Here is a 56,241-nt window from a genome sequence, read left to right on the forward strand (position 1 = left end):
ACGCCGGCATTTCCAGCTTCGTGGGCCAGGAACTGGCAAAAAGCGAACGCCCCGAACTGACCAGCGCCAAAGTGATCGTTTCGGGCGGCCGCGCGCTGAAGGATGCCGAAACGTTCGAGGAATACATCATGCCGCTGGCCGACAAGCTCGGCGCAGGCGTGGGCGCAAGCCGCGCGGCAGTCGATGCCGGCTATGTCCCCAACGATTACCAGGTGGGGCAGACAGGCAAAATCGTGGCGCCCGAAGTCTATATCGCCATCGGCATCTCGGGCGCGATCCAGCACCTCGCCGGGATGAAGGATTCCAAAACGATCATCGCGATCAACAAGGACGAGGACGCCCCGATCTTCCAGGTCGCCGACGTCGGCCTGGTGGCTGATCTGTTCAAGGCGGTGCCGGAACTGACCGAGAAACTTTGAAGATTGCATGACAACGGGCGGTGCCGCCTTCTGATTGGCGCCGCCCGTGTTATACGTGCGCCTACCGTCGCCGTGTCTATCGGGGGGAACGCACGATGAAGTCAGTATCCGTCCTGGCCGCCAGCGCCGCCGCGTTTGCGGCAATTTTTGCGGGCCATCCGGCATCGGCCGACGAGCCAGTGCACCTGACCCCATCCTCACCGTGGCAGCTTCGTTACGACAAGGAAGCCTGCCGCCTCTCGCGCACGTTCGGCGAGGGTGAGCAGGCGGTTCTGCTGACGCTGGCGAAGTATCGGCCCGATACCGAGATCGAGTTCCTGATCGCCGGCGCTCCGCTGCTTCCCGATGGCAAACGGCTGGCCTACCGGCTCGAACCGGTTGAGGAGGCGGAGAGTAAGCTCCACGCCATGTTCGGGACGGCAGACGACGGCCAGACGGTCTGGCAATTTGTTGGCCAACTGATTCCCGAGTCCGTTCTCGCCCATGTTGACGGCGACAGCGCACCCCAGAACCTGAAACGGATCGAGGCAGAGTTCGCCGAGCGCGCAGAAGCCTTCACCATCGCATCGGGGGTAGAACAGCCCGTGTCCCTGCGCACCGGCAGCCTGACGAAGGCCATGGCGGCAATGGATACCTGCCTGCTCGATCTCGTCAGAAGCTGGGGCTATGATCCCGAAGTGCAGGCCGCGCTCCAGGCGATGCCTCAGCCCCGTTCGAATTATCGCATGTGGGTACGGCCGACAGACTATCCCACAACTGCCATGCGCGACAGTTTGCCCGGGGCGGTTCGGTTCCGCCTCGCAGTGGACGAGAACGGCGACGTTGCCGATTGCATCGTACAGGCGGCCTATTCGGACCCCGCGTTTCGCGAGGCCACCTGCAAGGCCCTGCGGCACCGCGCACGGTTCACCCCCGCCCGGAACGCGAACGGGCAACCGGTCGCGTCATATTGGACCAGCAGTGTCGTCTTCAAGATCGGCCGGTTCCTATAAGCACGCGTCACAGCGCGCTGCTCACCGCATGAATGGTCACGCCGACCAGCCCGCCCACCAGCGTGCCGTTGATGCGAATGAATTGAAGATCCCGCCCGACGGCGCTTTCCAGGCGGTCGGTGATCGTGCGGGCATCCCAGCGGCGGACGGTTTCGGACACCAGCTGCACGATCTGCCCGCCATAGCGGGTGGCGATGCCGACAGCGGTGCGGCGGGCAAACCGGTTGACCTGCATCTGCAGGCGCGCATCCTGGCGTAACGCACCACCGATCTCGCCCAGCGTCGAACCAAGCCACCCGTCGAGCGCCGAATCGGGTTCGCGCGCCATTGTCACCAGCCGGGTCCGCAAGCGTTCCCATACCCCCTGCCACCAGTCGGCGACGGCCGGATTGTCGAGCAACTCGCGCTTCATCCGCTCCACTTTCTCCCGCGTGGCGGGATCGTGCACGAGATCGCGGGCCGCCTGTTCCAGCCCCTCTTCAATCTTGTGTCGCAGCGGATGTTCGGGATCGACGAGGACTTCGGCCAGAAGGCGATAAAGACCGTCGAGAACCGAATTCGCCAGCCGTTCGTCGAGCCCGGTCCAGCGCAACAGGGCATTGGCGCGCTTGTGAATCATCGACCGCACCATTTCCTCGTTGTCTTCCAGCGTCAGGCCCGCCCAGCGGATAATCGCATCGATCAGCGGCAGGTGCCGCTTGTCTGCAATCGCCGCCTCCAGCATCTGGCCCAGCAGCGGGGCGACCTCGAACCGCTCAAGCTGCTGCTTCAGCCCACTGCGCACCTGACCGCCGAGCCGATCAGGATCGAGCGATTCGAGCACGCCGGCAAACAGCTCGGCAGCGCCTGCGCCGATCCGCGTCTGCGTTCCCTCGGGCGCGCGAACGAGGAAATCCCCGATGGCGCGGGCCATGTTCATCGCGTGCATCCGCCGGGCGACGACGGCGGGGGTCAGGAAGTTTTCGCGCAGGAACTGCGCCATCGTGTCGGCGATCCGGTCCTTGTTCTCCGGGATGATCGCCGTATGCGGGATGGGCAGGCCGAGCGGGTGGCGGAACAGCGCCGTTACCGCGAACCAGTCTGCCAGCCCGCCGACCATTGCCGCTTCGGCAAATGCGTGGACATAGCCCCAGGCCGGATGGGCATCGAGCAGGCGATGCGTGGCAAGGAAGATCCCGGCCATGAGGATCAGCATGGCCGTGGCCGTCAGGCGCATGCGGCGCGCACGATCGGGCGGGAGTGGAGCGCGCCTCATAACCTCTGAACGCGCCGAAGGCGGCTGGGTTTCGCCGCTCACTCTGCTGGCTGCGGTCCCGGCGGCGAACGCGGCGTGGCGGGCACCGGAACTTCGCCGCTGTCGCTCGGCGGCGGCGGGCCTTCATCCTCGCCCGGGCGGTACGTCAGCAGGCGACTGCGCAGCCAGGGGCCAAGCCGCTTTTCCAGCCCATCCGCCAGGCTGAATCCGGCCGGCACGATCAGCAGGGTGAGCAATGTCGACATGATCAGGCCGCCGATAACGACAGTGCCCATCGGCGCGCGCCATGCTCCGTCTCCCGATAGAGAGAGCGAAACGGGGACCATGCCCGCAGTCATCGCGACCGTCGTCATCACGATCGGCTGCGCGCGCTTGTGCCCGGCGTCAAGAATGGCGTCGAGCTTGCGCGTGCCCTTGTCCATCTCTTCCAGCGCGAAGTCGATCAGCAGGATCGAGTTCTTCGACACGATGCCGAGCAGCAGCAGGATACCGATATAGACCGGCATCGACTGCGGCTGGCCGACGAGCCAGACGAGCAGAATGCCGCCAAGCGGCGCCAGGGCGAGCGAGGTCATGTTGACCAGCGGGCTCATCAGCCGCTTGTAAAGCAGCACCAGCACGGCGAAGACCAGCAGGATCCCGGAAAGAATGGCGATCATCAGGCTGCCGAGCATTTCCTGCTGCCATTCGTCTTCACCGACGAGATCGCGGATCACGCCCTGCGGCAGGTCCTGCAGGATAGGCAGCTCGTTGATCTGCGCATCGGCCTCGCCCTTCACGACGCCCTGCGCCAGATCGGCGCCCACCAGAACGCGCCGGTTCTGATTGTAGCGCTGGATCGAGGTCGGGCCGGATCCGAAGCTGACATCGGCCACTCGCGACAGCGGCACCGTGCCGCCCGTGCGCGTGGGGACCGGCAGATTCTCGATCGTCGTCAGGCTTTCGCGGGACTGTTCGGGCAGTTTCACGCGAATCGGGATCTGCCGGTCGGACAGCGAGAATTTCGCCGCGTTCTGTTCGATCTCGCCCAGGGTGGCGATGCGGATCGTCTGGCTGAGCGCGGCCGTCGTCACGCCGAGCTCCGCCGCCAGGTCGGCGCGCGGTTCGATGATAATTTCGGGCCGATTGATATCGGCGCTGATGCGGGGCGCGACGAGGGTGTCGAGCCCCTTCATCTGCTCGACCAGGGTCGCCGCGGTTTCCTCCAGCAGGTCAGGGTCCGACCCGGCGAGCATGACGGTCAGATCGCGGCCGCTGCCAAATCCGCCCGACTGTGACTGGAACCGGACGCGGGCATCGGGAATCTGCGCCAGTTCCGGGGCCAGTGCGCGCTCGAACTCGATCGAAGTGCGTTCACGGTCGGGCTTCAGCGTGATGTAGATCGAGGCATTGCCCACCCGTACACGCTCCAGCGCGCGCAGAACTTCCGGTTCGCGATAGAGGATCTGGGCAACTTCGTCGGCCACCCGCTCGGTGGTTTCCAGGGTCGTGCCCGGGACCATCTCGATTTCGACCCGGCTGTTGTCGCTGTTGATCTGCGGCTGGAACTGCGGCGGGACATTCATGAACAGCAGAACGGTGAGGATCAGCGCGAAATAGCCGGTCATCATCATCCACACGCGGTGATCGTAGAAGCGGGCTTCCAGCCACTTCCAGCTGTCCCGCATACGCCCGCTCCAGGGCAGGCCGAGAACCTTGAGCAGGATCCAGCCCGCCAGGAAGCCGGCCACGACGGCCAATCCCAGTTCGACGATTTCCAGCGGTTTGAGGATCAGCCAGTGCACGAAACTTTCGATGTCGGCGGTAACCGCGCCGGCGACCAGTTCGGGCAGGCCGATGCCCTGCATGACACCATATGCCATGAAGACCACGGCACACGGCACGACAATGAGCGCCAGGACCATCGCGGAAAAGGCCAGTCCGTAAAGAACGCGGTTGCGCGGCGGTTCGAGCCCCGCGCGCCGGGCATGCATCTTGCCCCGATCGAGCGACCACGACAGGACGCGCATATAGCGGTCCATCATCGGCCCTTCGCCGTGCGATGCGTGCCCCTTGGCCTTGAGGAAATAGGCGGCGAGCATCGGCGTGATCATGCGCGCCACGGCGAGCGACATCAGCACCGCGATCACCACCGTGATGCCGAAGTTCTTGAAAAACTGCCCCGAAATGCCGGGCATCAACCCGACCGGCAGGAACACCGCGACAATGCAAAAGCTCGTCGCAACGACCGGCAGCCCGATTTCGTCCGCCGCATCGATGGAAGCCTGATAGGCCGATTTGCCCATTCGCATGTGGCGAACGATATTCTCGATCTCGACAATGGCATCGTCCACCAGAACGCCGGCAACCAGGCCGAGCGCGAGCAGCGACAGCGAGTTCAGATTGAACCCGAGCAGATCCATGAACCAGAAAGTCGGAATGGCCGAGAGCGGAATCGCGATCGCGGAGATAACGGTCGCGCGCCAGTCGCGCAGGAAGAAGAAGACCACCACGACCGCCAGGATCGCGCCTTCGATCATTGCGGCCATCGAGCTTTCGTACTGCTCTTCGGTATATTTGACCGAGTTGAACAGCGGGATGAAGCGCACGCCGGGGTTTTCGGCCTCGATCGCGGCAATCTCTTCCTTTGCAGCCTCGAACACCGTGACGTCGGACGCGCCCTTGGCGCGCGACATGGCGAAGTTCACCACTTCCTTGTCGCGCACTTTGCTGATTGAGGTCCGCTCGCTGTAACCATCGCGCACCGTTGCGACATCGGCCAGCTTGACCGTACGTCCGTCACCAAGCTGGATCTGCCGCTGCGAAAGTTCGAACGCGGTTTCCGTGCTGCCCAGGACACGGACCGATTGCCGGGTGCCGCCAACTTCGGTGTTGCCGCCCGCGGCATCGATATTGGTCTGGCGCAGGACAGTGTTGATCTGGCTGGCGGTGACGCCGAAGGCCTGCATCCGCTCCAGGTCGATGATCACCTCGATCTCGCGATCGACGCCGGCAAACCGGTTGACCTCCGCCATGCCTTCGACCGACAGCAGCCGTTTGGCGACGATATCGTCGATGAACCAGCTGAGCTGCTCGATCGTCATGTCGTCGGCTTCGACCGCAAAGATGCCGAGGAAGCCGCCCGCGATTTCTTCCTTGGTCACGCGCGGCTCGATGATACCGTCGGGCAGGCTGCCGCGTATCTGGTCGATCGCGTTCTTCACCTCCGACACCGCATCGTTGGGATCGATGCCGATCTCGAACTCGATGAAAGTGCTGGAATTGCCTTCGCTGGCGGTCGAATTGATCGACTTCACGCCGTTGATCGAACGCACCGCCGATTCAACGCGCTGGGTGATCTGGTTTTCGATCTCTGTCGGTGCCGCGCCAGGTTGCGAGATGGAAACGTTGACCGCGGGGAATTCGATGTCGGGATTGTTGACCACGTCCATCCGCGCGAACGACAGCAGGCCGGCCAGCAGCAGCGCCGTGAACATGACGAGCGGAATGACCGGGTTTCGGATCGACCAGGCAGAAATGTTGCGGAAGTTCATGCCTCAGTTTCCGTCCGCATCGACCTTGCGCGGGGAAACCGTTTCACCCGCGGTGAGGAAGCCGCCGGCACGCAGGACGACCTGCTCGTTGCCCGACAACCCTTCGGCAATTGCGATCCCGCCGGCCGATACCAGCCCCAGCCGGACCGAGCGCCGCTGCGCCTTGTTCTCGCCGTCGATCACATAGACGTAGCTGCCCTCGTCGTCCGAGAGGACCGCGGATTCGGGCAGCATCGGCGCGACGACCGTACCGCTGTTGATGGTCGCGCTGGCGAAACCGCCGGGGCGCAGTTCGGGGGAATAGGACAGGGCGATCCGCGCAGTACCCTGCCGGTTCCCCGCCTCGATCGTGGGCGACAGCTGCCAGATCTGGCCGGTGAAGTCCGTGCCCGCGCCGACCGGCCTGACACTGGCCTCCGTCCCCACGGACAGCCGCGCCAGGTCCCCTTCGCTGACTTTCGCCAGCATTTCCATTTCGCCGCCCTTGGCAATGGTGAACAGGGCCGCGCTGCCGGCACCGACGGTCTGCCCCGGTTCGACATTGCGTTCGAGCAGAAGGCCGGAGGCCGGCGCATAGATATTGAGCCGCGCGGTCCGCGCGCGCAGCTCACCCAATTGCGCACGCGCAACCTGCACGCGCGCCCTGGCGGCATCGCGCGTGGCGGTGAGCCGATCGACATCGGCCTTGGAAATGAACCCGCGATCGACCAGTTGCAGCGCGCGGTCGAGATTGGCCTGGGCAAGGTCCGCATCGGCCTGCGCCACATCGACATTGGCGTTGGCGCTGGCGATCTGCTGCACCTGTACGGCCCGGTCGATCACCGCGAGTACCTGTCCCTGGCTTACCCAGTCGCCGGCGTCGACCGGAACCGAAAGGACGCGCCCGCCTTCCCCGACCGATCCCACCGGCAGGGGGCGACGCGCGGCGAGTGTGCCCGATGCCTCGATCTTGCCCTGGATCGTCGCCTTGCCGGGCGTGATCACGGAAATTACCGGCAATTGCGACTCATCGTCGCCCGCCCCGGCTGCGCCGCTTTCGCCCCCGCGGGTGAGCAAAAATGCGATCCCGCCCAGCACGATCAGCGCCAGAATGCCGATGATGACCCACCGCCGCCGCTGCCGGCTACGCGCTTCGTTCTCATCGACGAGGTCGGCAGGATAGGCCTCGGCCGTTTCCGCAGTCACGGGACTCTCGTAATTCATCGCGCTCTCGGTCTTATGGATCGCGGAGTGTGTTATAGCGATAACTCACTCCTGACAATAGTGCAGATTTCCTTAGGCCGACCCGGTCGGCCCGGCAATGCGCCGTTCGACGGGGGGCATATCTGCCCGACGAATGACCGCGCAAAAAAGGCGGGCGCGGAAGTGTTCCGCGCCCGCCCCGATATTCTGCACTTCGGTGCGTGGGTTAACGCACGCGCCCGCGCTGCACGAGATTGACGATCGCGAGCAATACGACAGCGCCGACGAAGGCGATGACGAGGCCGGTAACCGAAAATTCCTGCACGGAACCGGCCCAGCCGAACTGGTTGGCGATGACGTTGCCGATCACCGACCCGACACAGCCGACGACCACGTTCCAGAAGATGCCCATCGAAGCGTCGCGGTTCATAACGAGGCTCGCAAGCCAGCCGGCGATGCCGCCAACGACGATTGCAATAATCCAACCCATTACCAATTCCTCCTGTTTCAAGCGCTGCCCGGCTCAAACGTCAGACGGCGCAGTGCGGTTCCCCGGCATTCTTTTCGAGCCGTGAAGGCAGGATACGCGAAATGGGATAGCGCCGCTAGGCCTCCCCCCGGAAAGGGTGGGCCAGGGCGATGAATCAGTACTTCAGCTGGCGTTCGTAAAGGTCACGGTAGTGCTGGATCCGCGTGACGCGCAGCCCCTGCATCCCCGAGCGGTCGACCGCACGCTGCCACGAAGCGAACTCCTCCAGCGTCAGGTTGTAGCGATCGAGAACTTCGTCGATCGTCAGCAATCCGCCATTGACGGCCGCGACCACTTCGGCCTTGCGGCGCACGACCCATCGCTTGGTATTGCGGGGCGGCAGATCGGCAAGCGTAAGCGGCTCACCGAGCGGGCCGATGACCTGGTCTGGGCGGATTTTCTGGTTCTCGATCATTGCATCTCTCGGTCGCCGGTGCGCACATTGTTTGCGGTAGGGGGAACAATGCCGCCTGCGCCTTTGCCATGAGCTAAATCATCAGGGTTAACGATCGGTTCGCGGGTCCCGGCCACGCCGTCTTCGCGATTGCCGAAGCATTCGAAGTTGCCCGTGCGATGGAGGCTCTGGCGCGACACCGCCCGCCGCAACTCGTTCGCTGCGGCCAGGCGCGCGACGAGGTCGGCCCATCCCGGAATGGTGAGAGAACCGCCGTCGGCCGCCGAGTCGACGACTGCGGGAACGATCTTGCCTTCGAACATGACAGCGTCATAGCCGCCACATCGTCAATATCGGGTAAACCCCGGCACGACCTTGCGAAATTTCACTCCCGGCGCGGGGTCACGCACCGCTTTATGACCAGCGACCGAACGTGTATGGGCGCGCCCATGAACGCCCCTGCACAGATTGCCGGCACGTCCGATCCCGCTGCCCTGTTCGACTTGCCGCGTCCGGCCGACAAGTGCCGGATCGTCGTCGCCATGTCGGGCGGTGTCGACAGCTCGGTCGTCGCAGCGCTCGCCGCAGAAACGGGTGCGGAAACGATCGGTGTGACCCTGCAGTTGTACGATTACGGCGCGGCCACGGGGCGGAAGGGCGCGTGCTGCGCGGGCGACGACATTGCCGATGCGCGCGCCGTTGCGGACCGGCTCGGCATCGCGCACTACGTATTCGATCACGAGAGCGCCTTTCGCGAGGAAGTGGTCGAAACCTTCGCCGACGATTATCTCGCCGGGCGAACGCCTGTCCCCTGCATCCGCTGCAACATGGGGCCCAAGTTTACCGACCTGTTGCGCATGGCGCGCGAACTGGGCGCAGACTGCCTCGCCACCGGGCACTACGTGCGCCGTATCGAAGGTGCCGGCTGGCCGGAACTGCACCGTGCGCTCGATCCTGCGCGCGACCAGTCCTATTTTCTCTATGCGACGACGGAAAGCCAACTCGACTTCATCCGCTTTCCCCTCGGCGGCCTGCCCAAGAGCGAAGTGCGCCGGCTGGCCGAAGCGGCGGGCCTGCGCAACGCGGCCAAGCCCGACAGCCAGGATATCTGCTTCGTGCCCGACGGCGATTACGCCGCGATCGTCCGCAAGATGCGGCCCGAAGGGGGCACGCCGGGGCCGATCGTTCATGCCGGATCGGGCGAAATTCTGGGGCGGCACAAGGGCATCGTCCACTTCACCGTGGGCCAGCGCAAGGGGCTGGACATCGGGGGACAGCCCGAACCCCTCTATGTCGTCGGGATCGATGCCGATGCCTGCGCGGTGCATGTCGGCCCGCGCCGAATGCTGGCGGTGGGCGCCGCCCGGATCGTCGAAACCAACCGTATCGGCCCATTGCCCGATGCGCCGCTGACGGCAAAGGTGCGCAGCCTCGCCAAACCGGTCCCGGTCGTGCTGGATGGGCCGCTGGGCAATGGCACAACCGCCACCCTTCGCTTCGCCCAGCCCGAATACGGCGTCGCGCCGGGGCAGGCAGCCGTCATCTATGCCGGGGAGCGGGTCGTCGGCGGCGGCTGGATCGATTCGACGGAAGCAGGCGACGAAGCCTAGCCCTCCCACGGCTCCATCACGCAGCCGTATCCATCGCGCAAGGTGGCGGTTTCGGTGGCGAGGAAGGGGAAGCGGGCAGTGACGCTTTTCGTTTCTGCATCCTCGGTCAGGGTGACCAGTTCCATCCCTGCCAGCTTGTCCTTGCCGCAATCGTCGAGGCTGCGGCCCGCGACGAAGCGACACGAGCAGGCGACGCGCGCTGAATAGGCAGCGGCAATGCCTGAATATCCGGTGATCGGGGCGCGATAGTACCAGCCGAGCGCCGCCAACGCAGCGGCGATGAGGGCCAGCCAGAGCGGCCAGCGGCGGCGCCTTGCCGGGCCTGTTCGTCGTACTGAACGGCGGGAAGTATTAGCCATTGCCAAGCCCGGTCTGCTGCGCGAGGGAAAGCCGCATGTGCCCGCGGCCCGTCTCCCTTATCGCCTGCCTGGCTCTGCTGCCAGCCCTGGTTTCGTGCAGCGACACGCCGGCTCCGCCCCCTCCGCTGAGCGAGGCGGCCCTGGCGGCCGTTACGGAAGACGCCGGCGCGCCGGCGCGCCAGCTTGCGCGGCAGGTCGACGATCTCTTCGTGAACGAGGAGGCGGGGGAAACCCGCGCACTGATCGTCATGCACGGCGGAATGATCGCCGCCGAACGCTACGCCCCCGGTTACGACCGGAACACCCGTTTCGTCAGTTGGTCGATGGCCAAGACGGTAACCGCGGTGATGATCGGAATGCTGGTCGCCGATGGGCGGCTGGCGCTGGACGATTCGCCGCCGGTGCCGCGCTGGCGGCGCCCCGGCGATCCGCGCGGCGAGATCACTTTGCGCCAGCTGCTCCAGATGCGCAGCGGCCTGCGCCACACCGAGGCCGGCGATCCGCCTTACGATTCGTCCGAAGTGCGGATGCTGTTCCTCGACGGGCGCGACGACATGGCCGACTGGGCCGAGAGCCAGCCGCTGGAGGCGGAACCGGGCAGCAGTTTCGAGTATTCCTCTGCCACCAGCGTGATCCTGGCCGACATTGCCGCCCGCGTGCTCTCCCGCCGCGACGATCCGGAGGCGCGGCGCGAAGCGGTGGCCGGTTATCTCCACACCCGATTGTTCGGGCCGCTGGCAATGGAATCGATGGTGCCGGAATTCGACGCCAACGGCACCTTGATCGGGGGCAGCCTGATCCACGGCAACGCGCGCGACTGGGGCCGGTTCGGCGATTTCCTGCGTCACAAGGGCTCCTATCGCGGCAGCCAGCTCGTCCCCCGCAAATGGGTCGAGGCGATGACCGCGCCCAGCCCGCGGCGCGAGAATTACGGCTTTCAGACCTGGCTCAACCGCCAGGTGCCGGGAGAAAGCGAGAATCCCCTGTTCCCCGGCCGCGCGCCGCAATCGATGTTTGCGGCGATCGGGCACATGGGCCAGTACATTCTGGTTTCGCCGGAACAGAAGCTGACCGTGGTACGCCTGGGCCATTCCGATGCGGAGGAGCGCGCCGTCCTGCTGCAGGAGCTGGCCGATATCATGGAGCTTTACCCCGCCGAATGACGGCGCACGGCGGGGCAGGCACGACATCAAGGCAAGCGGAACGTTCCTTCCACCACGGTCACGCAGGCACCGCCGAGCCAGGCCTGATCGCCTTCCAGCCGACAGACGAGATCGCCGCCCCTGCGCGAGGCCTGGTGCGCGGTGAAGCTGTCGCGCCCCAGCCGCGCGGCCCAGAACGGCGTGAGCGCGGCGTGGGCGGAACCGGTCACGCTGTCTTCGTCCACCCCGCCGCCGGGCACGAACACCCGGCTGACCACATCGGTATCGCCCCCCGGCGCGGTGCAGATGAACTGGTCGTCGCCCAGAGCACCGAGCGCACGCAGATCGGGGTCGAGCGCGCGCACGTCGTCCTCGCTGGCGAACAGGTAGATCCCGTAGCCATCGGGGTTGCGCCACACTTCGAGCGGCTGCGCGCCAAGCAGACCGACAGCTTCCGGCCACTCGGAAGGCTCGGTCGGGATTGCGGGCAGCGCAAGCTCGTACCCGGCGCCGCTGCGCCGCACCTCCAGCAGGCCCGCCTTGCGCGTGCGAAAGCGCACCCGGTCGCCCCCGTCACGGCCCAGCAGGACGTGACCGGCGGCGAGCGTCGCATGGCCGCAGAGGCGAATCTCGCAAGCCGGGGTGAACCAGCGCAGTTCCCAGTCCGCATCGCCGCCAGCGTCCTTCACCACGAAAGCGGTTTCGGCGAAGTTGTTCTCCTCCCCAATGGCCTGAAGCACATCGTCGGGCAGCCAGGTTTCCAGCGGCATCACGGCGGCCTGATTTCCTGCGAAGGGCCGGTCGGCAAATGCATCGACATGCCAGTAGGGAAGCTTCATTCCGGGTCCTTCTCCAGCTTTTCGAACTCGTCGGCTTCCACCAGCGGATTGCCGGGTTCGTCGACGTGTCCCTGTGGGTCAATGTGGATCAGCAGTTCCATCTGCGGGAAATGGCGGCAGAGATCGGCCTCCACCCGCTCGATGATATCGTGCGCCGCAGCCACCGTGGTCTTGCCCGGCAGATCGACGTGAAACTGCACGAAATCGCGCGTGCCGCTGGATCGGGTGCGCAAGTCATGCAGGTTGGAAAGCTCGGGATGACGTGCGGCGAGCGCCACGAAGCGCTGCCGCCTCTCCTCCGGCCATTCGCGGTCCATGATCTGGTCCACCGCATCGCTGCCGGCCCGCCACGCGCCCCACAGCAGCCAGGCGGCGATCGCGAGCCCGAACAGCGGATCGGCCTGCGAAAGGCCCATAAACTGGTCGAGCACCAGGGCCGCGATCACGGCGGCGTTCAGCAGCAGATCCGACTGGTAATGCACGCTGTCGGTCCTGATCGCGAGGCTGCCGGTCCGGCGCACCACGTGGCGCTGCCAGGCGATCAGGGCGAAAGTCGCCACAATCGCGGCAAGCGATACCGCGATCCCTTCTTCCGCCGCCGAAGTCTGTCCGCCTTCCACGAGATGCAGGACGGCGCGGAAGGCGATGCCCGCGGCGGACAGCGCGATCAGCGTGACCTGGAAGATCGCGGCCAGCGCCTCCGCCTTGCCGTGGCCGAAGCGGTGATCTTCGTCCGCAGGCATCGCGGCGATCCACACCCCGGCCAGAGTCGCCAGACTGGCGACGAGATCGAGCGCGGTATCGGCAAGGCTGCCGAGCATGGCGGTCGAACCGGTGCGCCAGGTCGCCCAGCTCTTGATGACAGCAAGGAACAGCGCCACCGCGATCGACGCCAGGGCTGCACTGCGCGCCAGCGCGGCGCGGTGCGCGGCGCCCTGGTCCATCATGGGTAAAGCAGCGTGCTCGCCCACTCGCCCCCGGTCCGTGTGAACAGGCGGCGATCGTGCAGGCGGTTGGGCCGGTCGAGCCAGAACTCGATCCGCTCGGGCGTCAGCGTGAAGCCGGTCCAGTGCGGCGGGCGCGGTACGCGGCCCTGCGCCTGGCACGCGGCGCCCAGTTGCTCCACCCGGGCGACATAGTCGGCGCGATCGCCCAGCGGACGCGACTGGTCGCTGGCAGCGGAACCGACCTGGCTGACGAAGGCGCGCGAATGGAAGTAGGCATCGGCGGCTTCCGCCGAAACCTCGTGCAAAGGCCCTTCGATCCGCACCTGCCGGCGCAGGCTCTTCCAGTGGAACAGCAGCGCGGCATGGGGATTGGCGCGAATGTCGCCGCCCTTGCGGCTTTCGGCATTGGTGAAGAAGGTGAACCCGTCTTCCCCGTGCCCCTTCAGCAGGACCATCCGCACCGAAGGCAGGCCCGATGGCGTTGCGGTGGCGAGCGCCATCGCGTTCGGATCGTTCGGCTCCGCCTCCCGCGCTTCGGCAAGCCAGGTGTCGAACAGCGCCAGCGGGCCTGATTCGGGCAACTGCGAACGCTCCTCGTTCATCGTCCACCTGCGAGACATGGACCGCATGTTACACTGTCCTGGACCAAGAAAATTGCGCGCTGGAACGGCGGCCCGACGCGGCGGAATGCGGTTGGGAAATGCAATGGCAGGGCGATCATGCCTGCCGCCCTAACGCCCGGAAGGCATGTAGGAAAGCCTCTCCGCTTGCACCCGCCCACTGTTACACCTAGCTAACACGCCATGGCCGATCCTTACGCAATGCTGGGCATCTCGCGCAACGCGACCGAGAAGGACATCAAAAGTGCCTATCGCAAGCTCGCGAAAGAGCTGCATCCCGACCGCAACAAGGATAACCCCAAGGCGGCCGAACGCTTCAGCCAGGTCACCCAGGCGTACGATCTGCTGGCCGACAAGGACAAGCGGGCGCGCTTCGATCGCGGGGAGATCGACGCAGACGGCAACCCCGCCAACCCCTTCGCCGGAATGGGTGGGGCCGGAATGGGCGGGGGCGGAATGGGCGGCCGGTCCGGCGGTTTTGGCGCGGGCGGGCAACGCGGTTTTCGGGCCGAGGATTTCCAGGGGTTCGATCAGGATGGCGTCGACCTTGGCGATATTTTCGAAGGGCTTTTCGGCGGTGGCCAGGGTGGTTTCGCCCGTGGCGGCCCGCGCGGCCCGGCAGGCTTCGGGCAGCAGCGGCGCCCGCCCCCGAAGGGCGGCGACATTGCCTACCGGCTTCGCGTGCCGTTCGTCGATGCGGCCACGCGCAAGGACCAGCGGATAACCCTGGCAGACGGCAAGACGATCGATCTCAAGATCCCGGCCGGGGTCGAAGACGGCACGCAGATGCGGCTGAAGGGCAAGGGCGAGCGTGGCCCGGGCGGCAATGGTGACGGGATCGTCACCATTACCGTCGAACGGCACAAGGCCTTCCGCCGCGATGGCGACGACGTGCGGCTCGACCTCCCGATCACGCTGACGGAGGCAGTCGCCGGTGCCAAGGTGCGCTGCCCCACCGTCGATGGCACCGTCATGCTGACGATCCGCGCCGGAACCAGCGGGGGGACGACGATGCGGCTGAAAGGTAAAGGCTTTTCGACCAAGGCCGGTGGCCGCGGGGATCAGCTGGTCACGCTCCAGATCACATTGCCCGGCGACACTGCCGAACTGGCCGGCAGGCTCGACGGATGGCAGGATGATTCAAACCCTCGCGCGGAACTGGGGGTATAGCCGGCGGGGCAAGTGCCGCGCCGGACAAACAGCCGATGAGCGAAAACGATCTTCCCGATCCTGAAGAACGCCGGGTGCACACGCTGTCCCCGGAAGAGCGGCGCAAGGAAGCGATCGAGCAGAAACTGGGGCTGCGCGCGCAAATGGCCCGCAGGGTCGGGCCCGGCACACGCGCGTTCGACGTGGGCAAGCGCGTGTTCGTGGGGGCTTACAACGACGGCTTCATCCATGCCGGCAATCTGGCCTACATGTCGATGCTCGCGATTTTCCCGTTTTTCATTCTCGGGGCGGCGATCTTTTCGATCCTCGGCGAAAACAGCGAACGCGCCGCGACGATAGAGGCGGTGCTCTACGCCCTGCCCCCGATGGTCGGGAACGTGATCGAACCGGTCGCCCGCAACGTGGTCGAATCGCGCAGCGGCTGGCTGCTCTGGGCCGGCGGCCTAGTCGCGCTGTGGACCGTATCCAGCCTGATCGAAACGATCCGGGACATTCTGCGCCGCGCCTATGGCACGGCAGCAACGGAAGCGTTCTGGAAATACCGCCTGCTGTCGGCCGGGGTCATCGTGGCCGCCGTGATCCTGTTAATGCTGTCGCTGATCGCGCAGGTCATCATCGGCGCGGCGCAGGAACTGATCGATGCCTATCTGCCGTGGCTGTCGCATGTGATTGCAGAGCTGCAGATTTCGCGCCTGATCCCCGCCTTCGGGCTGTTCGGGTCGCTTTACCTGCTCTATTTCACCCTCGCGCCCAAGGCATACCGCGTGCGGCGCTATCCCAAATGGCCCGGCGCGCTGGCGACGACGGCGTGGTGGGTGGCAGTCACCATTGCCCTGCCCCCCGCGATCCGCCAGTTCTTCAGCTATGACGCGACATACGGCAGCCTGGCCGGTATCATGATCGCGCTTTTCTTTTTCTACCTCGTCGGCCTAGGGGTGGTGATCGGCGCCGAACTCAACGCCGCACTGGCCGAAACGCCCGAGGAAGAAGAAAACCGGATCGGCCAGGCGGACGACCGGCGGCGGGCAGCGGCCCGGCGCGCGGCGCAGCAGGAACAGGAAACGAAAGAGGACACGGCATGAGCGGGTTGATGGCTGGAAAACGCGGGCTGATCATGGGCCTTGCCAACGACAAGTCGCTGGCGTGGGGCATCGCGAAGAAATTGCGCGAACACGGCGCGGAACTGGCGTTTTCCTATCAGGGCGAAGCGCTGGCCAAACGGGTGCGGCCGCTGGCCGAACAGCTCGACAGCGATTTCGTGTTCGAATGCGACGTATCGGATATGGATGCGCTCGACGATGCCTTCGCTCGCCTGCAGGAACGGTGGGAAACGCTCGATTTCGTCGTTCACGCGATCGGGTTTTCCGACAAGAACGAACTGCGCGGCAAGTATCTCGATACCAGCCTCGACAACTTCCTGATGACGATGAACATTTCCGCCTACAGCCTCGTCGCCGTGGCCAGGCGGGCAGCGGCGATGATGCCCGAAGGCGGCAATATCCTGACGCTAACCTATTACGGCGCGGAAAAGGTCATCCCGCATTACAACGTCATGGGGGTGGCCAAGGCGGCGCTGGAAACCAGCGTGCAATATCTCGCCAACGATCTCGGCCCCGACAACATTCGCATCAACGCGCTCAGTGCCGGGCCGATCAAGACCCTGGCGGCCAGCGGGATCGGCGATTTCCGCTATATCCTCAAGTGGAACGAACTGAATTCGCCCCTGCGCCGCAACGTGACGATCGACGATGTCGGCGGCTCGGGCCTCTACCTGCTGTCCGACCTCTCATCCGGCGTCACGGGCGAGGTGCACCATGTCGACGCCGGTTACCACGTGGTCGGCATGAAACAGGAAGACGCCCCCGATATCGCGCTGGACAAGTAGGGGGCGCGCTATACGTCGGTCGCGGTCGCCGCAAGCGGGCTGGCTTCCCCGTTGAGCCGGGGAAAACAGCGGGCGAGGATTAGCAGGGCCGTGGGCAGGGCCATCGTGAACGCGATGTCCCACGCGGTTTCGACAGCGAGCGCTTTCCCGGTGGTGCCGTAGGCCAGCGCACGCGACCAATCGAGCAGTTCATTGCCGCATTCCAGCAGCAGAACGAGCAGCCAGGGCCACACGCTCGCCAACCCGCGCCGGGCAACGGCGGCAAACAGGATCTGCGCCAGAAGACCCAGATAGGCGTGCAGCACGGGATGGCTCAACGCCGTCCAGTCGGACAGCCACATCTTCCACCCGATCCACTCGGCGGCAATACCAACGATCCACGGATCCGCCTGCGCAACCAGCGTCATTATCGGAGAACGGATGTCCATCGCGGGGGAAATAGGGTGCGGGGCGCCAGCGGCAAGGCTTCGTCGGCCCAGCGCCCCCCTTGTTTACCTCAACCTGCCGCGGCCTGCCGGATAACGGCGGCGCTGACCTCGGCGGCCTTGCGCATCTGTTCTTCGGTGAGCGTGGGATGGACGAGCCACATGAGGCTCGTCTCCCCCAACTCGCGCGCCACCGGCAATCGCTCGGGCGGACGCAGGCCGGTGCCCTCGAACGCGGCCTCCAGATAGACTTCCGAACAGCTTCCCTGGAAACAGGGGACGCCGGCCGAACCGATCTCCGCCACGATGCGATCACGATCCCAGCCAGCGGCCAGAGCATCCGGGCGGACATAAGCGTAGAACTTGTACAGTCCATGCACACTGCCGTCGTCTGTTGGCTGTGGGAGCCGCAGACAACCACCGGTTCCGCTATGCGGCGCCAATGCTTCGTGCAGTTGCCGGGCGTTGTGCGTGCGCGCTTCGGTCCACGCCGCCATCCGTTCCAGCTGGATCCGCCCTATGGCCGCCTGCATTTCAAGCATCCGCCAGTTGGTGCCGAAGCTTTCATGCAGCCAGCGGTATCCTGGAGGGTGTGAACGCTCGTAAACCGCGTCCCAGCTCTTCCCATGATCTTTGAAGGCCCACATGCGCGACCACAGATCGCGATCATCGGTCGTCACCATGCCGCCTTCACCGCCCGTGGTCATGATCTTGTCCTGGCAGAAGGACCAGGCGCCGACATGGCCAATCGAACCTACGCTGCGCCCCTTGTAGCGGGCACCGTGAGCCTGCGCGCAGTCTTCGATCACCTTGATGCTCTGCGGTTCGGCCAGTTCCATGATCGGGTCCATGTCGGCAGGCCAGCCAGCGAGATGGACCACGATTATCGCCCGCGTCCGTTCTGTCAGATGGGGCGCGATCGTCGCTGCCGAGAGATTGCCGCTGTCACGCTCGACATCGGCGAATACCGGAACCGCGCCGGCGTTGACCACGCAGCTGACCGAAGCGAGAAAAGTTCGCGGGGTTACGATCACCTCGTCGGTGGCGCTACCGCCGTTGACCGCCCCGATGCCCAGTCCGTGCAATGCAAGATCGAGCGCCACCGTGCCATTGGTCACCGCGATGGCGTGCGAGCAATCCGACCAGTCTGCGAACTCGCGTTCGAAATGGCGGCATTCCTCTCCGGTCCAGTAACTGACCCGATTGGAACGCAGCACGGCGGAAACCGCGTCCACTTCTTCCTCGGAATAACTGGGCCAGGGGGCAAAGGCGGTGTTCAGCATCTTATCTCTTTTCCATAACTCTCGCAGGATTGCCGACCACAGTCGCACCCGGCGGCACATCCCTGGTCACCACAGCGCCCATCCCCACGGTCGCCCCGGCGCCTATCGAAACACCCTGACGGATCGCGGCGCCAGACCCGATATAGGCGTGATCGCCAATCGTGACACTGCCATTGCATTTCACGCCCGGTGCGAAAGTCACATAGTCACCAATTATGCAATCGTGCTCTACATACGAATAGAGATTGCAATGAAAGCAGCGACCTATTGCGATGTTGGATGTGAGAGTCACGAATGGGGATAGCAAGGCACCCGGTCCGATCTCTACATCATCCATAACCACGACGTTGTCGGCCGAGGCACCGGCAATCTCTACACCCGCGTCGCGGCAGCGCCGGTCAAGGAGTTCACGAACCGAAGACTTCGCAATCGCAAGAACGGCGTAGCGCGCGGTAGCCGGCTCATTCAGAAAACGTTCGAATGTCCAGATTTCGTGCCCATTGACGGCATCGGCGGTCGGCTGATCGTCGACGAAGACAAGAGCAGCCGGTCTATGGCGCAGTTGGGCGCGAACGAGCGGCAAGATGCCCCTACCGCATCCGCTCGCCCCATATACACCATACAGGATGCTCATGGCCTGTGCGTGCCCTGGAATTTAGGCATTGTCGCCTCCCCATCGGCGCTGATGCCGTCGCGCCGCACCACTTTCAGAACCGTCAGCCCGATTATCCGCAGGTCCAGCATTATGCTGCGATTGTCCACGTACCAGACGTCGAGGGCGAACTTCTCCTCCCAGCTCAAGGCATTTCGCCCGTTGACTTGCGCCCAGCCCGTCAGGCCTGGGCGCACTTCATGCCGTCGTGCCTGTTCGGCGTTGTAGCGCGGAAGGTATTCCATCAACAGCGGTCGCGGGCCGACCAGACTCATATCGCCTTTCAGGACGTTCCACAGCCCCGGAAGTTCGTCGAGACTGGTCGAACGAAGAAAGCCGCCAAATGCCGTCAACCGCTCGGCATCGGACAAGGGCACACCATCGCTTCCGACCGCATTGCGCATCGTACGAAATTTGATCAGTTCGAATGGTGCGGCATTCAGGCCCGGACGCGCTTGCCGGAACATGACCGGCGCCCCCATCTTCAACCGAACGATCAGCCCAATGATGAAAAGCAGTGGCAGAAGAGCCAGCAACGCGCTCGCAGACAACAGAATATCGAAGAGACGCTTCATGCCTGTCGCTCGCCAGTGACCCAGCTTACCCATCGATCGGCAAGTGCCTGCCTTTGAAAGTCCCGCTCCGCCAACACCGCTGCGCGCGAAGCCATCATCTGCAATTCCGTGCGATCGTCCGCCGCTTTCTCCAGCGCATCCGCGAAAGCTGGTGCATCTTCCGGTGGGACCACGATCCCACAGCTTTCCCGATCGATCATTTCAGCCAGCCATCCCGGATAATTGTTCAGCACGGGAAGACCGGCGGCGATATAATCGAAGAATTTGTTCGGCGAGGTTCCATAATAGAACGCCGGCACATTGGCCAGAACCTGCATACCCAGATCTGCCCCCGCCATCAGCCCGGCCAGACGCCGCTTGTCGACCGGGGGGTGGAAGATGACGTTGCGTAGCCCTTCTTGCTGCGCGCGCTCCATCAGCCTGCCTTTCAGCCTGCCATCGCCGACCAGCGCCAGCTTGATATCGTCGCGCCCTCGGTCAATCAGCACCCGCGCGGCATCCAGGACGGCATCGAGTCCGTTGGCCATCCCGTGCGTGCCGGTAAAAATCGCCAGAAGGTCGCTCTGATTCACGCCTTCGGGCCGCCACGGAGAGACATCAGTGCGAAAAATGTCGATGTCGCAACCATTGGGGATAGTCGCGATCGCCCCTTCGGACACCCCGCGACGTGCGATCCCCTGCGCAATCCCCGGGGCCAGGGCAATGCATCGATTGGCGGAGCGATAGGACAGCCATTCGAGCGCCGACATGGCACCCAGAACAAAAGGATTCGTGATAACCCCCATCGCTCGCGGCAGTTCGGGCCACAGATCGCGCACTTCGAACACGAACGGCTTGCGCCGCAACCATCGCGCAACAATCGCAGGGATTCCGGCAGTCAGTGGCGTGGTCGTTGCAAATGCCAGATCATAGGGTTCGCTCAGAGCGATCCGAAGGCTTCCCCAGGCATATTTGAGAAAAGTGGCGCTGCGTCGAAGGAAGCCGTCCTGATTGGAATAGGACAGGTCGAATTCGACTACATCTATGCCGTCGATCGTCCCCCGGCGGCGGCCCCGACTGAACCGACCTTCCAACCCGGTATGTCCGCCCCCATAACTGCCGCAGACCATCGTAACGCGATGCCCGCGCGCAATCAGGCGCCGCGCCATCTCGTAAGAACGTATGCCGACGGCACCTCGCGGTGTGGAAAAATGCTGATGGAAGTAGAGGACGTGCATTTCAGAAGCTCAAACGCGTTGTGACCACAGCCGGAGCCGTCAGATGGATCTCCAGCACCGGGATCGACGTCTTATGCAGATAGAACCGGGATTCCATCCCTTCTGTTAGGTAAAGTTTCATCCCGGATGTATCGCTTTCGACTTCGATCGAACAATCCCGGCCATGCAGGCGATTTCCGGTCAGGCGCCACTCTCCCGGCTGGAGCCGCCAACGGATGACTACGTCAGCAGGGCCAGGGCCCAGTTCATCCCGGCAGACCAAGGCGTTGCCGCCAAGTTCCAGCGAACGGATATGCCTGGCACCGCGATAGTCTCGATATCCCGCCCGTGCCTGAGCAACGCCATCCGCAAATACGACCGGCTCCACACTTTCCGCGCGGGGCCAGGAGCCGAACAGAAACCGCCCGAGCCGGGGCATTTGATCGCGCCCATCGAACTGCGCCGTATTGTGCGACTCCGCGCCACTAAAATAGGTGATGTCGTCCCAGCCGCTGTTATAGCTGAACGTTCCGCCATCACGCAGGACATTCTTCCTGCCCAGCCAGAAGTCGACATGCAGCAAATCGCTCTGGCTTGGCCGAAACCGGAACCGTGGGTAGCGCAGAAATGCACGCGCCTTTCCGCAACGAAGGATATGCAGGCCACCCTGATCGAACGTCTGACTTTCCGGCGCCTCCAGCCGAGCGGAAGGTGGCGCGATCCCGAGCCAGTGCAACTGCTGATCCCAAGGGCCCGGCGCCAACGCCGCCTTTTCGCAGAACAGCGCGCTGGCCCACTGCAGTGACGGACGGAAATCGCGGTAATCCGTGTCGGTGAGCGCCAAAATCCGCGCACCGTCATTCGATCCCAGATTGGCGGCGTCCCCGCTTTCGGGATCGGTCAGTTGGCGCAGCCACCATGTCGCCGCTCGCAGCCGTCCCCGCAACTCGGCCGAGAAACTCTCTAGCCCCATGATCTGGCGCCAGGTTTCCGCGAACGAGTAGGTATCCAGCATCAATCGGTGGTAGACGACAGAATACTGACTGAAGGTGCCATCCTCCATGATCAGCGTTCGTGCACGCTCCTCCAACCACTTGCGGCCGATCCGCGCCCAACGCTGCCCCGCTCGTTCTCCATGTGAAGCGAGCCAACTACCCCCAATGAACAGCGCGGCTGCCTCGGACGTGCCATGATTATTCTGCTGTCCGATGGCATAGCTGATCGTCGGGGCAATTCGCTTGAGATGCATTTGCACCAGATCGAGCAATGAGCGCTCCGGCGATCCGGTCTGGCCGGTCACAACCGCAGCCAAGGCCAGGTGCATAACCCGGATCGACGCCTCCTGCCCGCATTTCCAGTTCGCGCCCAAATAGGGCGGGTTCGCCGCAAGCCAGCTTCCAAGCCAGGCGTTAAGGCGATCAAGTTCCGCATCGTCACCTGTCGCTGCACGCTGCGCCATCGCCAACAGCCAATCAAAGCGCGAGGCTTCCCACACGGTTTTGATATCGCCTGCGCCGGTATCGAAATCGCCGATCCTCGACCAATGCGCTAGTTGTTCGACCCGCGCATGCGCCCCCAGCGGATTGGCATGCCAATCGGGCGGACCTTCGGCAGCGACGTGATGATGGCCAAAGTACAACGCCGCATCGCGCCATGCACGTCTTGCGGATAGGCCCGACGAAGGCGCTGCCGGGCGAGAGAAGAACGGTCCCCCGGGGCTGTTCGAGCGGACACGCAACACTGGGTGCAACCGCCATCGCAGCCCGGCGCGATAGCTTCCCACGCGGACGAGATTGGCTGGACCAAGGGCCAGATAGGTCCTCAGTTTATCCCGAAGCGGCATCAGTCCTGATGCCGCAACTGGTCCGCTGCATCGATCGTCACTTCCGCCACCTCAAACAGTTCCTCTGCCGGAATCGGGGTCTCACTGCCGCTTTCGACGGCCTTGAGGAAGGCCGCCGCGCAGTGATCCTGCCCCTTGTCCTGTCGCCAGAGGTTCTGTTTGCGGAAACCCGGCCAGTTGAACCCCTTCAGGCCAATGAAGTTGTTCAGTTGCAGGGTACGGCCGGCTGCGAATACCTCGACGCGCTCCTTCGGGAAGGAAGCGCCGCCGTTTGCCAGATAATGGATCGTGCCGAACGAACCATCGGCGAAGCCCAAGGTGATGCTCGCCTTGTCCTCGCTGATCGCCACGGCGTCGCTATCGCCCATCCGGCGCGCGCTTACCGCAGTTATCGGAGCCCCAACAAGGAAACGCATAAGATCGATATGATGACATGCTTCTCCGATGATGCGTCCACCACCAATCTCACGATCCTGCGTCCAGTGGTCCGGTGGAATCGCTCCCGCATTCATCACCATCAGCACGGTCTTGGGCTCTGCAACACTACCAAGCAAACGGTGCATGGTGCGCACCTGCGGCGCGAACCGGCGATTGAAACCGACCATCAGGTGCCGCCCGGCATCCTTGTGCGCGGCACGGACCTGGGTCAGTTCTTCACGGTTCAGCGCCAGCGGCTTTTCGACAAACACGTTCTTGCCTTGCGCAAGCGCAGCCACGGTCAAGCTCGCATGGCTGTCATGACGCGTGGCGATGGCCACCGTGTCGATCTCCGGGTCGGCGAGGAGGTCTTGCGCGTTGGACATCGCTCGCGCGAAACCGGCGCGTCGACCATGGATGACCCCACTGACTCCACTCGGCGCGGCAATGCTGTGCAAGGTCGCCCCGGCGCGCCTGAAGGCCGGGATCAGCATGCGGGAAGCGTAATTGCCGGCCCCGATGACCCCGAGGACCGGCTTCTGCCCGTTCGCCGCCACGACGACCTCGTCGGCAGTGCCGCCCAACCGCACCGACTTTCCATGCCGCTCCGCGACCGGATGAGGATACTCCAGCACGATACCCAGTGCACCCTTGTCGCTCGCCAAAGCGTCATAGGCTTCCGTTGCCCGATCAAACGGGAATCGGTGCGAAACGAGCGATTCGACTTCGAGCTGCCCGGTCGCCATCAGATCGAGCACCGCCTCGAAGTTGCGTTGCTCGGTCCAGCGGACAAAACCTATCGGATAGTCCTGCCCCTTAGCCTCGTACGCAGGATCGTAACGTCCCGGGCCATAGGAGCATGAGACTTGGAAGGTCAGCTCCTTCTCGTAAAAGTCCGCCCGATTGAGCTCGAGACCGGTCACCCCGACCAAAACGATCCGCCCGCGCTTACGGCACATGCGCGCCGCCTGGATTACCGGGTCCGAAGATTTGGTCGATGCGGTGATAATCACACCGTCCACACCAGCGCCGCGGCTGAATGTCATCCCTGCCGCGACGGGGTCCTCTCCATTCGCGGGATTGCAGGTCTCGGCTCCGAAGGTGCGCGCCACCGCGAGCTTGGCTTCGTCGAAATCGATCGCGAGCACCCTGCAGCCATTGGCCCGCAGCAGCTGCACGGTCAGCAGCCCGATAAGGCCAGCCCCGGTCACCACAAAGGCTTCACCGAGGGTCGGCTGAGCCAAGCGCATGCCTTGCAGGCCAATCGCGCCGACGACAGTGAAGGCCGCAGCCTCGTCACTCACATCGTCCGGGATACGGGCGCAGAGATTTTTCGGGACCGATACAACATCGGCATGCGGGCCATTGGAAACGACCCTGTCGCCGGGACGGAACCCTTCGACGCCCTCGCCCGCATCGCTGACGACACCGACATTGCAGTATCCGAGCGGTATCGGCTGACCGAGCTTCGAGCGCACGGCATCGACCGTGGTCAACAATCCATCCGTCCGCACTTTGTCCAGCACCTGGGCGACCTTCTCCGGCTGCTTGCGCGCCTTGGCGACCAAGCCGGCGCGTCCGAAATCGACGAGCATCCGCTCGGTACCCGCGGAGATCAGGGACACGCTGGTGTCGATCAATAGCTGCCCACGCCGGACCACCGGCGCCGGACATTCAACCAGCTCAGTGACGCCGCTGGAAAGGTCTTGGAGTATTTGTCTCACCGCGAATCCTTACCGATACTGCGAGGACAGCCCCGCTTAACAGAAAAATGATATTGCCCATCACCGAGTAGTTCATGATCGGCTGAGTAACGGCTGTCACGAATAACGCCACCACCGCACCCATAATAGCTCGGCGAAATGGCCAAGGGAGCCGATGAAGTATAAATATTTCCCTCGCCCTAATCAGTATAAATCCGATAAATCCGAAATAAATGAGGAATCCCACAAGCCCAGCCTTAAACGAAATCTCAAGAAACTGGTTATGAGCAGTCCCGAACATTGAATGCTCCGAGAAGTATCCAAACTTGTACCCCAGCAAGGGCGCCTTGGAGATAAGTTCGGTCGTCTCCGTCCAGATGTCGAATCTACCTGACGCGATATCCCCCCTTTGAATGCCGGCCTCAATCCGCGAGGCCAGACCCTTCCCTATCAAGGTATTCTGTAAATAGGATAGAATCGTGGAAAATGACCCGAGTAAAACCAACGTCCCCAGCAGCGCAACTTTCCAATTGTATGCATACAGGAAGAACACAAGAACTATACAAATAGCCAACGTAGCGGAACGCGATAACGACATGGGGACGATGAACGCAACCATCGCCAATCCGGTCAGAAAGCTAACCTTCTGCAACCGCGTCTTTGCGATCAGATAGGCAGCCGAAAACACTGCCGACATTATAGCCAGATACGCCGACGAGCTGTTCACGAATCCATACACGTCAAAGCGAAAGAAGCAGCCACCCCAGCGACCCTCGACGCCGCATCCCCTAGGAAACGAGCCGAAAACTAGATCGGAAATCAGGAGGCATAGTACAATCAACAGTAACGCATAAGGCGCCGGCCTGAAAAATGAAAATCCGAATCGACTAACAAGCGCGCCGCCTATTAACAGGTGGAGCATTGGGGCGAAGAAAGAGGCGCCGGATAAGATATTAGCGTAACTTCCGCCAGAGCTCATCGAACCCACAATAGCGAGGATGGGGAAGTAGCTCAAAAACAGGATTGAGAACCCAAAGCGTTTCGGAAGCGGTTTCGCTAACAGCAGAATTGCCGGTATCAATAGAATCAGAAAATCACTAACTGCGATATCTATCGGCTTCCCCTCTACGGAGCCAACACTTACTGATACAGGGGCAAGGTATGCTGCCCAGATACCGAATATCCTTCTACGCGATTTCATCTATGTGGTCCGCGTATGATTCAAGGAAATCTGTATGCGAGAACTTATCAGAGACGAAACTACGAGCATCTGCTGACAACGCCTCCACGTCGCTATACGGTAGAGCCGAAGTTTCTTTAAACATCGAGATCAGCGAACTCTCAAAGTCCAGGCTGTCGTTCAGGATAATCGAAACTCCCTTAATCCTCTCGTAGCTCTCGAGATTTCTCAACACTGGGATAGCTCCACATGCAGCGGCTTCCAGTATCGAACTCGAAAATTGATCGGTCTTGGGAACCGAGATCGCAAAATGTGCGCGGTTAAGTTGCTCGATCAATTTCTTCTGATCAACAAAACCGCGTATAATCTCGATATTAGAACAATCCTCCGCCTCCGCTCGTACGCGAGCAGCATAATCGCGATCGGCGTCTCCCTCCAGCAACACCAACCTGCCAACGCCACCCTCGTCAACGAACACTTTGAACGCCTGCACCACAGAAATGGTGCAATATAGCTCGGTCATACGGCGGTTAACAAACCAAGTTCGTTCCTGCCCTCGAGAATCGATCGCGAAGCCATCAAGAAAGCGCGGGTCGAGCAGCATCTTTGAGAATATACGCCCCGGTGGTAGCCGATAGCATCGAACAAGAGTTCGCCTCATATGATCTGAGGAGGTAGTAACCAATCGCGCATTGGACAATATTTTCTTCAGAATCCATCTGTAGATTACGCCTCGACGGCGCGCGCCGTATACTTCTGAACCATATGTCGTTATAATGTATGCCTGACCCGAAAGAAGAGCAGAAAGACCGTAACCGGATGCGTTGTGAGCGTGTATCAGGCCATCGCGCCGACAGAACCACCGCAACCACAGCCCCAGAAAGATGTACTGAAACAACTTGCCAACGCGCCGAAACACTCCCGGTAAGGGCACGACAACCGGCACACGCAAATTTTCGAGAATACTCGGTCGGCCAGTATGGATATCGTACACTCTGAGATTGAATCTATAAGGAAGGACACGCAACCATGTACGCAGGTGCGGGCTGGAAGAATTGCCGAGGACCTTCAAATCGCACATATTAGACTATCCAGAACACAATGATTAACAGAATCTGCGCAACTACAGAAACCGCGAACCAGCGACCGATTAATAGTGCGAATATAAGATCTGTCGCATCAGCAGATGCCTTGTCGATACTTCTTGATATCTTGGGCTCTATCACAAATGTAAGAAGTAAAGCACCCAAAGCGTTGATAACTCCGGATGACTGACTTATTGATGCGCGATATTCCGGAATGAGCGCGGCCAAGTAAAATGACAAAAACATCCCAGAAGAGTATATGGTGAATACAATAACGGAGAAGAAAAATATGCGCCCTCCGGCCCCGATCCTTAGGTCAACCCCCTCGCTCACCGCAGTATTGCTTAACGAGAAAAAAGAAGAGATGTAGTTTCCCGATTGGTCATGGCGAAGCAAAACGCCCGAATAATATCGTATTATTGATTTGCGTAATAGTATCACTGCTGCTCCGGCAATAAATGACACCGCCAAGCTTGCGTGGACCATAACTGCATAGCGATCTTTATCAATCCCCGAATCGATCGCTAACCCAAGCAGGGGCAATAGCATTACAAGTAAAAGCCTAGTCGCCATGTATACGGACTGTTGCAAAGCATAACCGGACATGCTCTTGGAAACCCGCAATCCTGCTATGCGCGCAAGAATGGCGGACATCTCAATCGCTTGAATGCCACCGTACAATAGTGGTACAGCAAGCATGATTGCGTGAGTTACCTCCATAGAGCCCGCGTATCAATCAGCTGTCCGCCTGGGCGAGGGGCGCGTTGTAGGTTAGTATGATCAACTAGAGCCACGTGAATTTCACCCTCTCTTCGCGCAGTAGCTTCGTCAACTATAGTGATACCTTCGCCGAAGAGAACTTCGCTTGGAACGTTTGGATCTACCGTTAACAACCGTCCAGGATGGTTTTTGGCCAAAGCTTGAGCGATCTGTAACGCAGGGCTCTCACGAAGATCGTCGATATCGGCCTTGAACGTAAGGCCATACACCGCAATAGTAACGTCGCGCGCAGTCTTGTCAGGATTGTCGAGAAGATACGCGCCGACGGCCGCCCAAACCTTTTCAACGACCCAATCCGGCTTTGCATCGTTCACTTCCCGCGCGGTGCGGATCAGGCGTGCTTCTTCGGGGGTCTTCGAAACGATGAACCACGGATCCACCGCTATGCAGTGACCACCCACGCCAGGCCCCGGCTGGAGTATGTTGACCCGGGGGTGGCGGTTGGCCAGCGCGATCAATTCCCAAACGTCAATATCGAGCTTGTCGCAGATCATCGACAACTCGTTAGCGAATGCGATGTTCACGTCGCGAAAGCTGTTTTCGGTCAGCTTGGCCATTTCGGCCGTGCGCGCGTTGGTGATCACGCAGTCGCCTTCCACGAACAGCTTGTAGAGAGCCACCGCCTCCTCAGAGCATCTGGCGGTCATTCCGCCGATGACGCGATCGTTGTGGATCAGTTCCTGCATGACTTTCCCCGGCAGGACCCGTTCGGGGCAGTACGCGATCCGAATGTCGGAATTATCGCCGGCCGTCTGGGGGAACGTAAGGTCCGTTCGTGCCGCGGCGAGCCATTCCGCCATCTGCTCGGTCGCGCCGACCGGTGAGGTCGATTCCAGAACGACCAAATCGCCCTGCTTCAGCACCGGCGCGATCGCCTTGGCCGCCGCCTCGATATAACCGAGATCCGGTTCGTGATGATCGCCCTTGAATGGCGTCGGTACTGCGATGAGAAAGGCGTCGGCGGATTCAGGACTGGTGGTCGCGCGTAGATAACCTTCACTCACTGCCGAATGTACGGCAATGTCGAGATCTGGTTCGACGATGTGGATTTCGCCGCGGTTGATCGTGTCCACGGCATGAGCGTTCACATCGACGCCAATCACCTTCGTTTTACGGGAAGCGAACATCGCAGCCGTCGGCAGGCCGATATAGCCAAGCCCGACGACGGAAATCGTATCGAACCGGCTCATTCCGCCGCCTCCGCGGTTATCTGCTGATCGGCGGCCCAGCTCCGGATTGCCTCGACGATGCGCTGTGCCGCGCGCCCGTCGCCGTAAGGGTTGTGAGCGAAACTCATTTCTTCATACGCCTCCCTGTCGTCGAGAAGCCGCATAACATTCTCGACGATAAGCGCCACGTCCGTCCCGACGAGGCGGACCGTGCCGGCATCGAGCGCCTCGGGCCTTTCGGTCGTATCACGCATCACCAGTACCGGTTTGCCGAGCGAAGGTGCTTCCTCCTGAATCCCGCCGGAGTCGGTCAGGATAAGAGAGGCGCGATTCATCAGATATACGAAAGGCAGATAATCCTGCGGCTCAATCAACCGTACGTTTGCTCGTCCGGACAGCAACCGCTCGACCGGCCCCCTGACATTGGGATTCAAATGGACCGGATAAACAATTTCCACGTCGGGGCGCTTGGCGATTTGTGCGATCGCCTCGCAGATTCTTTCAAACCCGCCGCCAAAGCTTTCCCGTCGGTGACCGGTCACCAGAATTAGCCGTTTGTCGGCCTTGAGATCGAAGCGCTCAGCCAACTCCTGGGCCAAAGCATCGTCGCTGTCGATCCGTGAAACGATTTCCTGCAGGGCGTCGATGACAGTGTTGCCGGTGACATGAACGTGGCTCGGCGAGACGTTCTCGGCAAGCAGGTTGCGCTGCGATCGCTCGGTCGGAGCGAAGTGAAGGTGTGAGATAGCCCCCGCGACCTTTCGGTTCACTTCCTCAGGCCAAGGCGAGAGAATGTCGCCCGTCCTCAGACCGGCTTCGACATGGCCGACCGGGATTCTCTGATAGTAGGCTGCAAGAGATGCCGCGAGCGTCGTTGACGTATCGCCATGGACCAAAACCATGTCGGGCTGAAAATCGCTCAAGACCGGTCGCAGGCCGTGCAGCACATTCGCGGTAATATCCGAGAGGTCCTGACCTGGCTTCATCAGATCGAGATCATAATCGGGCGCGATGTCGAACAACCCCAGAACCTGGTCCAGCATCTGTCGATGCTGAGCAGTAACGCATACCCGCGCCGTCATATCGCGCGCCTCGGCCAATGCTTGCACGACCGGGGCCATCTTGATGGCTTCCGGACGGGTGCCGAAAACGGTCAGAATCTTCGTGGCGCGATGCATTGTAATGATTACTCGCTGTCAGGTGGGAACGAGATGGAACGTTTATACCGCCATGCTTATAACCGGGAGCGCGGACAACCGGCATCACGATCGAGAACCGATCGAAGGCATCGGGTCGCGCTGAACGCCGAAGCGGCGTATTCATAGCTCGAGCGGAGTCAAGCAGAGTTCGCGCAATCCGCACATTCAACTGGCTTCGCCGGAAATTTCGCTCCTGTGATGATCGGAAGGTTTATACTCCGGAACCAAACGAGCCAGCAGAGCCGTTGCAGAGGCGCCATCACCGCGATCAAGCAACTGGCCCATCTCGCCCAGTTCGAAATTCAAAGCGTCCCACGACAACATGGCTTCGTTCGCCCGTCGAATCCGTTCGTGAACAGTCGGTTCCGGGCTGTCCCCGATCAGAAGCTCTTCGTACAACTTCTCGCCAGGCCTCAGGCCGACCTCGCGAATTTCGATATCGCCGTCCGGGTTCGCCTCGTCACGGACCGTCATCCCCGACAGGTTGATCATGCTCCTTGCCAGATCCAGAATGCGCACCGGTTCGCCCATATCGAGCACGAACACCTCACCCCCCTTCGCCATCGCACCGGCCTGAATAACCAGCTGGGCCGCTTCGGGAATGGTCATGAAATAACGCGTTACATCGCGATGCGTCAGCGTGACGGGGCCGCCTTCGCTGATCTGCCGCTGGAAGCGCGGGACAACGGAACCGCTGGAGCCCAGCACATTTCCGAACCGCACCATCGTGAGTATCGTGCGCCCCCGCTTGTCTCCATGCAATTGCGCCCGTGCCTGCAGGATCAGCTCGCAGACGCGCTTCGACGCGCCCATCACATTCGTCGGGCGGACGGCCTTGTCCGTGCTGATCAGGACGAAATTCGCAACACCGACCTCTTCTGCCGCCAGACAGGCATTGAGGGTGCCGAAGATGTTGTTGCGAAGACCGGCAATCGGATTGGCTTCAACCAACGGGACATGCTTGTAGGCGGCCGCGTGAAAAACCGTTTGCGGTTGGTACTGTTCGAATATCCGCTGCACCGATGCGCGTATTCCCAGGTCCCCAAGTACCGGTGTGATCGGCACTGGCGCATCGAGCGCCGCGGCCGCGGCATCGAGTTCCGCGCCGATCGCATAGAGCGCATATTCCGAACGCTCGAGCAGAATGAGTTCCGCCGGTCGCGCGCACAGGATCTGACGGCACAGTTCGCTGCCGATCGATCCGCCCGCTCCGGTGACCATGACCCGCTTCCCCGCGATCGTCTTTCCGATCAGAAGCTCGTTGGGTCGCACGGGCTCACGCCCCAGAAGATCGTCGATCGAGACGTCACGCAAGTCGCTGACGGAGACCTTTCCGTCGATCAGATTGCCCATGCTGGGCAGCGAGCGCACTGCGACAGGATATTCCTGCAGAGCCTCGATAATATCCCTGCGCCGCGACCGGGTCGCGCTTGGAAGCGCGAGCAGAACCTCATCGACCTGCTGGTCGTTCAGCAGGGGGTCCAGCATCGTGGGCGGATGCACGGTGATGCCATCGAGCTGCTGCCCCGCGAGGCGTATGTCATCGTCGATAAAGGCCTCGACCCGGACGTGGGGCTCATGACGAAGCGAACTGGCCAGTTGCTGTCCCGCACTGCCGGCCCCATAAATTGCGACGACACGGCGTTCGGTCGCCACATGGCGCGCACCGACGATGTCGATGACGATAAACCGGATGGCAAGACGGCTGACCGCCATCAGCGCGAGGAATACTATTGGCTGAATCAGTGCCACGGTACGCGGAACACCGTCGAAACCGTATGTCATGAAGACGATCGTCATCGGAAGCGTATAAATAACGACCGTCATTCCCAGAGCCGCCATCGCGCGCGCGCCCGAGAAGCGCACTATCGAACGATAGACCCCCCGCCACCATGCGATCGGGAACCATATCGCGATTGCCGCGGCAGCCACCGCCAGGATGTTGGTTTCGATCCGGTAGAACTCGCCGAGCCTCAACGAAAACGCGATCCACACGGCGATTGTGCAAAGCGCCGCATCCATCATGGCGACAATGATTTGACGCACGCGCCGCGGTAGGGCTCCCAGGCGGCCGAACAGGTCGACGATCGCGCCGCCCCACGCCTGCTGGAAAGTCGAAAGTCGCCGGTCGATCAAATCAGACAGCATACAGGATTCGCTTCAGCCGTACGCTCGGTCCGTCGTGGACGGGCTCAGATCCAGGACAATCGGAATCGTTGGCCACCGTGGCTTTACCTTATGTCATCCATAATCGTGGCAGAGCCGCGCCCATAGGCCTGCCGCCGAACGCTGCAAAGCCGTCATGCAAACCACGCGACCAGACGTGCCTGGTGTGCGATCAGCTGCCTGGCCGACTGAATAGTGCGGAGGGATGTTGGTGTCTTCCCAAGGTCACACTATTGATTTCAGGAGCGTTTCGTTACCGCTGTTGCTTTCCTGCAACTTGACCTTAGCCTGACCCGGCTGCAACAGAGCCGTCATGTCTGCGTTTATCATGCGCTGCCCAACTCCCTGTCTTTACAGCTAACCTCCCACTCTACCATTTATCGCCCGGCAAGGACCCCATCGATGAACGCATCGACCAGCCAGCGCAAAAGAGTGCCAAAGGCCCGCGGGTCGCGCAGCACACTCTCGCGGATCTTCTCCACCAACGCCCGGCTGATCGTACTGGCTGCGTTCCTGCTCCTTGCGTTCCTGACGGGCGGTAGTTCGAGAGCCGACATGTCGTCGTTGGCTATTCTGCGGCCCGTGTCGATCTTCGTTCTCGGCTACGCGTTCCTGACGCTTTCGCGCCAACATCTCGCGACCAACCGCGCGATAGTAGCGATTGCCGCGTCCGCCTTCGCATTGGCGGCCCTTCATCTACTGCCCCTCCCCCCTGAGATATGGCGCGCTCTGCCGGGCAGAGAAGGCGTTGCCGCGATCGATAGCACTCTCGGCTTCGGAGATGCGTGGCGGCCGCTCACGCTCGATCCGCAGGCCTCGCGCAATGCTTTGATGGCGCTTATCGTGCCATGCGCTGCCCTGGCGCTTGCAATCCAGCTGACGGAACGTGGCCGCGAAACTATGCTGACGGTGGTGCTCGCGCTTGGCGCGCTCACCGCGCTTTGGGCCATGCTGCAACTTATGGGGAGCCCTCGCGGCCCGCTCTATCTCTATAGCGTCACCAATTACGGTTCGCCGGTCGGCCTTTTCGCCAATCGCAACCATCAGGGCGTGTTCCTCGCCAGCCTGATCCCGATTATCTTTTGCTGGGCACTCAGGGCTCGGGGAAGCTGGCGCGATCTGCGCAGCGACCGGGGACGCCGCGCCGGCGTAGCCGCCGCCTGCGCCCTCCTGTTCATTCCGCTCGTTCTTATTGGCGGTTCGCGCGCCGGCTTGCTTGCTCTCCTTCTTTCAGTCTGCGCCACGGCACTTATCGCGATTGCTGCGTCCGGGAGCGAAGTGCCCGACGGCAGGGGGCCTCGCGAGAGGAGTGCACGCGCAAAGCAGCGGCAAGGCAGGGCAAGACGCTCCGCAATCGCGCGATTCGGCCCCGCCCTGGCCGGAATCGTGATCGTAGCCGGGCTGGGACTGCTAACCATCGGTATGGAGCGGGATCGTGCGTTTGAGCGCCTTGTCGGCTCTGATCCGATCGACGACCTGCGCGGCGAAATTTTGCCCGTCGTGTGGGAGATCGCAGTCGCGCATTTTCCGTGGGGCACGGGTATCGGTTCGTTCGACGACGTCTTTCGCAGCTTCGAACCCGATGCGCTGCTGTCTTCCAGCTATATAAACCATGCCCATAACGACTTTGCCGAAGTGTTCATGACTGCCGGGCTTCCCGGCCTCGCTATCCTGCTTGCTGCGCTGGCAGTCCTCGTGGCACGCGCATGGGCGTTGCTCCGCAATGGTCGCGAAGGGATCCGGCAAGATGCGCTGCCTGCCGGAGCACTGGTCGCGCTGATCATTCTTTTGATCGCGTCACTGGTCGACTATCCGCTTCGCACCCCTGCTTTGGCAGGTTATGCAGTCTTGCTGGCCTTATGGACGGGCCAGGCGAAGCCGTCACCAGATTGACCTGGGAGATTTCGGTGGTTTACGGCGATAGCAGGGCCGTCGTCAGCGACGTTCGCGACCGAAGCACGCTCACCTGCCGTGCTCCAAAGGGTCACAGGTACATCAAAACCTGCATTGCTGACCTGCGCCAGGGCTTGTTTCTGCAATGCGCTCCAGTAAGGGCAAACTCAAACCGACGAACTGGACAAAGATAATGTCATTTTTCAGGAATCTCCTGCTGGCGCTTGCCGGTGCCGGTTTTTTGGCCGGGTGCGCGACCGACCGCAGCACCGGAATGGCCCCGGGCATCGAGCTGACAGATCTCGCCAGCCTGCCCGCACCGGAAGGCGGCTATGTCACGCGCGTCCAGCCCGGCGACCAGCTCGAAATTAACGTAGTGAACTCAGAACTTCTGAGCGGCATGTATATTGTCGACGACAATGGCGAGCTCGTGTTCCCGCTGATCGGAGCGGTCGCGGTGAAGGGCGATTCCCCAACGCGGGTCGGGGAAAAGATCGCCCAACGCCTGTCAGGCCGCTACGTTCGCAACCCCGATGTGCGCGTGGTGCCCACGGAGCTTTCGCAACCGACCGTCTCGATCGGCGGCGAAGTCGAGAAGCCCGGCGCCTATCCGGCGCGCCTCTCACGAACGCTGGCACGCGCGATCAACAATGCTGGCGGCCTATCCGAATATGCCAAATCGGAGGACGTCCTTGTACTGCGCACGGTCAACGGGCAGAACTATATCGGAGCCTTCAACATTGAGGCTATCCAGCGCGGCAATTACCCCGATCCGCAGATCTATGCCGACGATATCATCACGGTTGGCGATTCGCCGGCAAGACGGCGTCTGAGCCAGATTCTCCAGTTCATGCCGCTCCTTTCAACTACTGCGATCCTGATCGATCGCGTCGGACGCTGAGGATTCACGGCGATGGCGAATGCACTTCCTTACGACACGGAGCTGGAGCCGGTCGACGAGGGCGAGGAAAAGCCCGGCATCCTGGCGATGGAGCGATATTGGCGCCAGGCAGTCAATTCGCGTGTCTGGATCGCGGCCATTCTCGCCGCGGGACTCGTTCTCGGGCTCCTGGTCACCCTGCTTTCGACACCCCTGTACCAGAGCACGGCGGTAATCGAGATCAGTCGCGTATCCTCGAACGTCACCAATATCGATCAGACCGAGATCGAGGAACTGCAGGCCGACGAACAGTATTTTCAGACCCAGTACGAATTGCTCGGCTCGCGCTTCCTGGCCGAAGCCGTGGTAGATGCTGGCAATCTGACCGCCTCGGAAGAGTTTAGAAATGCCTTCGCCGGCGACCCCGACGTTCCACTTAAGCGGAACGAAGCGGTCAAGATTCTCCTCGAAAACGTGAGCATCCAGCCGGTCCGGATGTCCAATCTGGTCAACGTCAATTTCTCCAGCCCGAACCGAGCGCTGTCATCGGACATCGCCAACCTCTGGGCTGAACAGTTCCTTGCGGCAAACTACGAAAAACGCTTCGGCGCGAACATCGACGCCCGCCGCTATCTCCGGGATCAGATTGCCGAACTGCGCGAGCGTCTGGCACAATCGGAGAAGGAACTGGTCGATTATGCCAATGCGAACCAGATCGTTATTATCGATGCAGCATCGAGCAGCAACGACGACAGCAGCAGCAGCACCGCCCGGTCGCTGATCGGCGACAGTCTCACGACGCTCAATGCCGCGCTCGCACAGGCGACCGCCAAACGGATTGCAGCGCAAAGCGCGCTGCAGGCGCGGTCGACCTCAAATGAAACGCGCAGCGCATCCAGCCAGCTTCAAAACGCATTGGCCGCAGCCGAAGCCAAACTTGCGAGCTTGCAGGCCAACTTCGGGCCCGATTACCCTGAAGTGCAGGCCGCACGGTCGGAAGTCGAGGCCATGCGCGAGGCAATTTCGTCTTCCCGGGGGCGCGACATGTCCGCTCTCGAAGCCGCCTACCGCCAGGCGCGCGGCGAGGAATCCGCGCTGCAGGCCCAGGTGCAGCAGATACAGGACCGGTTCCTTTCGCAGCAGGGTGGAGGCATCCAGTATGGCATCCTGAAGCGCGAGGTGGATACGAACCGCCAGCTCTACGATGCGCTCCTGCAACGCTCCAAAGAGCTTGAGGCAGCCGGTGCCGGCAAGAACAACATGACGCTGGTCCAGCCGGCGCTGCCTGCGGAAGAGCCCTATCGCCCCTCACTGATCCTCAATCTCGCGCTCAGCCTTCTGGCTGCCGGGGCGGTTGCAGCGGCCTTCGTATTCCTCCGTGAAACGATGGATCAGACCGTGCGCGATCCCAACGATGTGCAGCGGCTTCTGGGCGTGCCCACGCTGGGGCTGATCCCGCGCGTAAACGAGAACGATATCCTGGAGGAGCTGCACCGGCGCAGTTCGGAGCTATCCGAGGCTTACGTCGCCGTACGCTCGAACATTTCGTTCCTGACGCCGAGCGGGGCACCCAAGTCGCTGATGCTGACCAGCACGCGCCCCAACGAGGGCAAATCGCTGACGTCGGTTGCGATCTGCCGCAGCTTCGCCCAGCTGGGCAAGCGGACGCTGCTAATCGATGCCGACTTGCGCAACACTGCGCTGGCCGACTTCCTGGGCAAGCAGGCGACTGCCGATACCGGCCTTAGCAGCCTGCTGGCCGGTCGCGGCGAATCGCTGTCGCACGTCATTCCGATCGAAGAACACGGTTTCGACCTGATTCCGAGTGGCGCCACTCCGCCCAATCCGGCCGACCTTCTGGCCAGCGACGCCCTGGCGCGGCTCATCCGCGAGTTTGAACAGTCCTACGACTTCATTCTTGTCGACGGCCCGCCCGTTCTGGGCCTGGCCGATGCGCTGGAAATCTCGACCGCAGTCGAAGGGGCGATCTATGTGATCGAATCGAACGACGTGAAGATCCGCGCGATCGACAATGCACTGCGGCGCCTGCGGTCGGCCAATGCGAAGATCTACGGCGCGATCGTAACGAAGCTGGACGCTCGCAATTCGGCTTACGGCTACGGTTATGGATATGGCTACGGATATGGCTACGGCGATTCCGACCGCGAAACGAATGCCCCGGCCAGCTGAAGCTCCGCGCGGCTGGCGGATCGCCCTTGCGCTGGTGATTTGCCCGATTCTGGCGGCCCTGTCTGTTGCGCAGACGCTGGCCATTGTCGCTGAATCAAAACAGCCGGCCCAGGCCGCTGCGCTCGCCCCATGGGACGGATCGGCCAAGGCCCACCTTGCGAAAGGTGCCTATCAGGGCCAGTTGGCGAAAGATGCTCCAACGGTCGCCGCGCCCGCGCCATGGATCGCGAAGCTTGCCCGTGAAGCCTATCGCCGCCAGCCACTGACGCCGGAAGCGCTTGCGGTACTCGGGGCGTCATTGCCAAACGAAGAGAAGGCCAAATTCTGGGATCTCGCCGCCAGAACCAGCCGGCGCGATACGTTGCTGCAAGGGCTGCTACTCGATTTTCAGCTCAAGTCGGGCGATCTCGACCAGTCGATCCGGACGTTGAACCAGATCCTTCTCGTAAGAGCGGATCAACGCAGGCCGGCGTTCGCCGCGCTGACCCAGGCTTTGCGCGACCCGCAATCGGTCGATACCTTTGTGGACATCCTTTCCTCGGACCCTGAATGGGGCGACTCGTTTCTCGTCACCGCTGCGCGAGATAGCGAGGGCCTGGAAAATCTCGGCCGGATTCGCGAACGACTGCCCGACGAGACCGTCGAACCGCGCACCGATCACGCACTGGTGCTTGCCTTCGCCAGGGCGAATCGGCTGGCGCTGGCTCACAAGCTCTATTCCCGGCTCGCCCCTGCGGGGAGCGATCGCGCGGAATGGCGCTCGGAGATTCCCCCTTTCGACTGGCAGTTTGCCGGAGAAGCGGGGTTCCGTGCTCAAGTCATTGCCAGATCCGATCGCCTGGGTCTGACCATCGCACGAGGCAAGGGCGGCGTAATCGCAAGCCGAATCCTGCCAGCCGGCGGCGGGTCGTTGCGCATCCGCGGGGCGCACGATCTCAAGCCGCAGCGACAGGTAGAACGCCTGACAATCTCCGCTGCTTGCGTCGATACCGGAGCCGTTCTGGATCAATCGCGCTTTACCGCTGACAGCATCGAGTTCGAAACCGCCGTTCCAGCCGACTGCGCGTTTGTGGCGGTGGTGCTTACCGGTCGGGCCTGGTCGGATGGCGAGCGGATCAGCGGCAGTATCGCGCCTCTGACCATATCCACCGGCACCTGACACCTTCCCGCTGGCTATGGGCTGCGGTGACAGTGCGTCGCCTGAACAACCCAAAGGATCATCATGCGCAAAGTCCTCGTCACCGGAAGCGCCGGCTTTATCGGCTTCCACCTCTCGCAGCTGTTGCTGGACGAAGGGTTCGCGGTCGTCGGCTATGACGGCATGACCGATTATTACGATGTGCGGATCAAGGAACGGCGCCATCAGATGCTGCTGCAGAATCAGCATTTCAGCGCCACTGTCGGCAGACTGGAGGATTTTGACGCCCTGCACACACTGGCCATGGCGGAACAGCCGGATATCATTGTCCATCTCGCCGCCCAGGCCGGTGTGCGTTACAGCCTCGAAAACCCGCGCGCCTATGTCGAGGCGAACATGGTCGGCACGTTCAACGTGATGGAATGTGCCCGTGAGCTCGGGGTAGAGCACCTGCTGATGGCAAGCACCAGTTCCGTCTACGGCGCGAACGAGGACATGCCCTTCGACGAGCGAGAGAAGTGCGACACACCGCTGACGCTCTACGCCGCGACCAAGAAGGCCAACGAGGCGATGGGCCACAGTTACGCCCACTTGTGGAACCTGCCGACCACGATGTTCCGCTTCTTCACCGTTTACGGGCCATGGGGGCGGCCCGACATGGCGCTGTTCAAGTTTACCCGCGGCATCCTCGAGGGCACGCCGATCGACATTTACAACAACGGCGAAATGTTCCGCGATTTCACTTACGTGGCCGATCTGGTGCGCGGCATTCGGCTGCTGATCGACGCTGTGCCTGAGCGGCCCGAAAGCCCCGAAGATATCGCGCCGCACGACAGCCTGTCGCCGGCGGCACCGTTCCGTGTGGTGAACATAGGCAACAGCGACAAGGTTCGCCTGATGGATTTCGTGGAAGCTATCGAAGCCGAATGCGGCCGCGAAGCGATTAAGAACTTCATGCCAATGCAGACAGGCGACGTCCCCGCCACCTGGGCCGATGCCACGTTACTGCAAAGCCTGACCGGCTATCGCCCTCAGACCGACGTCAAGGAAGGCATCCGCCGCTTCGTCGCCTGGTATCGTGAGTATTACGAGATCTAGCCCTCGCCCGCGTAGCCCCCCTCAACCTTCGGGTTCGGGGGTTTGTTGTGGGCCCGGTTCCATCACTGGTTCTCCGGTTTGGCTGGGCCGGATCGCCGGGTTCTCCTCGTCGGGGAGGGGTGCGGTGCGTTCGCGTTCCAGACGTTCCATATATTCGCGTTCGATCTGCTCGACACGTTCCTGTTCGGCGGCCGCGGCGTCATCGATGGTGGAAAGCCGTTCGGCGCGCGCTGCGGCGATCAGTTCGCTGAAGCGAACATTGGGTGACGTGGCGCGTTCGCCGTAAGCCTGCTCGATAAGCTGCTGCGTGCACCCGGTGAAGCCGCCCGCCCCGGCCGTCGAACAGGACAGGGTGCCGAAATCGCCGATCATTTCGAGCGATTCCACACGGCGGGTCCAGGCGACATTGGCCGGATCGTCGCTGAAACGCAGCGATTCGGGAATGCGGTAGCGCTCCGATTCGGGCAACCGGGCCACGACGCAAATCTCGTTCTCGGGGCAGTCGGGCGCCGCATCCTCGCCATAGACCACCGACATCCGGACATCGTCCGAAAGATCCTGCTCCTGCCCCTGCGCAAGTGCCGCCGCAGGCCCGAGGACGAACCCGGCAAGGAGCGTGGCGGCGAAGAGCGATTTCATGACATTTCCCATCGTTGATCGGCAACCAGTGCGCCGGCTTTTCGCGGTTTCGGCGTGAACTCTATATGAAGCGCGGCGGGGCCGAAAGCGGTTCGTGCGAGCCCGCGACTGCGCACAATCAAATACGTTCGGCGAGCTTGATCGCGACCCGGCAGCCGAGCCGGATCGCACCCGACAACAGGGGATAGGCCGGGGCATCTTCCGCCCCCGCCGCCAGTGCGGCGTCGCGATGCTGCCGCTCATCCTCGCGGAATTCCTCGATCATCGCGGACAGTTCCGGGTCGGCCTCTCCTTCGGCCAGCTGATCCAGTTGCTGCGAGTAGTGACGGTCGATCTCTTCCTCTACGGCAGCCGTGCAGGCCATCGCCGCTTCCGGCCCCAGCAGTGCGGTTCCCGCACCCAGGGCGTATCCGGCGACCGACCAGAACGGCTGCAGCGCCGTCGGCCGCACCCCGCGTTGCGCCATCAGGGCATCGAACCGTTCCCGGTGCCCCTTCTCCTGTTCCGCCATTTCGGCAATCTCTGCCGCATGGGGGCCGCGATCGCCCATCACATCCAGCTGACCCTGATAGATCCGGGTCGCACCGAACTCGCCCGCCTGATCGACCCGGATCATCCGGGCAATGTCGCGCGCGCGCATCATGCCTTTCGCGCCCGCGCCAGCAGCCAGAAGATCGCCAGCGCGCCCCCCACGGAGAAGAGGAAATTCCATCCAGCAAGCGATATGCCGAAAAGATCCCAGGCCGCCTGATCGCAGCGCACCATCGGCGCGTTCATGATCGCAGCGAGCGGATCGGCCGCCCCCGTCTGTGCGGTTACGGCGCAGCCAGTGATGCCTTCCCACCAGCCATATTCGACGCCCGCGTGGAACGCCCCGATCGCACCGGAAACGAGCATGGCCAGAGCGGCGAGCGCGATCCACGCCCGGCGCGGCGGGACCATCGTTGCCAGCAGCGCCAGCACGACGGCTGCGAAATGCGGCCAGCGCTGCCACCAGCACATCTCGCAGGGAAAGAGGCCGAAACCGTACTGCGAGACATAAGCCCCCGCGAGCAGCAGCGCGGGCACGGCGAGCGCGAGGCGCTGCGCCAAGCGAAGATGGGGTGACACGATCGTCTGGCGCGCCCCAGTCTGCATTACTTGCCCTGCGCCAGTGCGCTGGGCTTCGTGCGACGCAGGGTCTGCAGCGCATAGTGAAGCTGGTAATCCTCGATCCCCTGCTCCTCCAGCTCAGCTGCGGTCAGCGTGAAGCGCGGGTCCTCACGCCGGTCGCGCTCCATTTCCTCGTCCTTCAACGCGGCTTCGTTCACCAGATGGCCGCGCAAGTCCGATTCGCGCATAACGAAGCGGGCGCGCCGGGCAAGATCGGGGTCCGAGAGCTGGGGCACGGAAATATCGGGCTCGATCCCGCCTTCCTGCACCGAATGATCCGCCGGCGTGTAATAGCGGGCCGTGGTCAGCTTGAGCGCAGCGTCGCGGCCGAGCGGGAGAAGCGTTTGCACGCTACCCTTGCCGAAGCTGCGATCGCCCATGATCAGTGCCCGCCGGTGATCCTGCAGCGCGCCTGCGACGATCTCGCTCGCCGAGGCGGAGCCTGCGTTGATGAGCACGATCATCGGCACGCCCTTGGCGATCTGTCCGCGATAGACCGATTCGGCATCGAAAACATAGGTTTCGCCCTGCGCGCGGCCGCGCTGCGAAACGATGCGGCCCTTTTCCAGGAAAAGGTCGGACAGGGCCACCGCCTCGTCCAGCGCGCCGCCGGGGTTGGAGCGCAAGTCGAGCACCAGGCCATTGAGCCGCCCGCCCGCTTCCTGGTTGAGCGTTTCCCAGGCCGAGAACACATCGGCGCCGACATCGCGCGAAAATTCGTTGACGAAGATGACCCCCACGTTGCCCTCGGCAAGTTCGTGGGTGACGGGTTCAAGCTCGATCACGCCGCGCGTCACGGTCACATCGAACGGCTCATCCCGGCCCGGCCGGAAGACGGTCAGGCGAATGGAGGTTCCGGCAGGGCCGCGCATCCGGCTTACCGCCTCGTCCAACTCGCCGCCGTAGATCAGGTCGCCATCGAGATGGGTGATATAATCGCCGGCCTTCAGCCCCGCTTCCATCGCGGGGCTGCCGCGGAACGGAGAGATAATCTTGACCGCCCCGTCATCCATCTGGACCGAAAGCCCGAGACCGGAATAATTGCCGTCGATCATCGTTTCGAGCCGCTGGAGATCGGACCCGTCGAGATAGGCGGAATGCGGGTCGAGACTGCGCAACATGCCGTCGATCGCGCCGCGGATCAGCTTTTCATCGTCGACCGGTTCGACATAACTCGCCTTGATCCGTTCGTACGTGGCGAACAGGCGCGCGAATTCGGGACCTGCGCGGCCATCGATCTGCGCGATACCCGCGGTCGTGGCCGGGATCAGCGCGACGGCGGTGACCAGTGCAGCCGACCGGGCGAGAGCGGCGAATTTCATCGGCATGAGCCTCCTTGCAGGACCCGTCCTTATCGCGCGGGAAGGCTGAACGCCAGATGAGGATTTCATCGGGCGCCCGGCGCGCTGCTATCCAACGTACTCCAGTGGATTGACCGGCGCGCCATCGCGGCGCAGTTCCAGCGTCACCACGGGGGTGACCGGTGCCGCCACGCCCAGGGGTGCGCCGGGCACCAGCCCCTCGCCCACGTCGACGTCGGTTCGGGCAAGGCCGGTCACCAGGCTTGTCCAGCCGCCGTCGTGCTCGATGATGACGATCCGGCCATATCCGCGGTAGGGACCGGCAAAGGCGACCCGCCCCCGGCCCGGTGCCACGACCTGCGCGCCTGGTCGTGGGGCCAGCGACAGCCCGGTACTCACGATCCCGCCTTCGGACACGGCGCCGAAACCCGAAACCGTCCGCCCCACCACGGGAAGCTGGAAATTCTCCGAAGGTGCGGTTGCTGTCGGCGTGGGTTCAGGAGGGCCGGTATCGAACGCGACTTCCGAGCTTTCCGGTCGCGGCGGGCGTATGATCGGACCGGGCAACGCGGCGAGTTCACGCCGCAGATCGTTCGCCGTATCCAGTTGCCCGACCAGCGTATCGAGATCGCGCGCCTCTTCCGCCAGCGCGAGCGCGCGTTCGGTCTCGCGCGCCGCGATTCCGCTAGCCCGGCGCGATTCCAGCCGCTGGCGGCTCTCGATCGCGGCCAGACGCCGACGGCGATCCTCCAGCGTGCCCTCGTTCTCGCGAAGACTGGCGAGGGCCTGGCGCGCCTCCGCCTCCAGCCGCCGTCCGCGAGCAATCTCCGCGCGCAACGCGGCCGTGCGTTCGCGCACTTCGGGTATCGTGGTGTCGAGCATGGCCCGCAGATAGACCGTTTCGCGCAGCGATCCGGGGCGCAATGCCGATAGTGCGATCGGGCGGCGCGCGAATTTCTGCAAGGCTGCGGTCAGGCGCAGCAGGGGCTCGCGCCGCTCGGCCAGGCGGACAGCCAGCCGGTTTCGCTCGTCATCTATCAGCGCGATGCGCGCTTCGGCAGCAGCAATACCGGCTTCCGCCTCCTGTATTCGGGCAGCGAGCGCAGCCCCCTCGCGCGCGGTCTTTTCCGCAGCTTCCGTCGCAGCCCGCGCTTCTTCTTCCAGCCGCGCGCCGCGCACCTCCGCCTCGCGCGCTTCGCGCTGGGCGCGCTGGAGGGCGGTGCGCGCTTCTTCCGGCCCGGTCAGCGTTTCGGCCCGCTGCGCCAGTGCATACCCGCCGAACAGCACGGCAAGCGTGCCGGCCAGGGCGAGGGTCGGTGCAGCAGGGCGCATCATCGCCCTATCCTGCCCGATGATACGGGTGACCGGCAAGGATCGCCGTCGCCCGATAGAGCTGTTCCATCAGCATGGCACGGGCAAGCAGGTGGGGCCAGGTGGCCTTGCCGAATGCCAGCAGCAGGTCCGCCTCATCGCGTTCCTGCGCGGAATGGCCATCGGCTGCGCCGAGCACGAAGCGCGTTTCGCGCACGCCGTCGTCACGCCAGCGGCCCAGCAGCGCGGCGAATTCTTCCGACGAAAACTGCTTGCCGCGCTCGTCGAGCAGAACGGTGCGATCGGGCGTCTGGGGAGGCGGGACCCGACCGCCGGTTTCCGGCAGCTCGGTAATCGTGCACGGCCAGGTCAACCGTTTGCGATAGCGCGCGACCAGCTCCGCTTCCGGCGAGCGGCCGATCTTGCCGCGCGCGATCACGTGCAGCAGCATTCAGCCCTCCCCGAAATAGACGCCGCAGCCGCGCTGCCAGCCTTTGTCGTTCAGGCAGTGCCCGCCGCAACCGGCGGCGCGTCGCCGAACGCCCACATCCGCTCAAGGTTGTAGAAACTGCGCACTTCCGGACGGAAAAGGTGGACCACCACGTCGCCGGCGTCGATCAGCACCCAGTCGGCCTGGGGGAGCCCTTCGAGCCGCACGGGGCCGTGACCGTTCTGCTTGATCCGCTCGGCAAGCTTCTGCGCGATCGAGGCCACCTGACGGGTCGACCGCCCGGAAGCGACGATCATATGATCGGCAATGCTCGACTTGCCCGCCAGCGGGATCGAGACGAGATCGAGCGCCTGATCCTCCTCCAGCTGGTCGAGAACAAGTGCGTGAAGCGAGCCGGGCTCAGCCTCGATCGCGGCCGAACCGTGGGAATCCCGCGGGGACGAATCCTGATTGGACAGGGAAGATTGCGCCGGCGTCATAGGCGGTCGTTGCGCTCCTGCTGGTTGCAAAGAAAGTGGTGGGCCGAGGCGGTCGAGCGCATCATGGCGCCTGCACACGCTCCGGCACCGAAATAGGTCGTATTGGCCGAAATGTAAGCTGGTCGCGCGGCGGAACCTGCGAAAAGCGATCGGCCCAGTCGGGGTCGGCACGGCGGATGGCCGTGGCCGAACGGGGATCCGGATCGAAACGCAAAGTCACCAGGCTCGGCGCACTCCATTCGCCCCTTTTCCTGAATGTCGCCGCGCCGACACGATGCCGGCGCAGCCAGGCCATCGCGGGGCTGGCGAGGGCAGCACCATCATAGCCGGGCCGGGCGACGACCGCAATCGGCAAGGCGCGCGCTATATCGCGCCAATCCTTCCACTGATGGAATTGCGCGAGATTGTCCGATCCCATCAGCCAGACGAAACGATGGCGCGGATAGCGCGCAATCAGGGCGCGCAGGCTGTCGATCGTGTATCGCGTGCCCAGTTCACGCTCGATCGCGGTGACCCGGATTGGTGCGCCGCGCGCCTTGTGAATTGCCGACTTCACCCGTGCCCCAAGCGGCGCCATGCCGGCCCTGGGCTTGAGCGGATTGCCGGGGGAAACCATCCACCATATCTCGTCCAGCCCCAGGGCCTGGCGGGCAAACAGCGAAATTCGGCGATGGCCGCCGTGGGCAGGGTTGAAACTGCCGCCCAGCAGCCCGATCCGGCGCGCGAAAGTCAGAACCGGCCTCGTGCTGTCGTGAACATGCTCGTCGCCTAGCAGGCGCAAGGGCCGTTGTCAGTCAGCGATTGTCGGTTCGGATCGCGGCGAATTGCGAGACCGGGGCCAACGCAGTCTGGCGCGATTCGTTCCGGCGCGACAGTTAAATTTTGTAAGACGACAACGCTTCACCTTGCCAGCCCTTCGATTCGCCCCCTTTGCCAGGGACTCGATTCGACCCCTCGCGATTCGCGTGTTAGCCGCCCTGCGCAAATAAAAGACCAGCCAAAGCGGGGTCGTTTCGAGTGTTCAGTTCTACCGTTGGCGATTGGATGGGACGCCTGCGGACCTGGTTTCCCGATCGCGAATTCTTCATGCGATCTCAGGGTCAGGTGCGTTTCATCAAGATCTCTTCGCGCGTGCAGATGACTGCGGCGGGCATCGCCACCGTTGCCCTGCTCGCCTGGGCCTTGAGCATGGCGATCATGGGGTGGACCCAGTATCGCGCACAGGCCGATCGACTTTCCCTGCTCGAACGCGAGGCGAAGATCGCCACGTCGGAAGAGCGGTTCGATGCCTATGGCGACGACCTGAACGCCGTTGCCGAAGAGCTGGAGCAGCGCCAGACGGTGCTGGAAGAAATGGCCGAGATGCTGCCCGACGATATCAGCACGGCAGCGAAGGTCAGCGATTCGCGCGGCGAAGCGGCGGAAACGGTGGCGAAAGTCAGTGCCGTTTTTCCTCAGGCGCGGCCCCTTGCCGAAATCGAAGCGCGTCAGCTCGCGCTGGTCGAGAAAATGACGCGCTTTGCCGATCATCGGGCGGAACGCGCCGCCGCGGCCATGCGCAAGCTGGGCCTCGACCCCACCGAAATGCTGCGTTCTGCGCCGCGCGAGGCAATGGGTGGTCCGCTGGAACTGCTGGCCACCGGCCCCAACGGCAAGGCCGATCCGCGGTTCGAACGTCTCGGCCTCAGCCTCGCCCGGATGGCCGTGCTTGAGCAGGGGCTGGACGGCATTCCCCAGTTTCAGCCCGCCAGCATCAAGTATATCTCCTCTGGCTTCGGCTATCGCCGCGATCCGTTCACGGGACGCAGCGCGATGCACAAGGGGCTGGATTTCCGCGGCCCGATGGGCGCGCCGATCTATGCCGCCGCCGATGGCCGGGTGAGCTTCGTCGGGCGCAAGTCGGGTTATGGAAACGTTGTCGAAATCAGTCACGGCAACGGGCTGACGACTCGTTATGCCCATATGTCGAAGTTTTCTGCGCAGGTTGGGCAGGAAGTCGATGCCGGGTACGTGATCGGCGCAATCGGCAGCACCGGCCGGTCCACCGGGCCGCACCTGCATTTCGAAGTTCGCATCAATGGCCGCGCCGTCAATCCGCGCCCCTTCCTGGAGAATGCGCCCAATGTTCTCAAAGAAGTCAGAACCCTCTCCGACGGGAGCCATACCCATGGCTAGGCCGTCTTCCCCCTCGGGCTCGACATTCTCTGTCATCGGGGCCGACGTCACGATCAAGGGCGATGTGACCGCATCGACCGAACTGCATGTCGACGGCCGGATCGAAGGTGACGTGACTTGCGATTCGCTGGTTCAGGGCGAATCGAGCGTGATCGAAGGGGCCGTGAGCGCCGAGATCGCCCGGCTGGCCGGTCAGGTGCGCGGATCGATCACCGCGCGCCAGCTCGTCGTTCTCAAGTCCGCCCGGATCGAAGGCGATGTGCATTACGATGCGCTGACGATCGAGCAGGGCGCACAGGTCGAAGGGCGCTTCGCCTATCGCCTCTCCGAAGGGCAGACCGGCGACAGAAATGCGTCCTCCGCCGCCACTCAGGCCGACGACGGCGAACCGAAGCTTACGCTGGCGCAGTAGAGCCTGCCGGTTTGCGCGACCCGGCAGCCCCCGCTCGGGGTGCCGCGCCGCGATTGCCCAGTTTCAGGCCAGCACTTCCATTCGCAGCGCCTTCCGGTCGAGCTTGCCGATCATCGTTCGCGGCAGCTCGTCACGGATGACCACCCCCGAAACGCGCTCGTGTTTGCCCACGCGCTGGTTGATCCAGGCCTGCAATGCGCTCGCATCGGTCTGCGCGTCGTCCTGCAACGTGACATAGGCCCGCGGCGTTTCGCCCAGGTAATCGTCTGGAACCCCGATTACGAGCGTTTCCTTGATAGCGGGATGCTCCAGCAGGATCGCCTCGACCTGGCTGGGGAACACCTTGAAACCACCGACCGCGATCATGTCCTTGATCCGGTCGACAATGGCGATGAATCCGTCCTCGTCGATTTCGGCCACGTCGCCGGTGCGTAACCAGTGCGTGCCATCAATCTCGGCGAAGGCGGAAGCCGCAGCATCGGGCCGGTTCCAGTATCCCTGCATGATCTGCGGCCCGGTGATCGCCAGTTCGCCCGGTTCGCCTTCGGACGCGAGGCGGGTGGGATCTTCCTTGTCGAGAAGGATAATGCGGGTTTGCGGTATGACCTGGCCGATCGTTCCCGGCTTGCGCAGGCCGGTATAGGGATTGGTCGATACGACCCCCGCGCTTTCGGTCAGGCCGTAGCCTTCGACCAGCCGCGCGCCGGTTGCGGCTTCGAACTTCTCGCGAACCGGCGCCGGCAATGGCGCGCCGCCCGAAATCGCCACCTTGAGCGACGAGAAATCCGTGCGCGCGATATCGGGATGGTCGAGCAGCGCCTGAAACATGGTCGGCACACCGGGGAACGCGGTGGCCCGCGTGCGTTCGATGGTCTTCAACACCTGCTTGGGTTCGAAACGGGGCACCATTGCGATACATCCGCCCTTGGCCACAGTTCGGTTGAGCACGCAGGTGTTGGCGAAAACGTGGAACAGCGGCAGCGCGCCCATGATGACATCGGTCACATCGTCGCCGAACGGATCGATCGCATCCACCTGGAGCGCGTTGACCGCGAGATTGGTGTGCGTGAGCATGGCACCCTTGGGCCGTCCGGTGGTGCCGCCTGTGTATTGCAGAAGCGCGAGATCGGCCGGCATGATCGAAACGGCCGCCGGTTCGCCCGAGGCTGCTGCTGCCACATCGGCCCATTCGAACACATCGGGCTGGCCCGGAATGGATGCGATACTTTTGCGGCCGAGCAACTTCAGCGCAATCCGCTTCGGCCAGGACAGCATTGCCCCCAGCCGCCCGACGACGAGGGTTTGCAAAGGCGATGCGTCGAGCACCTTGAGCGCGGTGGGCAGCAGGCTGGCGGCATCGATGGTGACCAGCAGGCGCGTACCCGAATCCTCGACCTGCTGGGCCAGTTCGTCGACCGTGTAGAGCGGCGAGAAGTTGACCACGACGGCGCCCGCCATCATCGCGCCGTAGTACGCGGCCACGTATATCGGCACATTGGGCAGGAACAGCCCGATCCGATCGCCCCGATCCACCCCCATCGCCTGAAGCCCGGCAGCGAAGCGCCGCGCCTCGTCGTGGAGTTCGCGATAGGAGAAGGACCGCCCGAGAAAATCGACCAGGGGCGCATCGGGGTGCCGGTTCGCCGAACGCGCGAACAGATCGGGCAGGGTTACCGGCTCGAACCGGGTGTCCCAGGGCGCAGCGTGCTGATAGCTCGTCTTACTGACATCCATGTAAACATGGATGCGTCAAGCAGACGCATAGAGCAAGGACTTTTTGTTACGCCGCGATGCCGCCGCGCGACGACTGCGATATCAGGCGGGTTCGTCGCCGCCTTCGGCTTCGGAAGCGCGCTTCGCCTCCAGCCAGGCGGCGGCCTCCGCTTCCTGAGCGGCTTCGGAAGCAGCCTTTTCATTCGCATCGCGCTCTGCCCGCAGTTCGGCGATCAGCTTCTCGCGGTCGGTGCCCGAATCGGCAACAACCGGAGCCTCTTCCTCGATACCGGCCTTCTTCGCGGCCTTGGCGACGACGGCATCCAGCTCGCGCTGCGAACACAGGCCCAGCGTTACCGGGTCCTTCGGCTGAATGTTCTGGATGTTCCAGTGGCTGCGCTCGCGAATCGCGGTGATCGTGTTGCGCGTGGTGCCGATCAGCTTCGAAATCTGCGCGTCGGAGATTTCCGCGTGGTTGCGCAGAATCCATGCGATCCCGTCGGGCTTGTCCTGCCGCTTGGAAACGGGTGTGTAGCGCGGCCCCTTGGTCCGGGTCACTTCGACCGGGGCCTTGTGCATCTTGAGCGCATATTCGGCATCGGCCTGACCGCGCTCGATCTCTTCCTGCGTCAGCTCGCCCGAATGGACAGGGTCGCGGCCGGTGTACTTGCTGCCTGCAAGATCGTCCGCCATCGCCTGCACCTCGAGTATGTGCAGACCGCAGAAATCGGCGATTTGCGAGAAGCTGAGCGATGTGTTGTCGACCAGCCAGGTGGCGGTGGCGTGCGGCATCAGCGGGGTGGGTTGGGGCATGGCGAAACTGTCCTGAAAATATAAGGGCCGCCCCTCGCGGAGCGGCCGTTGCGGACACGATTTAGGCGATGCGTACCGCGAGGGCAAGCGTTTAGGGTTTACGGCCTGCGCGGATCAGGCCGGTACCGGCTCCGTATCGAGCGCGACGAGGCCGGCCAGAAACTGATCGGTCGCCGCGTCCCACGAATAGCGCGCCCCCAGTTCGGCGCAATCGGCCCGGTCGCTGAAGAGCGCCCCTGCAATCGCGCGATCGAGATCTTCGGACAGGGCACCGACTTTATCGGTAACGATATCGACCGGTCCGGCGACGGGAAACGCGGCCACCGGCGTGCCGCAGGCCAGCGCCTCGATCATCACCAGTCCGAACGTATCGGTACGGCTGGGAAACACGAAGACATCGGCATGGGCGTAACATCCGGCCAGCTCCGCCCCGCTGCGGCGGCCGATGAAGTGGGCATCGGGGAACCGTTCGCGCAGTCCGGCGAGCGCCGGCCCGTCACCGACCACGACTTTGCTGCCCGGATACTGGCCGGACAGAAACGCGTCGATGTTCTTTTCGACCGCAACTCTGCCGACATAGAGCTGAATGGGACGGGGGAGATCGGCGAATTCCGGCGGCTCGGGAGCCTGCGGGTTGAAGCAGGCCAGGTCGACCCCGCGGCTCCACGCGTGAAGCCGGCCGAGCCCCCGGCCCCGCAGTTCTTCCCGAACGCTTTCCGTCGCCACCAGGATACGCCGCGCGGGGGCGTGAAACCAGCGAATATACCGCCAGAACAGCGCCGGGGGCAGCCCGGTGCGGCGCGCGACATAGTCGGGAAACTGCGTGTGATAGGCGGTGGTGAACGGAATCCCGCGTGCCAGGCAATAGCGGCGCGCGGCCATTCCCAGCGGTCCTTCGGTCGCGATATGGATCGCATCGGGCGCAATGGCGTCCAGCCGACGCCCGATGCCGCCGGGCGGCGCCATCGCCAGTCGGATGTCGGGATAAGTCGGACAGGGTACCGAGCGGAACAGGTCGGGCGAGATGACCTCCACCGTATGTCCGCGCTGCTGGAGGATGGCGCAGGTCGTGGTCAGCGTTCGCACCACCCCGTTCATCTGGGGGCGCCAGGCATCGGTGACGATTGCGACGCGCTGGGGGTAGGGTTGCCGGTTCCGCGTCTCGTCCGGGAAACCGGTCATCCGATTCATGCCGCAGCCTTCTCTCCGGCGGGTTCGGGTGCGAGATGCGCGTCACGGCGAGCCATCTCTTCGGGCCAGTGCAGCAGCTCCATCCGTCCGTCGAAATGCTCGACCAGTGCGTTGCAGCCTTCGACCCAATCGCCATCGTTGTAGTATTCGATACCGTCGAATTCGCGGATCTCGGCGGTATGAATGTGGCCGCACACCACCCCATCGACCCCGCGTTCTCCTGCAGCGCGGGCGACGACTTCCTCGTACTTGGAAATGAATTCGACGGCGTTCTTGACCTTGTGCTTCGCCATTTTGGACAGCGACCAGTATGGCAGGCCGAGCATCCGCCGCACCCCGTTCACATAACGGTTCAGCTCCATCATCACGTGGTAAAGCGCGTCCCCGACAAAGGCGAGCCAGCGGTGCGCGAGCATGATGGTGTCGAATTCGTCGCCGTGCAGTACCATGAGACGACGACCGTCCGCGGTGTCGTGGAAGGCGGCGCGGCGAAGTTCCACCCCGCCGAAATTCATGCCCGAAAACGGTCGCAGCATTTCGTCGTGATTGCCGGGGATATAGACAATCCGCGTGCCGCGCTTCGCTCGCTTGAGAATGCGCCAGACCACATCGTTGTGTTCGGCAGGCCAGTAGAATTTTTTCTTGAGGCGCCAGCCGTCGATGATGTCGCCGACCAGATACATCGTCTCGCTATCGGTGCTGTCGAGGAAATCGATCAGCATCGCCGCGTTGCACCCCTTGGTCCCAAGGTGAATATCGCTGATCCAGATCGTGCGATAGCGCTGCCGCTTGCCATCCTCCGGTTCGGGAATGGCACTTTGTATCGGGGGGAAACTGGCAACAGTCGCCAGTTCGGCCAGTTCTGCCGGCAAGCCGTCGCCGCGTTTCGTGCTCATCACCGAACCCTCGCGAGCAATTGCACTCTCGCAAGCCATGGCAGGCAATTGTTACAACCGATTCACAACGCGGTGACGCTTCAGCGTAAGTTTGACCGTTCTGCGTCAGTCGATGGCTGCGATGGGGCCGGGCCGCAGCCTTCCGCGCACGACCGCCGGAACGGTCAGCCGCCGGCCACCTCGAGCACGATCTTGCCGATGTGATCGCCCGCTTCCATCCGCGCATGAGCAGCTGCCGCCTCTGCCAGCGGAAAGCTGCGATCCATAACCGGGCGCAGCGTACGATCTTCGAACAGCGGCCAGGCGTTCTTTTCTATTTCCGCAGCCAGCAGCGTCTTGAAAGCGTCCGTACGCGGGCGCAGCGTCGAGCCGGTGAGGGTGTAGCGGCGGCTCATCACCACGGCCATGTTCAGCTCGGCCTTCATCCCGCCCAGGATCGCGATCGTCACATGGCGTCCGTCTTCGGCCAGACACTTGAGATTGCGGGGGACATAGTCGCCCGAAACCATGTCGAGCACGACCTCCACCCCTTTGCCGCCGGTGTAGGCCTTCACTTCTTCGACGAAGTCCTGCTCGCGGTAGTTGATCGCAAGATCCGCCCCCAGTTCGCGCGCAGCGGCGCATTTCGCCTCGTCGCCGCACGTTACGATCACGCGCAGGCCAAAGGCCTTGCCCAGCATTGTCGCCATCGTTCCGATCCCGCTGGTGCCGCCGTGGACCAGCAGGGTTTCACCTTCGCTCGCCCAGCCGCGTTCGAACACGTTGTGCCACACGGTGAACAGCGTTTCGGGAATGGCCGCGGCTTCGGCCAGCGGCATCGCATCGGGCACCGGCAGGCAATGGCCGATATGCGCGAGGCAATATTCGGCATAGCCACCCCCGGCGACGAGGGCGCAATAGCGCTCGCCCACGTAATCTTCCAGCACGCCCGGGCCCACGGCTGCGATCGTGCCGGATACCTCCAGCCCCGGAATCGGTGAAGCGCCGGGTGGCGGCGGGTAGAGCCCCTGGCGCTGCGCCACATCGGGCCGGTTGACCCCGGCCCAGGCAACACGGAGCAGGACCTGCCCCTCGCCCGGTTCGGGCACCGCGATGCGCTCCGTTCGCAAAACCTCGGGATCGCCGGGGTTATCGAAACCGATCGCAGTCATTTCACCAGGCACTTGCGCCGCCATTGGCATCCCCCCTGTTGCCGAGCCGTCACGCGAGCGCACCTAACGCGCTGCCCCATTGACAGCAAGCGCCACGAATTGCGAGATTGAGGGCAATGGAAGAGGACGATCGTCCGCGCCCCCGTGGCGATGCTGCGAGCAAGCTCGCCGGGGAGGACCTTTCGCCCTATTCGCGCGACGAGCTGACGGAGCGGATCGCTCTGCTCGAAGCCGAGATCGCCCGGGTGGAAAAACACCGCCAGTCGGCAGATGCGCACCGCGACGCTGCCGAAGCGCTGTTTGGAAAGCCGGCCGGATGAAACATGCCATTCGCATTTGGCCCGTTCGCATTTGGCGATGGTCGCCCCATATGGGTGTGACCGGCCCCGCCGGTTCCCGTATTCCCCCTGCGAGGGGGCTGCATTTCGCCACGAAAGACCGATAGATGCCCAGCTTCGCCCAGAACCTTGAGAAAACACTGCATGCCGCGCTGGAAAATGCCGGAGAGCGGCGGCACGAATATGCAACGCTTGAGCATCTCCTGCTTGCGCTGGTGGACGATGAGGATGCAGCGCAGGTCATGGCTGCCTGCGGTGTCGATCTTGACGAACTCGGCGAAGCGGTGCGCCAGTATCTCGACCAGGAATACCAGTCGCTGAAAACCGAAGACGACGGCGATCCGCAACCGACGGCGGGGTTCCAGCGGGTGATCCAGCGGGCGATTCTTCACGTCCAGTCCAGCGGCAAGGACACGGTAACCGGCGCGAACGTGCTGGTCGCACTGTTTTCCGAGCGTGACAGTTATGCCGTCTACTTCCTGCAGCAGCAGGACATGAGCCGGCTCGATGCCGTAAGCTTCATCAGCCACGGTATCGGCAAAGGCGGCAAGCATCTCGAAAGCCGCTCTCCCCAGGGTGCCGACGAAGCCGGCAAGCCCGACGAGAAAGCCGACAACAAGAAAGAAACCGCACTCGACCAGTTCACGGTCAACCTGAATGCGAAGGCAGAAGCGGGCAAAGTCGATCCGCTGATCGGCCGCGGCCCGGAAGTCGACCGCACGATCCAGATCCTCTGCCGCCGGTCGAAGAACAATCCGCTCTACGTCGGCGATCCGGGCGTGGGCAAGACGGCCATCGCCGAAGGGCTCGCGCGCAAGATTATCGAAGGCGACGTACCCGAAGTCCTGGCCGATGCGGTGATCTACTCGCTCGACATGGGCGCGCTGCTCGCCGGCACACGCTATCGCGGCGATTTCGAAGAACGCCTGAAGCAGGTCGTGAACGAGTTGGAAGGAATGCCCGACGCAATCCTGTTCATCGACGAGATTCACACCGTGATCGGTGCCGGCGCGACCAGCGGCGGGGCAATGGACGCCAGCAACCTGCTGAAGCCGGCGCTGTCGAGCGGCGCGATCCGCTGCGTCGGATCGACTACCTACAAGGAATTCCGCAACCACTTCGAAAAGGATCGCGCCCTCCTGCGCCGGTTCCAGAAAATCGACGTCAACGAGCCGACGATCGAGGACACGGTCAAGATCCTGCGCGGCCTGAGGACAGCGTTCGAAGCGCACCACAACGTCAAGTACACACCCGATGCGCTCAAGACCGCGGTCGAGCTGTCGGCGCGCTACATCAACGATCGCAAGCTGCCCGACAAGGCAATCGACGTGATCGACGAAGTCGGCGCGATGCAAATGCTGGTCCCGCCCAGCCGCCGCAAGAAGAAGATTACTGCGCGCGAGATCGAGGCGGTGATCGCAACAATGGCGCGCATCCCGCCCAAAACGGTGTCGAGCGACGACAAGAAGGCTCTCGAAAACCTTGAACGGGATCTGAAGCATGTCGTCTTCGGCCAGGACAATGCGATTCAGCGCCTCTCGACCGCGATGAAGCTGAGCCGGGCCGGCCTGCGCGACCCGGACAAGCCGATCGGCAGCTTCCTCTTCACCGGCCCCACCGGCGTCGGCAAGACCGAAGTCGCTCGCCAGCTGGCGAGTGTCATGGGCATCGAGCTGAAGCGTTTCGACATGTCCGAATATATGGAACGGCACTCGGTCAGCCGGCTGATCGGCGCGCCTCCGGGCTATGTCGGGTACGATCAGGGCGGTCTGCTGACCGATGCCGTGGATCAGAACCCGCACTGCGTCCTGCTGCTTGACGAGATCGAGAAGGCCCACCCCGATCTGTTCAACATCCTGCTGCAGGTGATGGATAACGGGCGCCTGACCGACCACCACGGCAAGACGGTCGATTTCCGCAACGTCGTGCTGATCATGACGACCAATGCCGGGGCTGCCGATATGGCGAGCCAGGGCATCGGGTTCGGCGATGTGAGCAAGGAAGATGCGGGCGAAGAAGCGGTGAAGAAGATGTTCACCCCCGAATTCCGCAACCGGCTCGATGCCATCGTTCCGTTCGGATACCTGGGCAGGAGCACGGTCGCGCGCGTCGTCGACAAGTTCATTCTTCAGCTCGAATTGCAGCTGGCCGAACAGAATGTGCATATCCAGTTCGACAAGGATGCGCGCGACTGGCTGGCCGACAAGGGGTACGATCGCCTCTACGGCGCGCGGCCGATGGGCCGCCTGATCCAGGACAAGATCAAGCAGCCGCTGGCCGAAGAATTGCTGTTCGGCAAACTCGCCGACGGGGGCGAGGTCCACGTCAGCGTCAAGGGCGGCAAACCGTCGTTCGAACTGACCCCCGCACCGCCCAAGACCCGGACCAGGCGCAAAGCCGCGAAGAAAACCACCGCGAAAAAGGGTGCGGCTGACAAGACGCCGGACGCGAGCGAAGGCGCCGGAAACGAC

At 63.0% G+C, this 56,241-nt stretch carries 52 protein-coding genes and 1 pseudogene (2 of these 53 cut by a window edge); 16 read left to right on the plus strand and 37 right to left on the minus strand.

The features are described 5' to 3' along the window. Positions 1–419 carry the final stretch of an electron transfer flavoprotein subunit alpha/FixB family protein gene (locus AM2010_RS10890; RefSeq protein ID WP_047807081.1) on the plus strand. It extends 511 nt beyond the left edge of the window, so only the last 419 of its 930 coding nucleotides appear in the window; its start codon lies off the left edge, out of view; its stop codon occupies positions 417–419. 95 nt (positions 420–514) lie between these two features. After that, entirely contained in the window at positions 515–1,411 is an 897-nt protein-coding gene (locus AM2010_RS13815; protein ID WP_053044065.1) for an energy transducer TonB, read from the plus strand. Positions 1,412–1,418: 7 nt separating this feature from the next. On the opposite strand, the gene AM2010_RS10900 is transcribed toward AM2010_RS13815, so the two are convergent. From AM2010_RS10900 to AM2010_RS10925, 6 genes are all read right to left on the minus strand, one after another. Then, positions 1,419–2,627 carry a DUF445 domain-containing protein gene (locus AM2010_RS10900; RefSeq protein WP_047807082.1) on the minus strand — a complete coding sequence of 403 codons (1,209 nt, stop codon included), beginning with the start codon at positions 2,625–2,627 and terminating at the stop codon, positions 1,419–1,421. Between the two features lie 77 nt (positions 2,628–2,704). Next, positions 2,705–6,199, minus strand: coding sequence for an efflux RND transporter permease subunit (locus AM2010_RS10905; RefSeq protein ID WP_047807083.1), 3,495 nt, complete (start codon positions 6,197–6,199; stop codon positions 2,705–2,707). A 3-nt stretch (positions 6,200–6,202) separates the two neighbouring features. Further along, on the minus strand, positions 6,203–7,402 hold the full coding sequence (locus tag AM2010_RS10910; RefSeq protein WP_047807084.1) for an efflux RND transporter periplasmic adaptor subunit: 1,200 nt from the start codon (positions 7,400–7,402) through the stop codon (positions 6,203–6,205). A gap of 205 nt (positions 7,403–7,607) precedes the next feature. Then, positions 7,608–7,871 (minus strand): GlsB/YeaQ/YmgE family stress response membrane protein, encoded by a 264-nt coding sequence (locus tag AM2010_RS10915; protein WP_047807085.1) that lies wholly within the window; start codon positions 7,869–7,871, stop codon positions 7,608–7,610. Positions 7,872–8,025: 154 nt separating this feature from the next. Beyond that, positions 8,026–8,325, minus strand: coding sequence for a CtrA inhibitor SciP (gene sciP / locus AM2010_RS10920; RefSeq protein ID WP_047807086.1), 300 nt, complete (start codon positions 8,323–8,325; stop codon positions 8,026–8,028). After that, a complete protein-coding gene (locus tag AM2010_RS10925; RefSeq protein ID WP_047807087.1) occupies positions 8,322–8,627 on the minus strand; it encodes a hypothetical protein in 306 nt (101 codons plus the stop codon). Before AM2010_RS10925 ends, sciP begins: the two co-directional genes overlap by 4 nt. A 126-nt stretch (positions 8,628–8,753) precedes the next feature. Here AM2010_RS10925 and mnmA point away from each other — a divergent pair, with 126 nt between their 5' ends. Then, the gene (mnmA, locus tag AM2010_RS10930) at positions 8,754–9,914 is read left to right on the plus strand and encodes a tRNA 2-thiouridine(34) synthase MnmA (RefSeq protein ID WP_047807088.1); all 1,161 of its coding nucleotides are present in this window, start codon (positions 8,754–8,756) and stop codon (positions 9,912–9,914) included. On the opposite strand, the gene AM2010_RS10935 is transcribed toward mnmA, so the two are convergent. Beyond that, positions 9,911–10,273 (minus strand): hypothetical protein, encoded by a 363-nt coding sequence (locus AM2010_RS10935; protein WP_150115275.1) that lies wholly within the window; start codon positions 10,271–10,273, stop codon positions 9,911–9,913. The genes mnmA and AM2010_RS10935 overlap by 4 nt on opposite strands. A 35-nt stretch (positions 10,274–10,308) precedes the next feature. Between AM2010_RS10935 and AM2010_RS10940 the strand changes: the two genes are divergently transcribed. Next, positions 10,309–11,436: a serine hydrolase domain-containing protein gene (locus tag AM2010_RS10940; RefSeq protein WP_047807089.1), complete on the plus strand. Its 1,128-nt coding sequence runs from the start codon at positions 10,309–10,311 to the stop codon at positions 11,434–11,436. Between the two features lie 26 nt (positions 11,437–11,462). Here AM2010_RS10940 and AM2010_RS10945 read toward each other — a convergent pair whose 3' ends face one another. The 3 genes from AM2010_RS10945 to pdxH are packed head-to-tail and all read right to left on the minus strand — an operon-like array spanning position 11,463 to position 13,821. Beyond that, positions 11,463–12,254, minus strand: a complete 792-nt coding sequence (locus tag AM2010_RS10945) for a PhzF family phenazine biosynthesis protein (protein WP_047807090.1) — start codon at positions 12,252–12,254, stop codon at positions 11,463–11,465. After that, a complete protein-coding gene (locus tag AM2010_RS10950) occupies positions 12,251–13,201 on the minus strand; it encodes a cation diffusion facilitator family transporter (protein ID WP_047807091.1) in 951 nt (316 codons plus the stop codon). Before AM2010_RS10950 ends, AM2010_RS10945 begins: the two co-directional genes overlap by 4 nt. After that, positions 13,198–13,821, minus strand: coding sequence for a pyridoxamine 5'-phosphate oxidase (gene pdxH, locus AM2010_RS10955; RefSeq protein ID WP_082132891.1), 624 nt, complete (start codon positions 13,819–13,821; stop codon positions 13,198–13,200). Before pdxH ends, AM2010_RS10950 begins: the two co-directional genes overlap by 4 nt. Positions 13,822–14,004: 183 nt before the next feature. Here pdxH and AM2010_RS10960 point away from each other — a divergent pair, with 183 nt between their 5' ends. Genes AM2010_RS10960 through fabI form a run of 3 tightly spaced genes read left to right on the plus strand, consistent with a single transcriptional unit; the run spans position 14,005 to position 16,876 of the window. Continuing rightward, positions 14,005–14,991: a DnaJ C-terminal domain-containing protein gene (locus AM2010_RS10960; RefSeq protein ID WP_047807093.1), complete on the plus strand. Its 987-nt coding sequence runs from the start codon at positions 14,005–14,007 to the stop codon at positions 14,989–14,991. A gap of 35 nt (positions 14,992–15,026) precedes the next feature. Continuing rightward, positions 15,027–16,073, plus strand: coding sequence for a YihY/virulence factor BrkB family protein (locus AM2010_RS10965; protein WP_047807094.1), 1,047 nt, complete (start codon positions 15,027–15,029; stop codon positions 16,071–16,073). After that, positions 16,070–16,876: an enoyl-ACP reductase FabI gene (gene fabI, locus AM2010_RS10970; RefSeq protein ID WP_047807095.1), complete on the plus strand. Its 807-nt coding sequence runs from the start codon at positions 16,070–16,072 to the stop codon at positions 16,874–16,876. The genes AM2010_RS10965 and fabI overlap by 4 nt, the downstream gene beginning before the upstream one ends. An 8-nt stretch (positions 16,877–16,884) precedes the next feature. Here fabI and AM2010_RS10975 read toward each other — a convergent pair whose 3' ends face one another. The 14 genes and pseudogenes from AM2010_RS10975 to AM2010_RS11035 form a co-directional block, all read right to left on the minus strand. Then, positions 16,885–17,304 (minus strand): hypothetical protein, encoded by a 420-nt coding sequence (locus AM2010_RS10975; RefSeq protein WP_150115276.1) that lies wholly within the window; start codon positions 17,302–17,304, stop codon positions 16,885–16,887. A gap of 68 nt (positions 17,305–17,372) precedes the next feature. After that, on the minus strand, positions 17,373–18,584 hold the full coding sequence (locus tag AM2010_RS10980) for a DegT/DnrJ/EryC1/StrS family aminotransferase (RefSeq protein WP_047807097.1): 1,212 nt from the start codon (positions 18,582–18,584) through the stop codon (positions 17,373–17,375). Between the two features lies 1 nt (position 18,585). Then, on the minus strand, positions 18,586–19,218 hold the full coding sequence (locus AM2010_RS10985; protein WP_047807098.1) for an acetyltransferase: 633 nt from the start codon (positions 19,216–19,218) through the stop codon (positions 18,586–18,588). Continuing rightward, a complete protein-coding gene (locus tag AM2010_RS10990; protein ID WP_047807099.1) occupies positions 19,215–19,811 on the minus strand; it encodes a sugar transferase in 597 nt (198 codons plus the stop codon). The genes AM2010_RS10985 and AM2010_RS10990 overlap by 4 nt, the downstream gene beginning before the upstream one ends. Continuing rightward, a complete protein-coding gene (locus AM2010_RS10995) occupies positions 19,808–21,028 on the minus strand; it encodes a glycosyltransferase family 4 protein (RefSeq protein WP_047807100.1) in 1,221 nt (406 codons plus the stop codon). The genes AM2010_RS10990 and AM2010_RS10995 overlap by 4 nt, the downstream gene beginning before the upstream one ends. A 1-nt stretch (position 21,029) precedes the next feature. Then, positions 21,030–22,790 carry a heparinase II/III domain-containing protein gene (locus AM2010_RS11000; protein ID WP_211255416.1) on the minus strand — a complete coding sequence of 587 codons (1,761 nt, stop codon included), beginning with the start codon at positions 22,788–22,790 and terminating at the stop codon, positions 21,030–21,032. Between the two features lie 59 nt (positions 22,791–22,849). Beyond that, positions 22,850–24,907 (minus strand): bi-domain-containing oxidoreductase, encoded by a 2,058-nt coding sequence (locus AM2010_RS11005; protein WP_201784050.1) that lies wholly within the window; start codon positions 24,905–24,907, stop codon positions 22,850–22,852. A 43-nt stretch (positions 24,908–24,950) separates the two neighbouring features. Then, the gene (locus AM2010_RS11010; protein ID WP_082132892.1) at positions 24,951–26,171 is read right to left on the minus strand and encodes an O-antigen ligase family protein; all 1,221 of its coding nucleotides are present in this window, start codon (positions 26,169–26,171) and stop codon (positions 24,951–24,953) included. Next, complete coding sequence (locus tag AM2010_RS14430) at positions 26,158–26,754, minus strand: glycosyltransferase (protein WP_047807104.1); 597 nt, start codon at positions 26,752–26,754, stop codon at positions 26,158–26,160. The genes AM2010_RS11010 and AM2010_RS14430 overlap by 14 nt, the downstream gene beginning before the upstream one ends. 21 nt (positions 26,755–26,775) lie before the next feature. Further along, positions 26,776–27,231, minus strand: a pseudogene (locus AM2010_RS14525) (glycosyltransferase); the annotation flags it as partial. Between the two features lies 1 nt (position 27,232). Beyond that, positions 27,233–27,955 carry a lipid II flippase family protein gene (locus AM2010_RS11020; RefSeq protein ID WP_047807105.1) on the minus strand — a complete coding sequence of 241 codons (723 nt, stop codon included), beginning with the start codon at positions 27,953–27,955 and terminating at the stop codon, positions 27,233–27,235. Then, positions 27,946–29,205, minus strand: coding sequence for a UDP-N-acetyl-D-mannosamine dehydrogenase (gene wecC, locus AM2010_RS11025; protein ID WP_047807106.1), 1,260 nt, complete (start codon positions 29,203–29,205; stop codon positions 27,946–27,948). The genes AM2010_RS11020 and wecC overlap by 10 nt, the downstream gene beginning before the upstream one ends. After that, positions 29,202–30,362 (minus strand): non-hydrolyzing UDP-N-acetylglucosamine 2-epimerase, encoded by a 1,161-nt coding sequence (gene wecB / locus AM2010_RS11030; RefSeq protein WP_047807107.1) that lies wholly within the window; start codon positions 30,360–30,362, stop codon positions 29,202–29,204. Before wecB ends, wecC begins: the two co-directional genes overlap by 4 nt. A gap of 186 nt (positions 30,363–30,548) precedes the next feature. After that, positions 30,549–32,531, minus strand: coding sequence for a polysaccharide biosynthesis protein (locus tag AM2010_RS11035; protein ID WP_082132893.1), 1,983 nt, complete (start codon positions 32,529–32,531; stop codon positions 30,549–30,551). Between the two features lie 420 nt (positions 32,532–32,951). Here AM2010_RS11035 and AM2010_RS11040 point away from each other — a divergent pair, with 420 nt between their 5' ends. The 5 genes from AM2010_RS11040 (at position 32,952) to AM2010_RS11060 (ending at position 39,748) form a co-directional block, all read left to right on the plus strand. Beyond that, positions 32,952–34,442 (plus strand): O-antigen ligase family protein, encoded by a 1,491-nt coding sequence (locus AM2010_RS11040; protein WP_082132894.1) that lies wholly within the window; start codon positions 32,952–32,954, stop codon positions 34,440–34,442. A gap of 193 nt (positions 34,443–34,635) precedes the next feature. Continuing rightward, the gene (locus AM2010_RS11045; RefSeq protein WP_058350914.1) at positions 34,636–35,343 is read left to right on the plus strand and encodes a polysaccharide biosynthesis/export family protein; all 708 of its coding nucleotides are present in this window, start codon (positions 34,636–34,638) and stop codon (positions 35,341–35,343) included. A gap of 12 nt (positions 35,344–35,355) precedes the next feature. Next, positions 35,356–37,512, plus strand: a complete 2,157-nt coding sequence (locus AM2010_RS11050; protein WP_053044069.1) for a GumC family protein — start codon at positions 35,356–35,358, stop codon at positions 37,510–37,512. Beyond that, complete coding sequence (locus AM2010_RS11055) at positions 37,496–38,671, plus strand: hypothetical protein (RefSeq protein WP_047807108.1); 1,176 nt, start codon at positions 37,496–37,498, stop codon at positions 38,669–38,671. The genes AM2010_RS11050 and AM2010_RS11055 overlap by 17 nt, the downstream gene beginning before the upstream one ends. A gap of 63 nt (positions 38,672–38,734) precedes the next feature. Next, the gene (locus tag AM2010_RS11060; RefSeq protein WP_047807109.1) at positions 38,735–39,748 is read left to right on the plus strand and encodes an NAD-dependent epimerase/dehydratase family protein; all 1,014 of its coding nucleotides are present in this window, start codon (positions 38,735–38,737) and stop codon (positions 39,746–39,748) included. 21 nt (positions 39,749–39,769) lie between these two features. Here the strand turns inward: AM2010_RS11060 and AM2010_RS11065 are convergent, their stop codons facing one another. The 8 genes from AM2010_RS11065 to AM2010_RS11100 form a co-directional block, all read right to left on the minus strand. Continuing rightward, positions 39,770–40,387, minus strand: a complete 618-nt coding sequence (locus AM2010_RS11065) for a hypothetical protein (protein ID WP_201784051.1) — start codon at positions 40,385–40,387, stop codon at positions 39,770–39,772. 118 nt (positions 40,388–40,505) lie between these two features. Next, complete coding sequence (locus AM2010_RS11070) at positions 40,506–41,027, minus strand: demethoxyubiquinone hydroxylase family protein (protein ID WP_047807928.1); 522 nt, start codon at positions 41,025–41,027, stop codon at positions 40,506–40,508. Continuing rightward, positions 41,027–41,524, minus strand: a complete 498-nt coding sequence (locus AM2010_RS11075; protein WP_047807110.1) for a disulfide bond formation protein B — start codon at positions 41,522–41,524, stop codon at positions 41,027–41,029. Before AM2010_RS11075 ends, AM2010_RS11070 begins: the two co-directional genes overlap by 1 nt. Then, complete coding sequence (locus AM2010_RS11080) at positions 41,524–42,861, minus strand: S41 family peptidase (RefSeq protein ID WP_047807111.1); 1,338 nt, start codon at positions 42,859–42,861, stop codon at positions 41,524–41,526. Before AM2010_RS11080 ends, AM2010_RS11075 begins: the two co-directional genes overlap by 1 nt. An 87-nt stretch (positions 42,862–42,948) precedes the next feature. Beyond that, the gene (locus AM2010_RS11085) at positions 42,949–44,175 is read right to left on the minus strand and encodes a murein hydrolase activator EnvC family protein (protein WP_047807112.1); all 1,227 of its coding nucleotides are present in this window, start codon (positions 44,173–44,175) and stop codon (positions 42,949–42,951) included. A gap of 4 nt (positions 44,176–44,179) precedes the next feature. Continuing rightward, positions 44,180–44,602, minus strand: a complete 423-nt coding sequence (locus tag AM2010_RS11090) for a 23S rRNA (pseudouridine(1915)-N(3))-methyltransferase RlmH (RefSeq protein ID WP_047807113.1) — start codon at positions 44,600–44,602, stop codon at positions 44,180–44,182. A gap of 50 nt (positions 44,603–44,652) precedes the next feature. Further along, positions 44,653–45,081 carry a ribosome silencing factor gene (gene rsfS / locus AM2010_RS11095; RefSeq protein ID WP_082132895.1) on the minus strand — a complete coding sequence of 143 codons (429 nt, stop codon included), beginning with the start codon at positions 45,079–45,081 and terminating at the stop codon, positions 44,653–44,655. Positions 45,082–45,142: 61 nt separating this feature from the next. Next, positions 45,143–45,814, minus strand: a complete 672-nt coding sequence (locus AM2010_RS11100) for a nicotinate-nucleotide adenylyltransferase (RefSeq protein ID WP_047807930.1) — start codon at positions 45,812–45,814, stop codon at positions 45,143–45,145. A 311-nt stretch (positions 45,815–46,125) separates the two neighbouring features. Between AM2010_RS11100 and AM2010_RS11105 the strand changes: the two genes are divergently transcribed. Continuing rightward, positions 46,126–47,256 (plus strand): peptidoglycan DD-metalloendopeptidase family protein, encoded by a 1,131-nt coding sequence (locus AM2010_RS11105; RefSeq protein WP_047807114.1) that lies wholly within the window; start codon positions 46,126–46,128, stop codon positions 47,254–47,256. Further along, entirely contained in the window at positions 47,249–47,668 is a 420-nt protein-coding gene (locus AM2010_RS11110) for a bactofilin family protein (RefSeq protein WP_047807115.1), read from the plus strand. The genes AM2010_RS11105 and AM2010_RS11110 overlap by 8 nt, the downstream gene beginning before the upstream one ends. 63 nt (positions 47,669–47,731) lie before the next feature. Here AM2010_RS11110 and AM2010_RS11115 read toward each other — a convergent pair whose 3' ends face one another. The 5 genes from AM2010_RS11115 to AM2010_RS11135 form a co-directional block, all read right to left on the minus strand. Then, positions 47,732–49,402: a long-chain-fatty-acid--CoA ligase gene (locus tag AM2010_RS11115; protein WP_047807116.1), complete on the minus strand. Its 1,671-nt coding sequence runs from the start codon at positions 49,400–49,402 to the stop codon at positions 47,732–47,734. Between the two features lie 81 nt (positions 49,403–49,483). Beyond that, a complete protein-coding gene (locus AM2010_RS11120) occupies positions 49,484–50,194 on the minus strand; it encodes a DUF1013 domain-containing protein (protein ID WP_047807117.1) in 711 nt (236 codons plus the stop codon). A gap of 114 nt (positions 50,195–50,308) precedes the next feature. Beyond that, on the minus strand, positions 50,309–51,385 hold the full coding sequence (locus AM2010_RS11125) for a glycosyltransferase family 4 protein (RefSeq protein ID WP_082132896.1): 1,077 nt from the start codon (positions 51,383–51,385) through the stop codon (positions 50,309–50,311). Next, a complete protein-coding gene (locus tag AM2010_RS11130; RefSeq protein WP_082132897.1) occupies positions 51,382–52,281 on the minus strand; it encodes a UDP-2,3-diacylglucosamine diphosphatase in 900 nt (299 codons plus the stop codon). The genes AM2010_RS11125 and AM2010_RS11130 overlap by 4 nt, the downstream gene beginning before the upstream one ends. A 164-nt stretch (positions 52,282–52,445) precedes the next feature. Further along, positions 52,446–53,432, minus strand: a complete 987-nt coding sequence (locus AM2010_RS11135) for an NAD(P)H-quinone oxidoreductase (protein WP_236699453.1) — start codon at positions 53,430–53,432, stop codon at positions 52,446–52,448. Between the two features lie 116 nt (positions 53,433–53,548). Here AM2010_RS11135 and AM2010_RS11140 point away from each other — a divergent pair, with 116 nt between their 5' ends. Together AM2010_RS11140 and clpA are read left to right on the plus strand one after the other, a co-directional pair. Continuing rightward, complete coding sequence (locus tag AM2010_RS11140; RefSeq protein ID WP_047807119.1) at positions 53,549–53,752, plus strand: DUF1192 domain-containing protein; 204 nt, start codon at positions 53,549–53,551, stop codon at positions 53,750–53,752. Positions 53,753–53,877: 125 nt separating this feature from the next. Further along, a protein-coding gene (gene clpA, locus AM2010_RS11145) for an ATP-dependent Clp protease ATP-binding subunit ClpA (protein ID WP_047807120.1) crosses the window boundary here: on the plus strand, positions 53,878–56,241 show its 5' portion. The gene runs 12 nt beyond the window's last position; the window shows 2,364 of its 2,376 coding nt (coding positions 1–2,364); it begins with the start codon at positions 53,878–53,880; its stop codon lies beyond the right edge, outside the window.

This window comes from Pelagerythrobacter marensis (genome assembly GCF_001028625.1).
In the GTDB taxonomy this organism is placed as follows: domain Bacteria; phylum Pseudomonadota; class Alphaproteobacteria; order Sphingomonadales; family Sphingomonadaceae; genus Pelagerythrobacter; species Pelagerythrobacter marensis.

Excerpts from the sequence above, each read along its gene's own strand:
- AM2010_RS13815 (WP_053044065.1), top strand. The coding sequence starts at position 515 with ATGAAGTCAGTATCCGTCCTGGCCGCCAGCGCCGCCGCGTTTGCGGCA.
- AM2010_RS10900 (WP_047807082.1), bottom strand. The coding sequence starts at position 2,627 with ATGCGCCTGACGGCCACGGCCATGCTGATCCTCATGGCCGGGATCTTC.
- AM2010_RS10905 (WP_047807083.1), bottom strand. The coding sequence starts at position 6,199 with ATGAACTTCCGCAACATTTCTGCCTGGTCGATCCGAAACCCGGTCATT.
- AM2010_RS10910 (WP_047807084.1), bottom strand. The coding sequence starts at position 7,402 with ATGAATTACGAGAGTCCCGTGACTGCGGAAACGGCCGAGGCCTATCCT.
- AM2010_RS10915 (WP_047807085.1), bottom strand. The coding sequence starts at position 7,871 with ATGGGTTGGATTATTGCAATCGTCGTTGGCGGCATCGCCGGCTGGCTT.
- sciP (WP_047807086.1), bottom strand. The coding sequence starts at position 8,325 with ATGATCGAGAACCAGAAAATCCGCCCAGACCAGGTCATCGGCCCGCTC.
- AM2010_RS10925 (WP_047807087.1), bottom strand. The coding sequence starts at position 8,627 with ATGTTCGAAGGCAAGATCGTTCCCGCAGTCGTCGACTCGGCGGCCGAC.
- mnmA (WP_047807088.1), top strand. The coding sequence starts at position 8,754 with ATGAACGCCCCTGCACAGATTGCCGGCACGTCCGATCCCGCTGCCCTG.
- AM2010_RS10935 (WP_150115275.1), bottom strand. The coding sequence starts at position 10,273 with ATGGCTAATACTTCCCGCCGTTCAGTACGACGAACAGGCCCGGCAAGG.
- AM2010_RS10940 (WP_047807089.1), top strand. The coding sequence starts at position 10,309 with ATGTGCCCGCGGCCCGTCTCCCTTATCGCCTGCCTGGCTCTGCTGCCA.
- AM2010_RS10945 (WP_047807090.1), bottom strand. The coding sequence starts at position 12,254 with ATGAAGCTTCCCTACTGGCATGTCGATGCATTTGCCGACCGGCCCTTC.
- AM2010_RS10950 (WP_047807091.1), bottom strand. The coding sequence starts at position 13,201 with ATGATGGACCAGGGCGCCGCGCACCGCGCCGCGCTGGCGCGCAGTGCA.
- pdxH (WP_082132891.1), bottom strand. The coding sequence starts at position 13,821 with ATGTCTCGCAGGTGGACGATGAACGAGGAGCGTTCGCAGTTGCCCGAA.
- AM2010_RS10960 (WP_047807093.1), top strand. The coding sequence starts at position 14,005 with ATGGCCGATCCTTACGCAATGCTGGGCATCTCGCGCAACGCGACCGAG.
- AM2010_RS10965 (WP_047807094.1), top strand. The coding sequence starts at position 15,027 with ATGAGCGAAAACGATCTTCCCGATCCTGAAGAACGCCGGGTGCACACG.
- fabI (WP_047807095.1), top strand. The coding sequence starts at position 16,070 with ATGAGCGGGTTGATGGCTGGAAAACGCGGGCTGATCATGGGCCTTGCC.
- AM2010_RS10975 (WP_150115276.1), bottom strand. The coding sequence starts at position 17,304 with ATGGACATCCGTTCTCCGATAATGACGCTGGTTGCGCAGGCGGATCCG.
- AM2010_RS10980 (WP_047807097.1), bottom strand. The coding sequence starts at position 18,584 with ATGCTGAACACCGCCTTTGCCCCCTGGCCCAGTTATTCCGAGGAAGAA.
- AM2010_RS10985 (WP_047807098.1), bottom strand. The coding sequence starts at position 19,218 with ATGAGCATCCTGTATGGTGTATATGGGGCGAGCGGATGCGGTAGGGGC.
- AM2010_RS10990 (WP_047807099.1), bottom strand. The coding sequence starts at position 19,811 with ATGAAGCGTCTCTTCGATATTCTGTTGTCTGCGAGCGCGTTGCTGGCT.
- AM2010_RS10995 (WP_047807100.1), bottom strand. The coding sequence starts at position 21,028 with ATGCACGTCCTCTACTTCCATCAGCATTTTTCCACACCGCGAGGTGCC.
- AM2010_RS11010 (WP_082132892.1), bottom strand. The coding sequence starts at position 26,171 with ATGAAATCGCGTAGAAGGATATTCGGTATCTGGGCAGCATACCTTGCC.
- AM2010_RS14430 (WP_047807104.1), bottom strand. The coding sequence starts at position 26,754 with ATGCTGCTCGACCCGCGCTTTCTTGATGGCTTCGCGATCGATTCTCGA.
- AM2010_RS11020 (WP_047807105.1), bottom strand. The coding sequence starts at position 27,955 with ATGGAGGTAACTCACGCAATCATGCTTGCTGTACCACTATTGTACGGT.
- wecC (WP_047807106.1), bottom strand. The coding sequence starts at position 29,205 with ATGAGCCGGTTCGATACGATTTCCGTCGTCGGGCTTGGCTATATCGGC.
- wecB (WP_047807107.1), bottom strand. The coding sequence starts at position 30,362 with ATGCATCGCGCCACGAAGATTCTGACCGTTTTCGGCACCCGTCCGGAA.
- AM2010_RS11035 (WP_082132893.1), bottom strand. The coding sequence starts at position 32,531 with ATGCTGTCTGATTTGATCGACCGGCGACTTTCGACTTTCCAGCAGGCG.
- AM2010_RS11040 (WP_082132894.1), top strand. The coding sequence starts at position 32,952 with ATGAACGCATCGACCAGCCAGCGCAAAAGAGTGCCAAAGGCCCGCGGG.
- AM2010_RS11045 (WP_058350914.1), top strand. The coding sequence starts at position 34,636 with ATGTCATTTTTCAGGAATCTCCTGCTGGCGCTTGCCGGTGCCGGTTTT.
- AM2010_RS11050 (WP_053044069.1), top strand. The coding sequence starts at position 35,356 with ATGGCGAATGCACTTCCTTACGACACGGAGCTGGAGCCGGTCGACGAG.
- AM2010_RS11055 (WP_047807108.1), top strand. The coding sequence starts at position 37,496 with ATGCCCCGGCCAGCTGAAGCTCCGCGCGGCTGGCGGATCGCCCTTGCG.
- AM2010_RS11060 (WP_047807109.1), top strand. The coding sequence starts at position 38,735 with ATGCGCAAAGTCCTCGTCACCGGAAGCGCCGGCTTTATCGGCTTCCAC.
- AM2010_RS11065 (WP_201784051.1), bottom strand. The coding sequence starts at position 40,387 with ATGAAATCGCTCTTCGCCGCCACGCTCCTTGCCGGGTTCGTCCTCGGG.
- AM2010_RS11070 (WP_047807928.1), bottom strand. The coding sequence starts at position 41,027 with ATGCGCGCGCGCGACATTGCCCGGATGATCCGGGTCGATCAGGCGGGC.
- AM2010_RS11075 (WP_047807110.1), bottom strand. The coding sequence starts at position 41,524 with ATGCAGACTGGGGCGCGCCAGACGATCGTGTCACCCCATCTTCGCTTG.
- AM2010_RS11080 (WP_047807111.1), bottom strand. The coding sequence starts at position 42,861 with ATGAAATTCGCCGCTCTCGCCCGGTCGGCTGCACTGGTCACCGCCGTC.
- AM2010_RS11085 (WP_047807112.1), bottom strand. The coding sequence starts at position 44,175 with ATGATGCGCCCTGCTGCACCGACCCTCGCCCTGGCCGGCACGCTTGCC.
- AM2010_RS11090 (WP_047807113.1), bottom strand. The coding sequence starts at position 44,602 with ATGCTGCTGCACGTGATCGCGCGCGGCAAGATCGGCCGCTCGCCGGAA.
- rsfS (WP_082132895.1), bottom strand. The coding sequence starts at position 45,081 with ATGACGCCGGCGCAATCTTCCCTGTCCAATCAGGATTCGTCCCCGCGG.
- AM2010_RS11105 (WP_047807114.1), top strand. The coding sequence starts at position 46,126 with ATGGGACGCCTGCGGACCTGGTTTCCCGATCGCGAATTCTTCATGCGA.
- AM2010_RS11110 (WP_047807115.1), top strand. The coding sequence starts at position 47,249 with ATGGCTAGGCCGTCTTCCCCCTCGGGCTCGACATTCTCTGTCATCGGG.
- AM2010_RS11115 (WP_047807116.1), bottom strand. The coding sequence starts at position 49,402 with ATGGATGTCAGTAAGACGAGCTATCAGCACGCTGCGCCCTGGGACACC.
- AM2010_RS11120 (WP_047807117.1), bottom strand. The coding sequence starts at position 50,194 with ATGCCCCAACCCACCCCGCTGATGCCGCACGCCACCGCCACCTGGCTG.
- AM2010_RS11125 (WP_082132896.1), bottom strand. The coding sequence starts at position 51,385 with ATGAATCGGATGACCGGTTTCCCGGACGAGACGCGGAACCGGCAACCC.
- AM2010_RS11130 (WP_082132897.1), bottom strand. The coding sequence starts at position 52,281 with ATGAGCACGAAACGCGGCGACGGCTTGCCGGCAGAACTGGCCGAACTG.
- AM2010_RS11135 (WP_236699453.1), bottom strand. The coding sequence starts at position 53,432 with ATGACTGCGATCGGTTTCGATAACCCCGGCGATCCCGAGGTTTTGCGA.
- AM2010_RS11140 (WP_047807119.1), top strand. The coding sequence starts at position 53,549 with ATGGAAGAGGACGATCGTCCGCGCCCCCGTGGCGATGCTGCGAGCAAG.